Raw genomic sequence first — 57671 nt, 5'->3', positions numbered from 1 at the left:
AACTTTACCAACTTCTAAAAAATAATTATACCATGGAAGAGTTAAGTGAATTACTTACTACGCTAGAGAAAGCAGGAGTTTTACTTGTGCAAGATTTAGTGGATGACATTAATACAGATTCCTGTGCTTGTACAAAAGAGACAAACGGGGTCTCTTCTCTGATTCTTATGCTGGTTCAAGAATGTAATCTGAGATGTTCTTATTGTTATGGTGTTAATGGAGAATACAATGACCGTGGCAGGATGGACATGGATACAGCTACCCAAGCTATAGATTTTTTATTTAATCAAGCTTTGGAGGAAGAACTAAGCATTTGTTTTTTCGGTGGAGAGCCATTACTTAATTATAAACTCATTCAGGATATCATTCCTTATGTCCAAAGCAAAGAAAAACTAACAGGGAAAAGAGTAAGGTATAGTATGACCACCAATGGAACCTTGCTTACCAAAGACGTTGTTGACTATTTAATGGAGCATCAGGTAGCAATACAAGTGAGTCTGGATGGAGATCAGAAAACTCATGATTTTAACCGCTATTTTCAGAATAAAGAAGGCAGCTATGATCTTATTCTTAATAGGACTGAGAAATTAAGAAAGAATGGAATGATCTCAGCGAGAGCTACTGTCTCACCGGTTCAACTGGATATTACCTATACATTAAAACATTTAAATGAAATTGGATTCCGAAATGTTGCTATGTATCCTGCAGTTCAGATGCTTGATGTTAAGGATTATGAGGATTACTCACTTGAATTCACCAAACTGGTAAATTATTTTGAGACTTTAATACATAGTAAGGAGTATAAGAAGGCTCGGGAAATCTCAAATATATATAAATATCTAAGAAGGGTTCATTCATCTTCCAAACGGCATTATTATTGTGGGGCTGCTTCCCATATGCTAGCTGTTGATGTTCATGGAGATTTGTATCCATGTCAAAGATTTGTTAGTGAAAAAAATTATTCTCTAGGAAATGTGAATGAAGGAGTTTCCCGCCTTAGGGAGAAGGAAATATTAAATGAATTTAGTCTAGAAGAAAGAACAAAGTGTAGGGAATGTTGGGCAATTAACCTATGTGGTGGAGATTGCCCACATGAAAATTTAAAGAACACTGGAGCTATAGAAGATCCGCTAGAAATTTCCTGTGAGTTTACTAGAAGTGCAATAAATGATTGCATCAGATTATACTTGAGGTTGGACGAGGAGGATAAAGATAAATTGTTTAATAACAAGATGATAAAGGAGGAAGAAATGATTGTCAGTTGAAGTGGAAGCATTGAGTAAAAAATACGGCAGTAATCAAGTCATTAATCAGTTAAGTTTTCAAATTAATAAGGGGATTTTTGGTTTGCTTGGTGATAATGGTGCTGGTAAAACTACCTTAATGAAAATTCTAGCAACACTGCTAGGGTTTAACGAGGGCGATGTAAGTATGTTTGGATATTCGCTAAGAAAAGAGCCTGATGCAATTCGTGCCATGTTAGGATATCTTCCACAAAGTTTTGACTTTTTCCCTGATGCAACAATCATTGAATCCATGAATTATTTTGCTGCTTTAAAGGGGTTAATAGGTCAACGAAGAATACAGGAAGAAATTTCACAAAGACTAATTGAAGTGGGTCTTGAAGAACATGCTCATAAAAAAATCAAGCAACTTTCAGGCGGTATGAAACAACGATTTGGTATCGCTCAAGCTATGTTAAACCTTCCCCAGTTGTTAATTATTGATGAACCTACGGTGGGGCTTGATCCAAAGGAGCGAATTGCTTTTAGAAACTTGCTTCACAGTTTTTCGGAAGATCGCATTGTATTGTTATCTACGCATATTGTACCGGATATCTCAAGCACCTGTGACAATGTACTTATTTTAAAGAAAGGAAGCTGTCTTTATAATGGGAGTGTTGATGAGGCTATCCATAAAGTGGAAGGGAAAATATGGTTAGTTGAAGTGGATAAAAGGCAGTTGCAACAATTAAGTAATGAAAGCCGTATCATATCTGTTGTTAGGAAAAGGGGGTTAATGCAAGTTCGTTTGCTAGATAATAGTCCTCCAGAAAAATATGGGGAATATACACTAGAGACTCCAAACCTGGAAGATGCTTATCTGTATATATCCGATAATGAGAGGGGGCCTTAATAGAGTGAGGGAGGTGAAAGTTTTAGTTCGATTTGAAATACTGTTGTTAAAGAAAAATTTATTATATAACATTTTGGTTTTCCTGATCACTTTTTTGATACCTATGTTTCTGTATTTATCTACCGGTACAAAGGATAAAGAAATGTGGGTATTCTTGTTGCACGGACAATTATTTTTCTGTATTTTAGCAATGCCAATTCTATATTCTTTTCTTTATGACGATGATAAGCAAGCGATGATCTATTCAACCATTATTCCTAAATTGCATTCAAACTACCTATATCTTGTATGTAAAGTTTGTGTTTTGTGGGGGATTATCTTTCTGTCACAATCCAGTTGCTTAATCCTTATTCTCGGAGGTCATGTGTTATTTTATGGAGTCAACTTTTTTGATTTAATACTTCCGTTAATTTACACCTCGTTTACGACAATTGGTATATCCGTTCAAATTGCTGCTCTTTTGAGCTTATTATTAAAAAAACAAGTATACGTAAATATATTTAATATTATTTTTCTTGTTATAGGGATGTCAGTGAATTCTCCGGCCTTTTCGATATGGTTTAACCCGGATTGGATTACCAGTCATTTTTTTGACTCGTCTTTTTTTGTAGGAAGAACTTTTATATTGTGTATTGCATTAATTCTAATGTATTTTAGCAATCGTCTGTGGAAAGCAAGGGGGAGATTATGAACTTAAATCTAATACGATTTTGGTTGCTTCTTTTCTTTGGCAAGGCCAATACAGGAATATACCTGTTTTCTTTAATGGTAATAGTATATTTTAATTTTCAAATGAATGAAGATTTAATTTTGAAAATTAGCCTGGATTTATTATTTATTGCTTTGTTTGCACTGCAAGCGGCTAATTTAAGCAAAAGATATCAAGCAGAGCAATTTGTATTTTTGTCAATTATCTCTACCAATCGTAAAATTTTTAATCAAGGAATTGTAGCAGTAATCATAACTTCACCTGTGATAATAATAATATGGGTCACATTACGTATCTGGTTTGGGGATGTTCCAGACTTTAATATTGGGCTTATTGCCCTTTTTTCCGGCCTTTTTGCTGTTGTATCAGGTCTTTTGGTAGGAGAAGTAATCCGCAAGCATGGTTTAGGAATACTGGTTCTGATTACTTTATATTTAACAATTGGATTAATTCCATGGACGCTACACGAAAAATTCAGATATGTATCTCCAGTGCTTAATATTTACAATCCCTACCTAATAAACTTTAGAAATATTATATCGATTTTTGCTGCGGTTCTATTGTTTTATGGAATGGCAACTATATTTTCGTATCGTCGAGGAGGTGGGAAGAAAAGTCTGATTACGTGGTTAACCGTTGGAATTGCGTTGTGTCTATTTAGTGGCATACGTATCTATGAATATACGCATGATAAGCGGCTCGAAAGTAATGAATTTAATATTATAAAAATTGGAACAACACAGGTCCATTACAAAGGAATGAGTAGGGATAGGGCTGAGAAGTTCGGTGTTGTTATAGATTATTTATACAATTTAGCTGATGGGCTTCATATAGCTCCAAAGCGCTACTCTTTAGAAATTACTCAACGTTATGCTGTATCCTCTATTGAACCAAAAGTCATGATGAAGAATCGTGACCAATTGATCATTAACATATATTCTAACAAACTGCTAGATTTTAATTATGGATTTGACTGGGTAAGCAAATGGATAGATTACATATTAACTAATGATACGGATACTTCAAAGGATAATATTAATCTCTTGAAACATCAAATGATCAAAAAAACACTTGAAGAAAACCCAATGAATATCTATACGGAAAGTCGTCGTCAAAAACTTACCATTAACGATTGATTTAGTGCGAAATAATGGGAGAAGGTTAAGCTTTGGAGGGTAATATGGATGGGATCAATATCAAAACTATATTTGCATCATTTCGGTACTGGCCGGAACTTGGGAAATTATTATGGAGGGCAAAAAGAAGTTATTTTTCATTAATTATTTTTTGTTATATAATCAAAGGTTTCTTACCAATAATAAATCTTTTTTCCATTCAATTTTTAGTGATGAAAATCGAAGAGCGATCATTCAACGTGATGATATACCCAATTCTGCCTTTAATTTTTGTTCTGATTTGTAGTCTCTTTGTTACGTCTATTCTTGAACACTTTGAAAAGTTATATCAGCTATTATTAATAAACCACTTGCAAGTTTCAATAGTAACAAAAACCTCTGATTTTATGCTTCGTGATTATGAAGATCCTGAAATTCATAATCAACTAAGAAGAGTTATGCAAGATTCGATAGACCGGCCCATCCAAGTATATAAGGTATTAATTAATCTTATAAGCTCAATTATTACTTTGATTTCTAGTATTGTTATTATACTGAATTTCAAGTGGTGGTTAGTGATTATTCTTCTTGTGTCACCTTTATTTTCATTCTATTCGTTATTGAAGTTCGCACAAATTCAATATATTTCAAAAAGAAAAAGATCTCCATTGCAAAGGAAAGCAAGTTATATTAATTTTTTGTTAACGAATGATAAGGCATTCAAAGAAATTAAACTATATCACTTAAATGACTATTTAAGTATTAGGTACAAAGATATTTTTAATAGATTTTATAAGGAGGATAAAGACCTATCAAAAAGACGAACAGTTTTATATCTATTCTTTCAAATAATTAGTACTCTTTTTATCTCGATAGTTCTTTATATTATTGTATATGTGTCATTTCAAGAGAGTCTACTCTTAGGTAGTATATATGGTTTGGTACAAGCAGTATTGCTTACAAACCAGAATATTAATGCTATCTCTCAAGGATTAATTTCCTTGTGCGAGAATAATTTATACTTGGATGAATTATTCTCATTTCTAAATAAAAGTAAAAAAAGTTATGAAAATATACTGTTAAAGCAGAGTTTCGTTAAAATGGATAAAATAGAAAGCATAGAGTTTATAAATGTCTCCTTTATTTATCCTGGTCAAACAGTTTACGCGCTAAAAGACCTCAATTTCAAAATACAAACAAATGACTCTGTTGCATTTGTTGGAAGAAACGGATCGGGGAAATCAACGATAATTAAATTAATGACAGGCTTATATGATGATTTTACAGGTGAAATATTAATTAATTCAATATCAATACATAATTATAGTAAAGATACATTATACAAAAAAATTGGTGTTATATTTCAAGATTTTATCCAATTTGATTTTACTGTTAGAGAAAATATTGGGTTTGGTGACCTCGAAAAGATGGATAATACCTCTAAAATATGGAATTCGGCCCAACTTACTGGTGCAGATGAACTAATTAAAAGTTTCCCCAATCAAATAGATCAACAGCTAGGTAGAAATTTTGAAGGTGGGGTTCAAATTTCTGGTGGGCAATGGCAAAAAATAGCCATATCAAGAGCTTTCTTTAAAGATGCTGATCTATATATTATGGATGAACCAAGCTCTTTTCTTGATCCGGAATCGGAAAAACAAGTATTTCTGCAATTCCAAAATTATATAGAAGGGAAGATAGGTGTATACATATCGCATAGGTATACATCTGTCTTATATGCTAATAGGATTATTGTGTTAAATGAAGGTCAGGTAGTAGAATGCGGAACACACCAACAATTAATTGTTAAACGAGGGATTTATTATAAACTATTTTCTGATGAAGCAGAAGCCTTTCAAAGAGAGCGAGCAATTCAGGGGGAAATACTCACGTGAATTTCACTAAAAAGGAGCCATCCCAGCAACTATTTCATGGCTGTTGGGATGGCTCCTTTTGCATCACAGGTTGACAAAACCTATTCTCCACACTCTTACTACCCCTTCACCGCACCCGCAGTGAGTCCGCTAACAATGTACTTTTGGCAGAAGATATACAGGATTAGCACGGGAAGGGAAGTTAACACCAGGTCTGCGAAGATCAGATTCCAGTCCCGGCTGTACTTGCCGTAGAAATTGTACACTGAGAGCGGCATCGTCCAGTCCGAGCTGTCCGTCAGGAAATAGAGCGGAATGGTAATGTCGTTCCAGACGGACATGAACACCATAATCGCTACGGTGGCGTTCACTGGGACGATCAGCGGGGTAACGATCTTGAAGAACACATCGAATGTATTCGCCCCCTCCAGAAAAGCTACCTCATCCAGCGCCTTCGGAATAGACCGGATGAATCCGCTGTACAGAAACACGCTGAACGCCGTATTCAGCGAGGCGTAGATCAGGATGACGCTGGTGATGCTGCCGTAGAAGCCCATCCACTGCACGACACGGATCGTGGTGATCGTGGACATCGGCGCGATCAAGCCCATGAAGAAGAACATGTACAGGAAATTCGACCACTTGGTCTCCCGGCGCACCAGAATGAAGGAGGCCGCTGACGAGGTGAAGATATTCAGAATAGAGGAGACGCCGGTAATCAGCATCCCGTTCAGGAACGCGCGTCCCAGTCCCCCTTCACGGAAGACCGTTGTATAGTTGGAGAAGTTCCACTTCTCCGGGAGCCGCAGGGAGAACTTCAGCACCTCGGCGCTGGTCATGAAGCTTCCGAACAGCATAATCAGCAGCGGCAGGATAATCAGCAGGGAGGCCAGGATCAGCAGCCCTTCGACTACATAGTTGCGCCAGGCCATTTTACGTGAAAAGCTCATTATTCCGATACCTCCTTACGCCGCATGAAGATCAGCAGGGGAATGGCAATGATTGTTACGGCAGCGAACAGCAGGGTGTTGACGGCTGTGCCCAGCCCCCAGCTTCCCTCTCCGAACGAGCGCAGGATGATCGTACCTACCACCTGGGAGGCGTTGCCGGGTCCCCCGCCGGTGAGGACGAATACCTCGGAGAACACCTTGAGGCCGCCGATCAGGGTGAGCATCAGATTGATGTTGATCGCAGGGAGCAGCAGCGGAATCGTGATGCTGCGGAAGCTGCGCCAGGAACCGGCACCGTCAATGGTGGCGGCTTCATAATATTCTTTGGAGATCGACTGGAGTCCGGCCAGGTAGATCGCCATTTGGAAGCCGGTATGCTGCCAGATGGACACAAAGGCTACGGTCCAGATGACAATCGCCGGATTGGTCAGCCAGGCCTGGCTCAGCGAAGGCAGGCCCACAGCTTCGAAGATGCGGTTAATCGTTCCGTCGGAGCGCAGCATGGGCGTGAACACAATGCTAATAACCAAAACGCTTAGGATCGACGGAGAATAAAAAATAGCCCGCAGCAGATTTTTGGATTTTAGCTTCATGTTCAAGCCGACCGCAAGCGCGATGCCGAGCAGATTTTTGCCGAGCACGGTAACGATGGCGAAGATCGCTGTATTTTTCATAGCAAGTAGTAGTGTTCTATCTGTGAAAATCCGTTCAAAATTGTCCCAGCCGATGAACTTGACTGCTTCCCGGTCCAGCCGCCAGTCGGTGAAGGAATAGAAGAGTCCGGTTAGCGCAGGCAGCACGAAAAACACAGAATAGATCAACAGCGCAGGCCAGATCAGGTAATACGAGTATAGTCTCTTGGATACTTTCATCTCTTCACACTCCTCTATAGCCAGGAACAGAATAAAGCCCCGGACGGACTTTATTCTGCCTGTTGTAATGGTTATCCGCTCTAATTAAAAGCCCTCTACGCCTTTGTCCTTCATTAGCTGGCTGAATTTCTCATCCCAGGCCTTGAGTACGCCCGCAGCGTCCAGACCGCCGGCGAACTCATCCTGAAGCAGACGGTACAGCTCGCTGCGGTCCACGATCATGTAGGCATCGGTGGTCAGCGTAGTCTTTTTAGGCGTGATATATTGATCGACAATCTCTTGCTTGTAGTCCGGGAGCTTCGGTGTCGTCACATCGCTGAAGTTGGATACGGAGCCTTGGCTGTCGACCATTTTCTGGGCAACCTCTTTGCTGGCGAGGAACTCAAGGAATTTCTTCGCTTCTTCCATATGCTTGGCTTTCTTAGGGATGAACAGCTGGCCGCCCAGCGGGCTTGCGCCCAGATTTGCATCCTCAGAGGAAGGGATGGCGAACAGGCCCAGATGCACATTCGGATCTTTCTCCGCCACGTTCACAATCAGCCAGTCGCCCATGAACATCATCGCGGTTTCCTTGTTCAGGAATTTGCCCACCGCCATATCGTAGCTGTCGCTGAGAATATCGGTGTTGGTATAGCCTTTCTTGTAGACCTCATACTGCTGGTCCAGGAAGGTGGCGAACTCGGGAACATCGGACCACTTTTTGCGGCCGGCATTAATGTCCTCGAACAGGGAAGGCTCGTTTTTGGAAGCCCAATCGGCAAAAGCAGCTGCAGGCCAGATATTCGCCGCCCAGTTATCCTTGAACGGCATGAAGACCGGCGTGATGCCACTGGCCTTGATTTTCTCGCAGACAGCCAGGAATTCCTCATAATTCTTCGGTATGGCAAGACCCAGGTCTGCGAATATATCCTTGTTATAGACGACTCCCTGCATCCCTGTATCCTGGCTGTAATGGAAGCTGTAGACATGATCGTAAGCCGAGAGCACATCCTTATTCAGCAGCCGGCTCACCCAAGGCTCGTTATCCAGAATCTCGAAATTGCGCTCCAGGTTAAGGTCTGTTGTCGCACTCGCTAGATTGTATTGAATCAGGTCAGGCACCTCGTCAACGGCCAGCTTGGTCTGAAGTACGGTGGCGGTCTGCTCTGCCGGAAGAAGCTGCAGATTCACTTTGATATTGGTTTTCTGTTCGAACTCATCCAGCACATCCTGGGCGACGAACGCCGAATCCTGCGAGCTTTTGGAGATGGCCAGCTCGATGGTTACCTTTTTGCCGCTGCTGCTGCCACTGCCGCTGTTTCCGTTTCCGCCGCTGTTGGTAGCCGCAGCATTGCCGGAGCCTGAATTGTCAGACCCGCATGCCGCCAGCGATAAGGTCATTACACCGGCCAGTACGCCTGTTGCAATTTTTTTCAGTTTGCTATTCATGTGATCGCCCCCGTAGTGAATTTTCTGTGAACTGAATCCGTTTACATTGCCCATTATAGAATGAGTACCGCGCAAGGTACATGTGTGTACTTGACACTTTCTGTGTAATATTCTGAACTCGTAGGGGTGCTTGTCGATTTGCCGGTTTGGTTGTAAAGTAGAGCATCATAAGGTTCAAGGAGGGCTCGGGTTTGGCGACTATTGTTCAGAAATTGCGCGGAGGCAGGGTTCAGGCCAGTCTGCAAACGAAGTTCTTCTTCACCTTCATGGTGCTCCTGCTGATTGTGCTGGGCTGCTTTCTGGTCTATGTGAATTATATGGTGATCCAGCCGCTCAAGGACAAGACAGAGAACGAAATGAAGCTGGCGGCTGTCCAGGTCAGCGATCAGCTGAACCTCTATATCAATAACCAGAACCAGCTCTCCCAGCGGATTCTGTCGAACAAAGAGGTGTTCACGCTGCTGTCCGCAGGTGATTACTCACAGCTTACCCTTGAAGGGCTGACCCGAAGCCGCAGGCTTAAAGACATCATGTTCCAGGCACTGGGGCCGAGTCTGAACATTGAGGATATGATGATCTATGATCTGACAGGGGAGCGGGTGGCCTCTTATATCGGATACGCTGATAGCCCGGCTTCGCTCAGGCCGTTCCTGGAAGAGAGCAGCGAGCTGCCGACCTGGAATGCAAGCGGTTACGCGCTGTACCGGCAGGGGGCGGATGCCATCTCTTTTGTGCGGGCGATCAGGAACCAGAATGGTCAGGTATTCGGCTATCTGGCGGTGCAGCTCGACCAGCGGTACTTGAACAGATCTGCTGCGGGACTGGCGGGCGGCAAGGTCTATATTATGGATCAGGACCAGCGGCTGGTCGCAAGCTTCCCGGCACTACGGGAAGGGGAGAAGGCCCCAGAATTCGCAGCGTCTCCCTCTGAATCTGCAGCAGCTAACGGAATCTATCTGAGCAGCGGCCAGAACTATGTGGCTTACCACCGCTCTGCCGAGACGGGCTGGACCACCTATGTGGTGAATCCGAGGAATGTGGTGCTGGGCCCGGTCAATTCGGTGAAATACATCTCTATTCTGCTGATTACCGCGCTGATTCTATTCTCGTTCATCTTCATCTACTTCTCAACCCGGAACCTGCTGCTTCCGATCCGCAAGCTGCGCAGCCAGATTCTGCGGATGAACTACAGCAACCTGAATATGAAGGCGGGCCCGCGTACACACAACAATGAGCTGATTCAACTGAATAGCGCTTTTCAGGAGCTGCTGGAACGGTTACAGGAATCTATCGAACGGGAAAAGCTTGCGCTGCACGAAGAAGTGAAGTCGCGGAATTCCGCCCTGCAGGCCCAGATCGCGCCCCATTTTATCCACAATGTCCTGTATCTGATCAGTATTGCCGCCCAGGAAGGGAAGAATAGCGTGGTGACCGAAATGTGCAAGCATCTCTCGGACAGCCTGCGTTATATTGTGTCCTCCCCTTATCAGCATGTGGCGTTGACGGAGGAGCTGAAGCATACCCGGCATTATTTGTCCCTGATTCAGCATAATTTCGAGGACGATCTGGAGTGGGAGATTGACGGGGACGGGGGGCTTGAGCAGATTGAGCTGCCCCGGCTGGTGATCCAGCCGTTCGTGGAGAATTGTATTGAACATGCATTTAAAAATACGGACCCTCCTTGGAGGATTGAGGTGCGGGTGAAGGTATATAACGGCCTGTGGGCCATCGAAATCCGGGATAACGGAGAAGGCTTCGCGCCGGGCAGGATCAGGGACATTCTGGATAACATTGAGAGCTCCGATTCCGGGGTTAACGAGCTTAGGCATGATACCTCAGGGATTGGCAATATGGGGATTGTGAATACGGTGAACCGGCTGAAGCTGATGTACAGGAACCGGCTGTTCTTCAACATCTACAACCACTTAGGCGGGGAAAAGGGTGCTACGGTCCAGATTATCGCATCTATGAGTAAAGACTTCTACTAGAACCGGGGAGGGACCGCTATGTATACCGCTATCATTGCCGAGGACAGCAAGCCGATTCTGCGGAATATCGAGGCTCTTATGCAGTCCATGGAGCTGCCTGTCCGCATCGCCGCCACCGCACCGAACGGACTGGATGCATTGGAATACATCAAGGCTAACCCAGTGGACATTCTGCTGACCGATATCCGTATGCCTAAGCTGGACGGGCTTGCGCTGATCGCGGAGTGCAGGCTGGTGAATCCGGCGCTCAAGGCGGTGCTGATCAGCGGGTACAGCGATTTCGAGTATACGCGCAAGGCGCTGAATCTGCAGGTGTTCGATTATCTGCTGAAGCCCGTGGAGCGGCAGCAGCTTGCTGAAGTGATGCAGCGGCTGGTAGCCCATCTGCAGGAGCAGGAGGGCAGCAGAACAGGATTGCCGGAGGGATTGCCCTCACCTGGGCAGCAGCGGCCGAAGAGCAGCGAGGAGTTGTTCCGGCAGCTGGAGCAATATTTGCAGGAGCAGCTCTACGCTCCGCTCTCTATTACGGAAGTCGCGCTTAAGTTCCACGTAAGCCCTTCCTATGTCAGCCGGATCTTCAAGCGGTACTCACACCAGACCTTCGTGCATTACAGCATGCGGCTGAAGATAGCCGAAGCCTGCCGGCTGATTACGCTGAGGCCGGAGCTGAAGGTGAAGGAGCTATCTGAGCTGCTATCCTTCGGCGACCAGCACTATTTCTCCAAGGTGTTCAAGGATTATACGGGCGTAAGTCCTACGGAGTATAGGGGAGGGGAACGGTAGCGCTGCGGATAGGCGTTGCCGTTTTTATTTGCCGTATTTTCCCGGAGGAATGCCCGTGATGTTCTTGAAGGTGCGGATGAAGTTGGCATAATCATTGAAGCCGGACAGGTAGCAGGTATCAGACACGGAGTTGCCGGCGGACAGGAGCTGCTTGGATAACGCGATCTTTTTGAGCAGGACATAACGGTAGATGGTGCCTCCGGTCTGCTGCTTGAACAGATGGCTGAGATAATATTTATCCAGATTCAGCTCCCCGGCGATGTGCGCCAGCGACAGATTCAGGTGCAGGTGGTTGTCGATATAGCTCATAGCAGATTGAATATGGGAGGAGATAATGCTGGGCACTGCGGAACGGGTGCGGCTGTACAGCTCGTTGATCAGCACCAGAATCTGAATGAGATACGTCAGGGCCAGCACCTCGCTGCCGTACTGCTTGCGCTCCAGGGCTGTGATCAGCTGAGAGGAGAGGGCGGTATACTCCGAGAGCAGCGGCTCCTCCATCCGGGCCAGGTTATTCTCCCCGGGCTGGCGGTTCTGGAAGCAGGCCAGCAGATTCGTGGTCGCCGTACAGAACGGGTAGACCAGCGGTGCTTTGAAATGAATGGTCAGCCGCTCATAAGGCTCGGGGGAGCGGTTGATGATTTTATGAATCTCATGATTGTTGAATAACAGGACGTCGCCGCGCTCCAGCGGATAGCTGTACTGGTCCACGAAGCCGTTCACGCTGCCGCCCAGGAACAGGAAGATTTCATAGTGGTCATGGATATGGAAATCCCTCGTCGGAGAGATCGGAGAATTGCCGATACCGGCCAGAATATCTCCGTCGAACGTTTCATAATACCGGGCATGCTTCATCGTCACAGCCCCTTTCATGTTGATCACAACATATGCAATAAATCATCATTATTCGCAAAGACATTGCAATAATACCACAATACACTAGAGAAGAAGAATACCTGAGAGGGTGGAATGATGGATGAGTGGGATAGAACAGCGTAAATACTGGCTGGATACAATGCTGCGGATTGGAACGCCGGTCCTGGAGGCGCTCGCTGCACGGAAACTGAAAGAGCGGTTACCTGCGGAGTTTCATAGCGGGCGCAGCCAGTTTGCGCATCTGGAAGCTTTTGCGAGGCTGGCCTGCGGGATGGCTCCCTGGCTGGAGCTTGAGGGATTAGATGGTGAAGAAGAGCGCTTAAGAGCCCGTTATGCAGGGCTGCTGCTGGAAGCGATTGATGCGGCGGTCGATCCGCAGTCGCCTGACTATATGGAATTCAAGACCGAAGGCCAGCCGCTGGTCGATGCGGCATTTCTGGCCCATGCGCTGGTGCGTGCACCGAGAGCGGTTACAGCCCGGCTGGACGCACGGGTCACAGGCAATCTAATTGCAGCGCTCAAGCAGACGCGGCGGACTGCTCCGAGCGGCAGCAACTGGCTGCTGTTCAGTGCGATGGTGGAAGCAGCCTTATATCTGCTGGGCGACCCGGATTATGACCGGATGCGGGTGGGTTATGCGGTCCACATGTTCATGGACTGGTACAAGGGTGACGGAGTCTACGGGGACGGGAAGGATTTTCACTGGGATTATTACAACAGCTTTGTCATTCAGCCGATGCTGGTGGATGTTGTTACCCTTTTCGAACAGGAGAATGAGGAGTATGCCCGGCTTAGACCCTTGGTCCTGCAGCGGGCGCAGAGATATGCATCCGTGCTGGAGCGCAGCATCGCCCCGGACGGGACGTATCCGTTCCTCGGGCGTTCGATTGTCTACCGGTTCGGGGCGTTTCAGCTGCTGTCGCAGGCGGCGCTCCAGCATTTCCTGGAAGACTCGCTGCCTCCGGCCCAGGTGCGCTGCGCATTAACCGCTGTCATTAGCCGTATTATGCAATACCCAGGCACGCTGGATGAGAACGGCTGGCTGCAGCCGGGGATCTACGGCTATCAGCCGGAGCTGGCCGAGAGCTACATTAATACGGGCAGTCTGTATCTGTGCGCCGCTGTTTTTCTGCCGCTGGGCCTGCCTCCTGCTGACCCCTTCTGGTCGGGCGAGGACATGAAATGGACGGCAAGGAGAATCGCAGACGGCGAGAACGTGATGCGGGACCATGCTTTGGAATAAGGGATAGAGACAGACTGAACCAGAGAGGAAGCTCAGGCATGAACATACAGGAACTTAAGGCAATCGTAGAGAACATGAAGCCGGCAGATCTCAGCTTATATTATCCGCAAGGGGATTCGGCTGCTTTTTGGAGTGAGTCGGCATCTTCTGAAGTCTTGCAGGCCAGTATCAGTGAGATTCGTGCAGAGGCACAGCGGCTGGAAGGGCAGCCTATACAGCTGCTGACGTATCGTTTGTTTACCCTTTTCCGGCAGACGGGGTCGAGACTAGAGTATGAGCGGCCTTATTTTGAACGGAGAAGAAGGCTGAATACGTATGTATTCCTTAGTCTGCTGGAGCCGGAGAACGCCGCAGCTCTGGAGCAGCTTACAGATATTCTATGGGCGATCTGCGATGAGTACACGTGGTGTGTTCCCGCTCATCTTCCTGAGAAGCATGATGCTGCTGAGATCAACCGGCATATCGATCTGTTCTCCTCCGAGACAGGCTTTACCTTAAGCGAATGTCTGCTGCTGCTCGGGGAGCGTCTCCCGCTGCTGCTCCGCTCCCGGATACGCAGTGAGGTGGAGCGCAGAATCTTCCAGCCGTTCCTTGCGCATGGCCCTTATTTCTGGGAGACCTCGACTCACAATTGGGCAGCGGTCTGTGCGGGTTCTGTGGGTGCGGCTGCACTGCTCCTTGTGAAGGACAAGGACATGCTGGCGGAGATTCTCCTTAAGACAGAGAGAAGCATGAATTATTATCTGCAGGGCTTCGGGGCAGACGGGGCCTGCCAGGAGGGGCTGGGCTACTGGAATTACGGGTTCGGCTATTTCACTTATTACAGCGATCTGCTCCGTGCAAGAAGCGGAGGCAGGCTGGACTGGTTCAAGCAGGAGAAGGTGGCACAGATCGCCCGCTTCCAGCAGCAATGCTTCATTGACGGCAGCTATGTCGCCAATTTCTCTGATTCCGTCCCCCGCGTACGGGTGCATATGGGACTCTCCCATTATCTGGCGGACGTCTATCCGGATGTCCTGCGCCCGCCGTCTGCGCTGCGCGCCCCGTTCACGGAAGATCACTGCAGCCGCTTCGCACCGGCGCTGCGCAATCTGATCTGGACAAGAGCCGGGCAGGAGAAGGAGTCCTGGGAGGCAGGCAACAGCTATCTGCCCGATGCTGCTTGGCTCATCTCCCGGCATATCTCTGCTGCGGGCGCCTTCGGCTTCGCGGCCAAGGGTGGCTACAACGACGAGCCTCATAACCATAATGATCTGGGCCAATTCATTCTGAGCGGCCGGGGGGAGATCTTCGCGGCCGATCTGGGCAGCGGAGAGTATACGGCGGACTATTTCGGTGCCGGCCGTTACGGTTATGACTGCAACGGATCGCAGGGCCATAGCGTGCCGATTATTGACGGCCAGTTCCAGGGAGCCGGACGGGAGTTCCAGGCTACGGTGCTGCATGCATCGGCAGCATCGGCGAAGGATGAGCTGACGCTGGAGCTGGCCCGGGCGTACCCGGTAGCCGGACTGCAATCCCTGGTCCGTTCGCTGGTCTGGCATAAGGAAGAGCTGCCCCGTCTGGAGCTGACAGACACCTATCAGTATGATGGGACCCCGGCAAGCTGGACGGAACGGTTCATAACGTGGTGCAGACCGGAGCTGTCGGGTTCAGGGCGAGTATTGCTCCTAGGGACTGAAGGACGCGGTGTCCAGGTAACCTACGATCCGCAGATCGTCCGGCCGGAGATTACTGCACATGTGTATCAGGACCATTATGGCCAGGATACGGTGTGGCATAGTCTGGACTTCCAGGTTCTCCAGCCCGGGGCAGAGGGCGTATTGGTGTTTACTTTTGAGTTTATGTAAGACGCACGGCACGGGTACTACATTCACATAAAGGCGGGATTCAAATGAACAGAACTATAGATCAGACATGGGTAGATGAGGCTTGGAGTAAGGCGCTGGAGAAAACTAGAACGAACAGCATCAGCATCGGGGCTGAGTTCCCGCATGCCAGTCAAGGCGGTAAGTATGTACTGGAAGTGCCGAGCTGGTGGACTGCCGGCTTCTGGCCGGGAATGCTCTGGCAGCTCTATGCCGGGAGCGGTGACGAGAGCCTGAAGGCAGTTGCCGAACGCTGCGAGGAGCGGCTGGATGAGGTGCTGGACGGCTATGTGAAGCTGGACCATGACCTTGGCTTCATGTGGCTGCTGACCAGTGTTGCCAACTACAAGCTGACGGGCAGAGAAGAATCCCGCGTCCGCGGGCTGAAGGCCGCCAACTATCTGGCCGCCCGTTTCAACCTGAAGGGCCGCTATATCCGGGCCTGGAATCCCTGGAGAGAAGGCGAGGACAACAGTGGGGTCGCCATTATCGACTGCAGCATGAACACGAGCCTGCTGTTCTGGGCCTCCGAAGTCACCGGAGACCCGCGTTACCGGCATATTGCGGAGGCACATATGGATACGGTGCTGGAGCATTTTATCCGTCCGGACGGCTCCGTCTATCATATTGTCAACTTCAACCCGGAGACGGGCGAAGTGGCAGAGAAGCTGGGCGGACAGGGCTATGCGCCGGAATCGGCCTGGTCGCGCGGCGCGGCTTGGGCACTATACGGGCTGGCGCTGGCCTATCATCATACCGGCAAGCTGAGCTACCTGCATGCGTCCAAGCAGGTTGCACATTTCTTCCTGACCCGTCTGCCTGAGGATCAGGTGCCGCAGTGGGATTTCCGCGCTCCCGGCGATGTTGGGGAGATCCGCGATACTTCTGCCGGTTCCTGCGCGGCAAGCGGTCTACTGCTGCTGGCTGGGCTGGTGGAAGAATCAGAGGCTCATATCTACCGGAATGGGGCGCTTAGAATCACGGAATCTCTCTACCGCAATTACGGAACTTGGGATAATCCCGGCGAACAGGGGCTGCTGCTTCACGGCACCAGCAACTATCCTGAGGACCGGAATATCGATGTGCCGCTGATCTACGGGGATTTCTTCTATGTCGAGGCACTGGCCCGGATCAAGGGAGCAGGCCCGTTCTATTGGGAGTAGGAGGAGTATGACAATGACGAACAAGAAGAAGACTCCGGTAATTGGAAATCCAGGAACAGGCGGCCTGGCGACGGCCAATCTGGCAATTCAGAGCAATCCGCTGAAGTCTCGCGGCGATCTGCTCGCTGCCCTTGACCAACTGACAGAGCCGCTTCAGCAGCTCTATAGCAGAGGCGGCGCCAGACTTGAGATCGGAATTACGGGAGCGAGCTATCCGGCAGCCACCGCCGGAATGGAGGGCTTCTCCCGGGTGCTCTGGGGAATGATTCCGCTGCTCGCCGGAGGCGGGGGAAGTAGGCTATGGGCCACTGTGCTGGACGGCATCCGGCACGGCACTGATCCGGCCCATGAGGAATATTGGGGCGATGTAATAGACTATGACCAGCGTCTGGTCGAGATGGCCGCCTTCGGCTTCGCGCTGGCGGCTGTGCCGGAGCAGATCTGGTCCCCGCTTGCTCCGCAGGAGCAGGAGCATCTATACAACTGGCTGAACCAGATCAATTCCCATCCCTGCTACGACTGCAACTGGCTGTTCTTCAATGTGTTAGTGAATGTCGGCTTCCGTACGGTAGGACGGCCTTATGATGCGGTGCAGCTGGAGAGAAATCTGACGCGGATGGATGCGTTCTATCTGGGGGAAGGCTGGTACAGCGACGGCGTTAACGGACACTGTGATTATTACGGGCCCTTCGCCATCCATTACTATTCGCTGCTGTATGCGAAGCTGATGGAACGGGAAGACCCGGAGCGTTCCCGTCTGTTCAAAGAACGCGCCCGGCTGTTCGCCGCCGAATTCATCGGCTGGTTCGCCCCGGACGGCTCAGTGCTTCCTTACGGGCGCAGTTTAGCCTACCGGTTCGCCCAGTCTGCATTCTGGAGCGCCCTGGCATATGCAGAGGTGGAGGGCTTCCCTGCCGGTGTGGTCAAAGGCATCATCCTGCGCAACCTGCGCTGGTGGTTCCGCCAGCCGATCTTCGATGCTGCGGGCGTGCTGACAATCGGATACACGTATCCGAATCTGGTCATGGCGGAGAATTATAATGCTCCAGGCTCACCCTATTGGGCGCTGAAGACCTTCCTGCCGCTTGCCCTCGGCGCGGAGCATCCGTTCTGGAGCGAACCGGAGCTGCAGCTGCCGGGGCTTCCGGCGGTGAGTGTACAGCATCCGCCGCATCTTGTTCTAGTCCGCGAGCCGGCTTCCGGTCATGTGGCCGCCTTCAATAGCGGACATCTATCTACCAATGAGCATACGCATACCTCAGCCAAATACGAGAAATTCGTCTATTCCACGGGCTTCGGGTTCAGCGTTCCCCGCTCAGAATGGGGATTGTCACAGGGAGCCTATGATTCTATGCTTGCACTAAGCGAAAGAGAAGATAACCTCTACCGGGTACGGCGCCGGAATCTGGAATCGGAGATTACGGACAACGTCCTGCGGTCGGTCTGGAAGCCTTGGGCGGACGTTGAGGTGCGCACCTGGGTAATTGCGGGTCTGCCCTGGCATATTCGCATTCACCGGCTGGAGACAGGGCGCGCGCTGGATGCTGCCGAGGGCGGGTTCGCGCTGGGACAGGAAGAGGAGCCTGCCCAGCAGCTCAGCGGCATCGGCACAGCGGCAGCTACCGCATGGGGCACAAGCGGCATCAAGGGGCTGACGGGTTACTCCAAGGCCGAGTTGATCAGGCCCAACGGGAATACGAACCTGCTTCGTCCCCGTACGGTACTGCCAACCTTAACAGCCACTATAGAACCTGGGGTTCATTGGCTGGCCTCCGCCGTGTACGGCGATCCTTCGGCAGATTCTCCAGCGGATGAGATCCGCACTCCCGGTCCGATTCTGGACCAATCGCCTGAAGACCTGCTGAGGGTTAAGTTCAGCGGGGAGCGCATTTCAATTACCACTACTGGCGGGTCAGAGATTATAATTCCGTTACAATAAGAACATTAGCTGCATCTTCAATAGGACGTCGGCTTTGGATTTAATATAGTGGAAATAGCAAGTGGTTTCGTCTCTGAACCCATTCATTAGTCTAATCAAGCTCTATGTATAAGTGCCATCTGTACAACTAAATCGTCTGATGTATAGCCGAATAACCGTTTAGGTGTATTTCGTACAATTAAACTGCCCCAATAATCGGGTTTTCACATATTGGGGCAGTTTTAGCTGTACAGAATACAACTAGAAGAGTAATTCCGTCCTTTTCACTGTTTTTAAATGTACAGAATACAACTATCACCGAATATTCGCTTCGAACGCCCCTATTTACCCGAACCTCCCCAACACCCCCAAGCTCCCCTATCTCTTTCATCCACCTGAACGTCCCAAGCCGCCCAACCTCCCCAAGCCGCCCAACCCCGCCTCCTTTACAAATTACAAACTCTTGCTAGTTAGACCATGGAGTCTGTAACCGCTCTCCCGATATAATGTGATAAGTATGCGAAGACGAAAGAAGCGGAGGATATGAGAGCATGACATCGAACGAGGAATTTATCATTGCCGCCCCGGAAGGGGCGGTTCAGCTATATCTGGACCCGAAGGGGACTGACTATAAGGGGCTGCGCCGGGTGGCGGAGTCTTTGTGCGCGGATATCAGACTGGTTAGCGGGATAGCACCTGCAATACTCACCCAAGCAGAGCAGCTCACGGGCACTGTTATTATCGCCGGGCCGGTCGGCGGGAATGGGCTGATCGGCAGGCTGATTGCAGAGCGCCGTCTCGATGTCGCTGCTATTGAAGGCAAGCGGGAATGTTACCGGCTGCAAATCATAGAGCAGCCTCTGCCGGGAGTCGAGCGGGCGCTGGTCGTTGCGGGTAGCGATAAACGCGGGACGATTTACGGTATGTACGCTATTTCTGAGCTGATCGGAGTGAGTCCGTGGGTGTATTTTGCCGATGTGGTTCCGCAGCAGGTGGAGCGTCTGGCCCTTCCCGCAAGCAGGCTGAACAGCAGCTCGAGAGAGCCGTCTGTGAAATACCGGGGAATCTTTTTGAATGATGACTGGCCTTCGCTCGGCTCCTGGGTAACCCATGCCTTCGGCGATTTCAATGAGCACTTCTATGACAAGGTGTTCGAGCTGATTCTGAGGCTGAAGGGGAATTTCATGTGGCCGGCGATGTGGAGCGCGGAATTCAGCCTGAACGGGGCAAGCAGCCCTATTGCGAACGCGGTGCATGCGGATGAATACGGCATTGTGATGGGGACCTCGCATCATGAGCCGCTGTTCCGGGCCGGCAGTGAATGGCAGAAGGTCTATGCGCAATACGGGACAAGTAACCTGTGGGATTTCCGCCGGAATTCCCGGGCGATTACCGCGTTCTGGGAGGATGGGCTCAAGCGCAATGGGGCGTATGAGAGTCTGGTGACGCTCGGCATGCGGGGCGAGAGCGACTCGGCGCTGGAAGGAACGGACCAGGAGAACATTGAGCTGCTGAAGCAGATTATCCTGACCCAGAAGGCGCTGCTGAAGCAGTATAACCTGGAGCATCTGCCGCAGGTTCTGGCTGTCTACAAGGAGGTTGAGACCTACTGGTACGGTACATCCGAAGCGGAGGGGCTTAAGGACTGGGACGTTCTGCAGGATGTGATCATTCTGCTGTCGGACGACAACTTCGGCAATTTGCGCAAAATCCCGGAAAAGCATGAGCAAAAGCGCTCTCCCGGCTGGGGGATCTACTACCATTTCGATTATCACGGCGGTCCCCACTCCTATGAATGGGTGAATACCACTCCGCTGGAGAAGGTGTGGGAGCAGATGACGATGGCGTTCGATTACGGCATCCGTGAGCTCTGGGTGGTGAATGTAGGTGATCTGAAGCCTATGGAACTGCCGGTCTCTTATTTCCTGGACCTGGCTTATGATTACGAGGCTTGGGGAACAGATGCGGTTAACCGGACGGCGGAGTATACGGAGCACTGGACCCGGCAGCAGTTCGGGGCCGGAGCCCAGCCGGAGACGGTTGCCGGAATCGCCCAAGTGCTGGCGGATTACACCCGGATGAACGGGCGCCGCAAGCCGGAGATTATCAGGCCGGACACCTTCAGCCTGCTGCATCATCAGGAGGCGCAGAGAATGCTTGCAGAGGCGCTCCGTCTGGAGCGGGCAGCGGCAGCGTATGAGCTGGAGCTGCCTGAAGCGCTCAGGGATGCATATTACCAGCTGGTGTATTATCCGGCAGCCGCTTCTGCCAATGTGAACGCCATGCAGATCTATGCCGGACTGAGCAGGCTGCATGCAAGGCGCGGGAGTGTATTTGCGAACAGCTATGCCGTTCTTGCAGAGGAGGCCATTCAGCGCGACAAGCAGCTGGAGCAGCGCTATAACACAGGAATTTCGAATGGCAAATGGCAGGGCATGATGAGCTCTCCGCATGTCGGCTATGTCCGCTGGGACGCGGAAGGGTGGAGCTATCCCGAGGTCAGTAGGATCATTCCCGGCCCGAAGGCCGCAATGATTGTAGGGGTGGAGGGAGTAGAGCAGGGGTACACCGCAGGGACCGCTGCGCTCCCGCCGTTCACCAATCTGCTGCAAGAGCGATATCTGATTTCCGTCAGCACGGGCGGAGCAGGGTTCCAGTATCAGGCGGTGAGAAGCGCAGACTGGATCAGGCTGGAGCAGGAGCAGGGCTGGGTAGACAGCGGGGCGGAGATTGGCGTATCTGTAGATTGGACGAAGGTAACGGGAGCGGCAACAGGCGAGATTATCCTGACAGGTGCCGAAGTAAGCGTAACGGTTACTGTTGCTGTGGACTGGACAGATCTTGCCGGGTTCCTGCCGATGACTTTCATTGAGGCTCATGGAGTGGTGTCTATGGAAGCGGAGCATGCCATCAGCCGCGTATCCCGCAGCGGGGTGGAATGGAAGATTATCGAGAACTACGGACGGACACTGTCAGCTGTCAAAATGTTCCCCGCCGGCGTCTCCTTCGGCCAGCCGGAGAAGGCCCCGTACCTGGAGTACCGGCTGTTCATCCGGCACGAGGGTGAATACCTGCTTAGCGTCTATCTTGCGCCGACGAATCATTTGTCGCCGGTCAGCGGTCTGAAGTATGCTGCCGGGTTCGACGGGGAAGTGCCGGTCACCGCCGATGCGCTGCCGCCGGATTACGAAGGCGGCAATCACAGCAACGGGCCATGGTGCCGCGCAGTAATGGACAATGCCCATGTCTCCGTGACCCGTCACCCTCTGACTCCGGGGCAGCATACCTTGCGCTTTTACGGCCTGGATGCCGGGCTAGTCCTGCAGAAGCTGGTGCTGTCCCGCGGGCCGCTGCCGGCATCCTATCTGGGGCCTCAGGAGAGCTTCCTGACCCCTCACTCCGTATTGCTGCGGAACTGATTGGGCGTGAGACCTTTATACTTTTTGAACACCTGATAGAAATATTTCGTATCATTATACCCGGACTGCAGAGCGATATCCTCGATCCGCATTCCGGGATCTTTGAATAGCTGGCAGGCATGCTCGATGCGGACCTTGTGCAGATAATCGATGAAGCTGATCTTAAGCTGCTGCTTGAACAGCAGGCTTAAATATCCGGGCGTAATATAGATCTCTCTGGCGACGATCTCGCGGTTGATATCCTTCATGAAGTGCTCGCCGATATAGTTTTTGGCCGCTTCTAGCAGCTTGTTGCTGTTCTTCTTGGACGTCAGATGCTCACTGACCCGCTGTGCCGTCTCCAGCAGTGACTGGAACAGGTTATCCAGACTGGAGCGGGACAGGACATGGATCAGCTCGGTCAGATTCTGCCCAAAGACTTTATTTACATTGACATTGTTCTCAATACATAATTTATACAGGGCGAAGAACAAGGCGAAGCTCGATTTGATCACCTGGTCCCTGGATACCGTCTCGGGCTGCAGGGCTACATTGAACAGTGTGAGCTTATCGGCAATGTCGCCGGGAGAACCGCCGCGTACCGCCTTCAGCACCTCCTGCTCCTCATGCAGAGGATAGGAGGATTGAGAGGACTCGGCATCGAATTCCCCGCTGTACTCCACGATTTTAGCAATGCCGGTGTAGTTGGTTGTATTCAAAGCCTGGCAGGCCTCCACGAAGGAGTGGCGCAGATGCTCAATATTCTTGTCAATACTTCCGATCCCGGCGGATACAGTGAACTTCAAGAAGCTGGCGATATTCTCCTGAATAATCCGGATATAACCGCTTAATTCCTCCTGATCCGGCAGCTCATCCGTATTCAGAATCAGCACAATATCGTCCTGATGCTCGAAGGCAACACATAGCACAGCCTCTGGCAGCGACTCCTCGCAAATATTCTTCAGCCCGTACTTCAGCAGTTCCGTATCCTCATGCATATACTTCTCATGCAGCAGCTGGAAATTGTCGATCCGCAGCAGAATGATGCCGTACAGCAGATAAGGGAAAACCAGCTGGTTCATCTTCAGATTAGCCAGCAGCCGGGAATACGAGGGACTCTCGGTGAGAATGAGCTGGCTTAACGTCTTCTCCTTCAGCAGGGGCAGACTCTCCCGGAAGCCTTGCCGCAGATGCTCAAGCGTACTAATCTCCAGCTTCTCCGATTGAATCTGCTCCGTGATGGCCAGCACAGTGCTCAGAATCTCCTGCCGGCGGCTCGGCTTCAGCAGATAGTTGCTGACCCCGGATCGTATGGCTTGCTGGGCATAGGCGAAATCATCGTATCCGCTCATGATGACTGATTTGACGCTGGGGTATTTCTCGGAGACAACCTTAATTAACTCCAGTCCGTCCATTTGCGGCATCCGGATATCCGTTAGCATGATATCGACCGCATAGGTATCCAGAAGTTCAAGGGCCTCCAGGCCGTCTCTGGCTTCGCCTACAATATGGATGCCGTGCGACTGCCAGTCAATCAGGGTCGTTATGCCTACCCGCGCCCGCTCCTCATCATCCACAATAATCATATTATACAAGGGACCATCCCCTCCGATCTGTATTCGTATTGTTTATCCGCCTGGCTGTGTCTATTCTTGCATGTCATTTACGATCACCGGTACTACGATCTCCACGCGCGTGCCCTCTCCGGGAACACTGGTATAGTTCAAGGCATAGTCACCTTTATAAAAATGCTTCAGCCGTGCCTGTACATTCTGCACCGCATAGCCGCCGACATCCCGGGCAGTGTACACATCTGTCTCGTCAGGCATGGCAAGAATCTTCAGCAGTGTCTCGCTGCTCATCCCGCCCCCGTTATCCTCAATCACGAACCTCAGCTGGTCTCCGGTACGCTGTCCGCTGATGCTTACCCGTCCGCCGCCGCGCTTGCGTTCAATGCCATGGATCAGCGCGTTCTCAATGAACGGCTGCAGGCTGAGCTTCAGAATGACATAGGAGTACAGCTCCTCAGGTATGTCGATCACATACTCGAGCGATTCCTGGAACCGCATCTTCTGGAGCGTCAGATACAGCTCAATCAGCTCTTTTTCCTTGGCTACACTGGTGAAGCTCTTGCCCTGGTTAAGACTTAACCGGAACAGCCGGGAGAGGTTGATGACCATCTCGCTGATCTTATCCTGTCCTGCCGCCTCCGCTTCCCAGAAGATCGTGTCGAGCATGTTGTAGAGAAAATGGGGGTTAATCTGGGATTGCAGCGCCTTCAGCTCCGCTTCCTGCTCCTTCAGCTTCAGCAGATAGGCATCGTCTACAAGCGTCTTGATGTTGCTGACCATATTATTGTAGCCCCGGCTCAATTGGCCGATCTCATCCCAATATTTGATGTCCACCTTCTCCTCGAACTGTCCGTTCTGGAAGCGCCGCATGGACAACAGCAGCGTCTTGATCGGCGCTGTCAGGAAGGAGGAGAAGAACATGAGCAGAGGAATACTAAGCACCAGGCTGGCTAATACCATCACGAGCACTGCCGATTTGATGGAATTCAGCTCCCCAGTCAGCGAAGAGAGCGGAACACTGTACAGGGTGATCCAGCCATCCTGGTTGATGTTGTAATTGAGCAGCGTATCCTTGCCCTCCAGGCTGACGATGGTGTTGCCGGAGCGAATGCCGGCCTTGGCTTGCTTCATTACGAACTGTGCGGCTTCTGGGCTATAAGTCTCTTTGCCTGCCGACAGAAGCTGTGTACCTTGTTCGCTCAGAATGAGGATGCCGTGATCCTTGTCATACAGATTCGTCAGATAGGTTCTGCGGATCGTCTCCAGATTAATGCCGACGAATACGAAGCCGATCCGGTTCCCGTTCACAATATCGCGGATAATCCGGGTCATGCCAAGCTTGTCATTGCGGTTGCTCTGAATGAATACATTGTTCTCTTCCGTCAGCGGGAACCAGTAGGAGGCACCGTTTAAGGCAACGGTCTGTTTATAAGTATCATTTGAGGTAATTTTGCTCAAACTATACGCACCGCTGCTGTCATCGGTGGCAACCTGAAACAGCGGCTCGGACAAGCTGCCGTACAGAGCCAGATAGTCGAAGCTTCCGGTCACCAGCATCTGGTTCATGATCGACGCAGTGGGTCCGTTATAGAGCTGGTTCTCGATCTTCGCCGAATCCGGGGTATTGCTCCTCAGGGTATCCTGAACGACTGGAGCGAGGCTGAATACCGTGACCCAGTCGGCTAAGGTCTTTTGCATACGGGCGAGATTACTGTCAATCTGCTTGAGCACACTCTGGTTGGAGTTGCTCACCTTATTGATGATCTGCTGCTTGGAGATGTTATAGGAATATGCGCCCAGCGTGCAGGCCACCCCGGTAATCAGCAGGAAGATCAGTATGGTTATCTTGTATCGCAGGTTCATATTCAAGTAGTAGCGCAGCACAGGATCACTAACCTTTTTGTTTTTTATCTTATGCGCAATGCCGAATATACACAAGGGAGCTGACATTCGAAGTCGACAATTTTCAACATTACTCTCTTTTTCTCTACTGACCCTGGCTCTGGTACTCTGGTACGATGTGTTCAGAAACAAAGAAAGCAACCCACGATCTATAACAAATAGGGGGAATTGACATGGTTATGAATTCAAAATCCACACGTAATATACTGCTGGTTACGGCCCTTGCAGCAGTCTCGGTGCTTAGCGCATGCGGAGGCGGTAATGACAAGAACAATAATGCAGGCAGCAGCACGAACGGCGGTACAGCCGGCTCTGCGGACAAGGAAGTGACGCTGCGTCTGTTCTCGAACCTTCCCGACCGTAAATCCGGCCAGGGGCTGGCAGAGCAAATGGTAATCGATAACTATATCAAAGCGAATCCCAATGTCAAGATCGATATCGAAACCCTCGCCGAGGAGCCGTTCAAAAACAAGCTGAAGGCGTACATGGCTTCCAACGAATCGCTGGACGTCACGATGGTTCACGGCGGAGCAGAGCTGAATACGCTGGTACAAGCCGGCTATGTGAAAGAGCTGAACCCTGCGGAATACGAAGGAGACACTTACAAATTCCTGCCGGGCGTGTACAAATCCTTCACCTTTAATGACAAGCTCTATGGCTTGCCCCGCAACAGTGACTATGAGGTGATCTATTATAACAAAAAGCTGTTCGATGACAATGGCATCAAGATTCCTACCACCTACGCCGAATTGCTGGAAGCGGGCAAGCAGTTCCGTGCCAAAGGCATTGAGCCGATGTCGATGAACGGTAAGGACCTGTGGAGCTTCGCGGCCTTCTTCCAGGATCTTGTCGTACGCCTCACCGGCGATCAGAACCTGATGCTGGATGCGGTAGCGAAGAAGAAGAATTTCACCGGCGATGAGAACTTCCTGGCTGCGGCCAAGCTGCTGGCAGAAGCCAGAGACACCAAGCTGTTCCAGGAATCGTTCATGACAGCGGACTACGGCGCTTCCCAGAACCTGTTCACGCAAGGCCGTGCAGCCATGTGGTATATGGGCTCCTGGGAAGCGGGTATGGCTACCAATGACAAGCTGCCGGAAGACTTCCGCAACAATGTGAATGTACTGAAATTCCCGGTTGTTGATGGCGGTAAAGGCAAGAACACCGACCTTCTGGCCTGGAACGGCGGCGGATACTCGCTGGTCAGCAGCTCCAAGCATCCTGAAGAAGCCAAGAAGTTCTTCGACTATATGATGTCCGCCGATCAATGGGCCAAGATTGTATGGGATACCGGAGCGGCTGTACCGGCACAGAAATATGAGCTTAGCGGCAAAGAGAGCGAACTGCAGAAGCAACTGACTGAGGTTCTGACAGGGGCTACCAGCACAGCAGGTTCTATCGCCCTTGACTCCGGTACACCTAAGTTCAAGGATGATGCACAGAATGCCTTCGGCAAGTTCTTCGCCGGCGGATCAACACCTGAGCAGCTGCTGGCCGATCTTCAAAAGGCTGCGGAAACTCAATAACAGATCACCACTATAGAGAGTGAAAGGAGACGGGGCGGGAAGCATTCTTGCCCCTCTCTAATCTTAAGGATGGAGTTGGAGTTCCATGCAAAAAGTATTTAACAACAAAATGGCAATCTTTCTGTTCGTCTTTCCGGGGATTCTCCTGTTCTCCCTGACCTTTCTCGTGCCGATTGTACTCAGCGCGTATTACTCTTTCAGAGACACCCTGTCTCCGGGAACGCCCTCGGCATTCATCGGATTCGCCAACTATACGGAGCTGTTGTTCCACGATTCACGGTTCTGGCTGGCACTTAGAAATGCCGTACTGCTCGGTTTGGGCTTTATCCTGATCCAACATCCGATTGCTATCTTTTTTGCCATTATGCTGGACCGCCTGGGCGGTAAGGCAGAGAAGTGGTTTAGAACGATTTTCTTCATCCCATGTGTCATTTCTGTAGTCGTTATTTCAAAAATGTGGCTGTCCCTGCTGGACCCTACCTTCGGCGCCTTCAACAAAATGCTTGATTCCCTGGGGCTTGGAATGCTAAAGCATGCCTGGCTGGGGGATAGCAGCACCGCGCTGATCTCCATGCTGTTCATCCTGATCTGGGCCGGCTTCGGCTGGGGATTGCTGTTCTATTATGCAGGACTCAAAGGCATTCCCGATGATTTGTATGAAGCCGCTTCACTGGACGGAGCCTCCGGCTTCCGATTGCACTGGCGGATTACAGTTCCGCTGCTGTCACCGGTTATTACGGTGCAGATTACTTTGGCTATGATTACCGCCTTGAAACAGATGGAAACCGTGTTCCTGACCACTAACGGCGGTCCCGGCGATTCCACCCAATTCCTGGCCGTGTATCTCTATAACAAGGCGTTCTCGGCCAGCCAATATGGTTATGCCAACGCCATCTCGATTCTGTTCATCATTGTCTGCCTGCTTGCCACCTATCTCAGCAACAAACTGACCCGCAGTGATGCGACGGAATTCTAAGGAGGAATCACCATGACAAAAAGCACAAAAACCATACTATGGGTGTTCTTCCTGATCGTCGCCCTGGTCCAGCTGTTCCCGCTCATCTGGCTGATTGATTTCTCATTCTTAAGCAGCAATGAGTTCTACTCCTCCAGCGTCCTGAAATGGCCAAGTGACCCGCAGTGGCAGAATTATATCAATGCCTGGGTGGACGGTAAATTCCTGCGCTACTTCATTAACAGTGCCTTCGTTACCTCAGTAACCATTCTGTTAACGGTGATTCTGTCCCTTACGCTGGGCTATGCCTTTACCCGTATGCAGTGGAAGCTGCGCCCCATCTTCTTCACCATTATCCTGCTGGGGATTATGATTCCGATTCATGCGACTCTTCTGCCTAACTTTGCCATCTTCAAGGCGCTGGGCTTAACGAATTCCTATCTAGGGCTTATTCTGCCATATACCGCAGTGTCTGTACCGCTGGGAACCTTCATCCTGACCGGCTTCATGCGGAGTATTCCGAAGGCGATGGAGGAGTCCGCAGTAGTAGACGGCGCGAATATTTACCGGATTGTCTTCCAGATCATTGCACCGCTTACTGCGCCTGCACTGGTTACGGTCATCGTTACAACATTCCTGAACTGCTGGAATGAATTCATTATGGCATCGACCTTCCTCAGTAAAGATGCGCTGAAGACGCTGCCCTTCTCGGTCATGAACTTCGCCGGCCAGTATTCCTCAGACTACGGCTCACAATTTGCGGTCATGGTGCTGACATCGATCCCGGCCATTGTCATCTACGCTATTTTCAACGAACAGATCACCAAGGGCGTGACAGCGGGTGCGGTAAAAGGCTAAACTCAAATTATCAAAACTTTCAGGAGGATTATAATGGATCACTTGTTATACGGCGTTGCTTATTATGATGAATACATGCCTTATGACCGTCTTACGCAGGACATCCAAATGATGAAGGATGCGGGCATTAATACCGTCCGGATTGCGGAATCCACCTGGAGCACGCATGAGCCGCAGAACGGGGTATTCGACTTCTCTTCTGTACAGAGAGTGCTGGATGCGATGCATGAGGCCGGAATTCATGTCATTGTGGGAACACCTACGTATGCGGTACCGGCCTGGATGGTCAAGGAGCACCCGGAGGTGCTGGCCGTGACTGTGAAAGGGGAAGGGAAATATGGCGCCAGACAGATTATGGATATCACTAGTCCGGCGTATCTGTTCTACTCGGAGCGGATCATCCGCAAGCTGATGGCTGTGGTACATAAGCATCCGGCAGTCATCGGCTACCAGATCGATAATGAGACTAAGCATTATGAGACAGCCGGACCGAACGTCCAGCTAAGATTCGTCAAATACATGAGGGAGACCTACGGAACGCTCGAAGCCATCAACCACCAGTTCGGTCTGGATTACTGGAGTAACCGGATCGACAGCTGGGAGGACTTCCCGTCCGTGGTGGGGACGATCAACGGCAGCCTGGGGGCTGAATTCGCCCGGTTCCAGCGGGGGCTGGTGAATGAGTTCCTGGCGTGGCAGGTCGGAATTGTGAATGAGTATAAGCAGCCGGGACAGTTCACCACCCATAATTTCGATTTCGAGTGGCGGGGCTATTCGTTCGGCGTTCAGCCTTCGGTGGATCATTTTGCGGCGTCGCAGCCTTTTGACATTGCCGGTACAGATATTTATCACCCGTCCCAGGATCAGCTTACAGGTGCAGAGATTGCCTTCGGGGGAGATATGACCCGCTCGCTGAAGCAGGATAACTACTTCGTGCTGGAGACCCAGGCGCAAGCATTCCCCGAATGGACGCCATATCCCGGCCAGCTGCGGCAGCTGGCGTTCAGTCATCTGGGCTCAGGCGCTTCGATGGTCGCTTACTGGCATTGGCATTCGATTCATAATTCCTTCGAGACCTATTGGAAGGGCTTGCTCAGCCATGATTTCCTGCCGAATCCGGTATATAAGGAAGCCCAGACTATCGGCGCGGACTTCAAGCGGCTAAGCGATCAGCTTATTGGACTGAAGAAGACCAGCAAGGTAGCCGTTATGGTTAGCAATGAAGCGCTGTCGGCGATCGAATGGTTCAAGCTTCCCGGCGGATTGATCTATAACGATGTAGTCCGCTGGATGTACGACGAACTCTATAAGATGAACATTGCTTGCGATTTCATCCAGCCGGGAAGCCCCCGTCTGAAGGAGTATGAGCTGGTTGTAGTGCCGGCCCTGTATGCCGCCTCGGACGAAGCGCTCCAGCAGTTGAATGACTACGTCCGCAGCGGCGGCCATGTGGTCTATTCCTTCAAGAGCGGGTTCACCGATGAGCAGGTGAAGGTTCGTCATACGGCACAACCTGGGGTCATTCATGAGGCCTGCGGGATTGCTTACAGTCATTTTGCCACGCCGAATGCGGTTACGGGACTTACCGGCAAGCTGTTCCCTGAGGGAGCCGAAGCAGGCGTTCACACTGTCCACACCTGGATGGAGATGATTGTTCCCGGTTCAGCGGAGGTGCTGGCCAGCTACGATCATCCCCAGTGGGGCGAATATGCTGCCGTCACCCGTAATACCTGCGGCGAAGGAACAGCCACCTACATCGGTTGTATGACCGGACCTGACGCACTTGCGGAAATCCTGCGCGATACGCTCCAGGTGGCCGGGTTATGGGGAGCGGACCAGCAGCTGTCGTTCCCGCTCATCGTGAAGTCCGGTATGAACCGGCAGGGCCATACCATCCGTTACTACTATAATTACTCAGCCCAGCCGGTCAGCTTCAAATATTCGTATGAAGCCGGCCAGGAGCTATTGTCCGGCAATGCGGTAGAGCAGGATCAGGAACTGACGCTTGATGCTTGGGGCGTTATGATTATTAAATAGACTGGGAACTTTTGCTATACAATAGCTCCACCATGCCGCCGTCATCCCTTCAGAGCCGATGACGGCGGATATCCCTTCAGGCTCTTGAACACATTGCTGAAATACGCCACATCGTGATACCCGCAATGCTCAGCCACCTCCGATACATTGAAGCCCCCCGCAGACAGAATCATTTCGGCGTTGTTCACCCGGATCTTGTTCAGGAACTCCTTGCAGGTGTACCCCGTATTCTGCTTGAATAGCTTGCCGAGATAGACCGGACTCAGTCCGATGCCTTCCGCCAGATCCCTGATCGTAACCTCCTCCGAATAGTGATCCATGATATAGGCCATTACCTTATGGATTCGCGGATCAAGCAGCGGGGCCTCCTGATGATAGGCAATGTTAAGCAGACGATAGATAATCAGCTGAAAAATCGCCCGGGCCTTCATCCGGAAGAGCGGCTGGGAGCCCATCCAGATATGCGAGAACTCCCTGATATCCTCCAGGATTTCTTTGGTCATCCAGCCCCTGGTTACGGCCGCAAACGGCAGATGTACCGGATTGTCCGCTCCTTCCCAAAAGAAGTTGAAAGCATAGGAATGGATAGGTGCCTCTGCGAACGTATGGGCTTCCCGGATACTGCCGGAAGGGACGTAGAGAATATCACCGGCTTCCACCGGGAACTGCTCCCCGTTAATGGAATAGACCGCTTTGCCTTCCACAATGAACGTCAGATCATGGAAATCGATAGGGCTGCTGACAATCTCCCACTCTGCAAAAGACCTGCGGTCCACGAACAGCACGATGTTCGGTACAAGCGGTTCGTATGTATGAATGTCCATACCGGACCTTCCTCCTCACTGCTGTAACGCTGATGCACACCACATTATTTTACCACCGGGCTTATGCTCTGCACACCTGTCATATCATAGTACCTTGAGAATCATTCAGGGAAATGGAATTGTTCCGTCCGTATTTTCCTGCTATACTTTTGACAAGTTAGTTTGATAGGGGGTTACACGGATGGCTACGAATTGCTCATTAACTAGGCAGTCCTCATGCAGAGCCTGATCCGGGGCGATACTTTGCGTGGGGTGCGGCAGGACAATCTTGATCGCCCAAACAGATATTATCGTTTCTAATCGCAGGCTCTGCACCTTATTGCTGTAATCAATCATAATAAGGGGCTGAAGAGCTGTGAAACCAACATTTATTAGAAACCATCAATATAATTATATTAAGAAACAAGCAGATTTTGTGCTGAAAACACTTCGTTCGGTAGCGGACCGCCGTGTCCTGGAGACTGTAAGATACAGCGCCGAGCTCAACGTGACGGGGGCCTTTGCTTCACTGACCGAGGGTCAGGAGCAGATGCTGCGGGCAATCTCCACCTTCGAGAAGGCCGAGGACTTCCAGCAGTATACCAGCGGGCTGGAGCCTTATCTGGAGCCGTTTCCGCCGATTACGCTGAAGCAGATTCAGAAGCTGTTTCCCAAGAATAAAAAGATGAAGCTGCCTGACCTGCAGTCATTTGATTTCCGCTATGTCACGTATCTGGCCTGGATGGACATCGCAGCGAACAAGCTGTTCATCGTCTATCCGCATGAAGGGCAGTTCATTGGTGTGGAAGGCCGGATGCTGCCGTTGCACAAGAAGGGCTACTGCCTGTTCTGCAACCGGCAGCAGGAGCTAGCCTTTCTGAACGTCAAGACCAAGCCGGAGCTTGCGGCGGCAGATAATCTTGCTTCCGTGGGCCAGTACGTATGTATGGATAGTCAGGGCTGCAATCAGAGCATTACGGATATAGGTGCGCTGGAGCGGTTCATCCTCTCGGTGCGCAAATAGCAGAATAAATAGTTAGTTTAACAAAAGCAGAGCAGCGGTTCCCGGTTGGGGACCGCTGCTCTGTTTGTTGTATATTGTAGAGAATCTATCTGCTAGGTTGCGTCATCCTCGTCAAATCTGCCAGCTCCTCCAAAAGCTGCTCCTCCAGGCGGATGATCTCACACATATTCCTGTGAAGCTTCACCCGCGCGGCGGGCTTGTTACCCGAGCACATCCCCTTAATCATGAACTGATTCACCAGATCCCACTTCTCGCCTGCCTTACGGTAGCCTTCAGCTGCCCGGGAGAGAGCAGGCGCCGGACCTTCGCGCTCAAGCAGCTGCAGGAACTGGCTGAACCGGATTCGGCTGATCGGCAGGGCGTTGGCATAGATTTTGAAGGCCGAACTGGCTGCAGCAGTGTTATCAGGCTGTATCCCGGTCTCCAGATAGGCCTGGGCATACGCCCTGAGCTGGACACCCACCTGATCTGGACGAATCTGAGGGGCTGGGCTGGCAAGCACCTCTTGAAGGATCGTCTGCCAATCTGAGCAGGAGCGGGAGGTTTCGCACCGCCCGAATAAAGCATAGAAATGACAGGCTCCTTCAAGGATGCTGAAATCCACTACCTCAAGTTCCCTTCCATAGTAAGCATCGGTCAGATAGATCAGGTTCTTCTCCCGGTCCAGACCTACGGCAAGACAAGCATGGCTCGTATGCAGACTGCGGTAGGCTACACACCAGGGACAGTCATAGGAATCGAAGCCGACCAGCACCGGCATGCCTGAGGACAGCTGATTCTCCAGTAAGTCAAGCATGTAGCTTCGATCCATCGCCGGTTCAGTCCGTTCGATATAACTGAAGGTAAGGCCATGGTACGCAGACAGGTAGCTGGTATTGATCCGGGGCAGACGTATCCGCTCAATCAGCGGCTGGTCCGGGGCTTGCGGCTCATCCAGGGACATCTGCCAGGCATCGCCGTACATGCCTTTGCTGTCCAGGCCCTGCCACTGCGCTACAGACTGGATGCAGTCATCAATACAGCTGCGCAGCTTAGGGTATGGGGTACTCTTAACAGGAGCAATGTTCAACACTGCTCATCATCTCCTTCGCCGAGCAGAAGTGGCTGTGCAGCCGGTCGCGATAAGAAGCGGGAGTCATGCCGCTGAATTCGCGGAAGAGCCGGTAGAAATATTTCATGTCGTAAATGCCTACCTCAAGGGCCACGGACTGCACGCCAAGCTTCGTGAACAGGAGCAGGATGCAGCTGTATTTCATCCGGATTTCCTGGTAGATCTGGATGTAAGATCTGCCGGTCTTATTCTTGAGCAGACGCTGGAACTGGCGGGAGCTCATCGCAAGCTGGCGGCTCATTTCATTCAGCGTGATCCGCTCACTATAGTTACTGATCATATATAGGAGGACATCATGCAGCGGGTCATACTGAAGGACCGGGCGTTCTTCGAAGGGAAGGTCTGCTGCGGTCATAATCAGCTTCGCCAGCTCCAGCAGCGGCGGGTATAGCCGCTGCTCATCTATGAGCAGGCCAGAGTTCAGCATCCCGTGCAGCCGCCCGAGCAGGAAGAGGATTTCCTTGTTCTTCTCCATGTATCCGAACCAATGCTGAACCTCCAGAAGCTTCAGCAGCGGCAAGAGGACCTCTTCGGACAAGGTCCCGGGCAGCTCTCTAAGCACCTTGTCAAGTCCGGGCCTGAGCATACAATTCAGGATCAGCAGCGGCTCGGTACCGCTCAGATCCTGCGGATGAAAGACATGGGACACCCCCGGCGGAATCACCAGCACATCCCCCTGCGTCACCTGCATTTTATCCTCACCAGCCAGATGAATGCCTGTCCCTTGAACCACGTAGGCCAGCTCTACGAAGTCGTGCTGATGACGTACGGAAGTGACCGTTTTTTGAGTCAGGAGCATTTGAACGGGTGAACAGGAGTCGAATACATAATCCCCCCTGAATACCGGAAAAGCTTCCATAAACAAACCTCCGTTTCCTGTTTCCTTATGTTGGCAACTGGAATCCATCCTAGTATATCTCAATATTTTGGCGTATTCAACCATATATTAACAACTTAAAATTTGGTATATTCATGCTATTCATTCCAATTATGCAACCTGAAAGGGGTAGACACATGCAGCATAAAGTCATTGAGATTATCGCCGAAATCAAGGAGGAACCAGGCCTGCTTCAGACGCTCAGCGGAGCTTCTGACCTGACCCTGGACGCCGCACTTGACTCCCTGCAGATCATTAATTTTATTCTGAGAGTCGAGGATGAATTCAATATAGAGGTAGATTTCGACACCTTTGATCTGGAGCACCTGAAATCAGTGGACCGGTTCTCCGCTTATGTCGCCGGGCTTGCCGTACAATGAGGAATGCTGTGCACTGCGGCAGCCTGGAGTCGGAGCGGTACTGGCGGGAGGAGGATCTGGCCTCCTTGCCGGCCATTCCCGATGCGAAGGCGCTGGCTATCGTGCAGGCGATGGATGAAATGCTGTTTGTCTTTTGCGGGAGCGGCGATGTTCTCTTAACCCGCCAGGGGATGAACCGGGCACAATATGACTATCTGCAATCGCTCGGTTATGCATTCAGCACCAATATGGATACGCTCAGTCTGGAGGCAAAGGAATCTGTTCCCGCACAGGCGGCGCTGAATGTATTTGAACTGCTGGGCCGGATGGACGCCGGGCAGGAACCGGACCGCTTAATACCGGAAGGAGCGCTGCTGGAGCCCTTCGCCGTGCTTCCCGGGACACAGGAGGCGGTTAGCCGGTACAAGCTTTTGCCTACGTTGCCTAATGAAGATATTGTACGGGCAGTGAATACCAAGAGCTATTCAACGGCGATGCGGGACCGGCTGGGGCTGCCGAATATTGCGTTAGTGGTCAACAGTATGGAGGAGCTGCTGCAATCGGGACAAGCGCTGCTGGAGAAGGGAGCTTTTCTGATCAAGGACGAGTATGGGGTATCCGGTAAAGGGAATCAGCTGGTGGATTCAGAGCGTATGCTGCGCCGGATGGCCGGGCATCTGGAGTCGAGCCGCAATCAGGGGAAAAGAATCCGGTTTGTCCTTGAGCCTCTGCTGGACCGGGAGACAGACTTCTCCTGCCAGTTTCAGATTGAACCGGAAGGCCGGATCAACCTGTTGTCTGTTCAGCAGCTGGTGAACCAGGGCTTCGCTTTTGGAGAATCTCACTCCCCGCAGCCGTCTCTGCTGGACAAGCTGGACAAGGAAGGCTACTGGGAGACCATGCGCAGCATAGGACGGGAGCTGTACTCTGACGGATATTACGGTGAGGTGTGTGTCGATTCGATGCTGCTGCGTGACGGAAGTCTGGCACCTCTGGTAGAGATCAATGCCCGCAAGTCGATGAGTCTGATTAAGCATTATGTGGACCGCCGGTTCAAGCAGGAGGGTATGCACACCTGCCTGATACAGGTGCCGCTGGCAGCTATGGGCAAGGTTCATTATGAGGAGCTGCTGGAGAGGATGGAGGCAACCGGGATTTTATTCTCGCTGGAGACGGGGGAAGGTGTGATGCCCTTGACCTCTAGCGCGCTCCAGCCGCTGGACCCCGCCCGTACTGCCGGTTCCGTGAAGGGCAAGCTGTATGCGGCCCTGACTTACCGGAGTGAAGACAGCAAGCACATGCTTATCCGTACGCTGGACGAGTCTCTCGTGCGCACGGGCTATACTATCCTGCGATAAAGAAAGGAACCCTCCAATGAATAACACCGTGACGATTCTATGCTCAGGCTTTGGCCTGGGCTTCTATGTCCCTGGTCTGCTGCTGGAACGCAAGTTAACCGCGCTGGGCCTTCAGGCGGAGATTGAGGTGTTCGAGACCTTAATGCCTGAGCACAAAAAAGAACAGACAGACAACAGCCGCAGGGCATACCAGCATAGCTTCGCCGTTGCCCTGACTTCACAAAAAATACCGTCCGATATCAGAAGCAGCCTTGATCCCGCAGCCGTTGAGCATTTGCTGCAGCAATGGAAGCAGGAGGAACGGCAGCACTTCATCGTCTTGTCCGGGCACTGGGTGCATGTCATGGACCAGTACCGTGAGCTGGCGGGGGTAAGCGTGTATGCTGACCTGCTGTATATTGACGCTGACCTGTCGCCATCGTGGAAGAATCTGCGCAAGCTGAATCCGGCTTACGCGGAAGGCTACCGTGAAGTAAGTCTGTATGATCCCGGGAAGCAGGAGATTCTGTTCAGCATCGATGCCGGATCTGGGGAAGCACTGCCTGCTGCGGCGAGAAACGGGCGGCTGGTCGTTCATGGGGGCGGCTGGGGGATCGGAACCTTCCGCGAGAAATTTGACGCGCTGGAGTCGGCGGGGTTCGAGCTGGATATTGCCGCTTACAGCACTCAGGAGATCGGCGGGCCTGTCCGCGGCAGACGTTATTATATGAATGATCCGCAGTGGAGGACCTGGACGAAGGACGGCAGCGGGCAGTATACCTTCCCGCCATTTGCAGAGGTAACCGGTAACCGGACGGAGCGTTTCCCGCCCTGCAAGAGCTACGGGGAGGGGATGTACGGAGTCATCCGGCAGGCGTCCGCTGTCATCAGCAAGCCGGGCGGCGGCGCTTTGATTGATTCCCTGGCTTCGGGTACACCGCTTGTGCTGCTCGACCCCTTCGGCCCGCATGAGAAGATCAACAGTAATCTGTGGGTCGGGCTTGGTTACGGCATCACTTACGGGGAGTGGGCCGCGTCAGGATATGATGATGATAAACTGCGCAAGCTGGCGAATAATCTCAGAGCCGCTAGAGCTCAATACCCGGACTATGCGGCAAGCTATGCCGGACAATTATCCACAGCAGGAGGGAGAAGCTAATGCAACCTACCAGTAGAGTGAGCCTGGACGCTAAGTCCTTCGAGGCTTTGAAGCGTACGATTCGAAATGTCGTGGTACCGCATAGAGAGCGCAAGCTTGATCCGGGATTCCGGACCGTAATGCCGGAGATTATGTCCCTCAAGCTGACCAACCGCTGTAATCTGCGGTGCAAGCATTGCTATCAATGGAATGAAGATGGCTACCATCATGATATGGATACCGCCGAGCAGAATCTGGATATGGATCTGGGAATGATCCAGAGGCTGCTGGAGGAGACGGACGAAGCGCAGTCCCGCCTGTATTTATGGGGAGGGGAGCCGCTGTTTCACCGGCAGGCCAAGGAGATTCTGGAGCTGCTGAAGGAGCATCCCCGGGACACGACCATCTGCACCAATGCCTATATGATCCCGAAGTTTGAAGAGGAGCTGTGCGCGATCTCCGACAACCTGGAGCTGCTGATTCCAATCGAGGGCTTCCAGGAGGAGCATGATTTCCTGCGCGGCAAAGGGTCCTTTCAGAAGGTGGTCCAATGTGTCGAACGGCTGCTGGAGCTGCGCGAGCAGGGCCGCTTCCGGGGCCGGATCTCTGTGCACAATGTCATTAATGATAATATGATCGGCCGATTGTATGAGCTGGTGGAGTTTTTTGAGCGCAAGGGTGTAGATCTGGTTCTGCTCTGCTTCCCCTGGTATATCTCGGAAGACACCAGTCTTGCGATGGACCGCTTCTACGATGAACACTTCCAGTGGCTGGCCGAGCTTCCGCCGGATCACCGGAGCAGCTGGCATGCGTTCAAATACCATATTAAGCCGGAGAATATCACCAGATTGACCGAAGACCTGAAGCGGATCAACAGCAACACTTGGCGCAATACCCGAATCCGCTATCAGCCGGGGCTGGACTTTGATGAGATTGAGGATTTCGTGGCCGGGAAGCCGATGCTGTCCCGCAGTACCTCCAAATGTCTGGCGCTCAGCACCCGGGTGGATATTGCCCCGAACGGGATGGTGAGTGCGTGTAAATTTTTTGGCGAGCTGGCCATTGGCAATGTGGAAGAGCAGACGCTGACAGACATATGGAATTCTGCGCGTTACGACCGGCTGCGGCGGATTCTGGATGAAGGCTTATCCCCCGCCTGTTCCAAATGTAATGTGCTGTACTTGAACACCTATGCTGCGCTGGCTCAGGTATGAGCAGTATGGTAGAGCAGGTAACCTATAAGCTAGGCATTCTGGGCGCCTCGAATATTGCGGTTCCAGCAATGCTGGAACCGGCACGGATAGTGGACAAGGTGAAGATTACGGCGATTGCCAACCGTACCTTGGCGAAAGCAGAGGCCATGGCCGAGGCGTACCAGATTCCCTATGTGGCTGGTAGTCTGGAGGAGCTGCTGGAGCTTGATGGGCTGGATGGAGTGTATATTGCGCTCAGCAATGAGTTACATGCGCAGTGGGCGATCCGGGCCTTGAATGCGGGCAAACATGTCTTGGTGGAAAAGCCGATCTGTCTCCATCCTGAAGAAGCGGAGCAGTTAAGGCTGGCGAAGAACAACCCTGCTGCTCCGAAGCTCGCCGAGGGGATGATGATTGCCTGTCACCCATGGCAGCAGACGCTGAAGGGCATCGTCGATTCGGGCGAGTTCGGCGCGCTGCGCAGGATCAGCACCCGGATCTCCATTCCTGCCAAGAACGGGCATGCCGGGAATTACCGGAGTGTCAAGGGGAAGGGCGGAGGTGTTTTTGCCGATCTGGGCTGCTATTGGCTGCAGTTCGTGCAGACCCTTGCCGGTCTTCAGCCGGAGGAGATCCTGGCGCAGTCGGCCTTTGACGGGCCGGATGGTTGCGACTGGACCTTTCAGGCAGCGCTGCAATACAAGAACGGGCTGAGGGCCGAGTGCCTCACTTCCTTCGAGCTGCCATACCGGGCCTCGCACACCCTGTATTTCGACCAAACGGTGCTGACGGTTCCGGATTTCTTCCGGCCGATCAAAGGGTTCTACAAGCTCAAAATCCGGCATGATCTGCCGGACAACCGCACCACCCTATGTGAATTCGAACCGCTGAACTATTATGTGGGCCAGCTGGAGGCTTTTGCGGCGATCATGAGCGGGCAACAAGCCGAGGGTCTGGGCGCTACCTGGGAACGGGTGCAGCTGCAAGCCCGGATCATGGCCGGGGCTCAGCGGTGCCGGGTTTAGCTGTGAAGCAGACCGACGATGACCGAAACAAACGCCACAGCAGCGCCCCCCTGACCAAAGAGTCGCTGCTAGTGGCATGATTACCTGATAGGACAGGAGCCATCCAGACATCCGGGGCTGGTGGCGGATTCGGTATTATCATCGGATACAGTCTCCACCTTGGACCATGCCTGATCCAGCACCTCTTTGAATACTGATTGATCCCGGGCACCCGATATGGAATATGTTTCATTAAACAGAAAATACGGCATTCCCCGTACGGAGGCAAGGCGGCTATCTTTTTCATCCTTATGCACTTCTGTTGTGTATTGGTTACACTCCAGGACCGCCAGTGATTTCGTCCCATCCAGACCCGCTTCTGCTGCCAGTAAGGCAAGGGTACTAGGGTCGTTTATGTTGAGTCCTTCTGTAAAATAGGCTCTGAAGATACGTTCCGAGAGTGCATAAGCTTTCCCATGGGCGGCCGCATAATGCGTTAGGCGGTGTGCGTTAAAGGTGTTTGCCGGGATGGTCTGATCAAATCGATAATTGAGGCCTGTCATTCTTGCCATATCAGTAACCTGCATATAGGCATGCTTTGCCTGGGAGACACTCATCCCTGCATGTTTGGAAGCCGTTTCGTAAATCGATTCTCCTGCTTGCGGATAATAACCAGGCACCATTTCAAAGCTGTGGAGCACGATTTCTACCTCATTTTTATAATCAAACTGTTCCAAGGCGGCTTCAAACTTTTTTTTCCCAATATAGCAAAACGGACAAGTATAATCGAACCATATTTCTACTCTCATCTTCATCTCACCCTCATTTCTTAATCACGATTTTCCCGCGTTTAGGCTGCATCTCACTTTTACGGTATGCCTGGTATAGGCCTTGGGCGGTAAATGGGTATATTTCATCTACATGAATGCGCAATTTCTCATCCTGTATATTACGGATTATAGTCTCCAGATCGGCACGGTTAGGTCTTGTTTGAAAAAAAACCGAGTCTATGTCCCGGACCTTTGGAGTTTGTCCAATCCCAAAGGCAACGATTGAAATATATTTTCCTCCATTCTTCAGAACAGCATAGCTTTCATTTCCAGTATCTCCTGGCAATCCTGTTTCAAATGTGGATGGGTCCGCGATGGTATCCAAAACGATATCTACAGGCTCGGAAATTTTGTTTACGAATTCATCTGTTGTATAATCAATTACTTCATCCGCACCTAATTCCATGACGAATGGACGATTGGAATCCCTCGCCGTCGTAATTACATACGCTCCGTGTTGCTTCGCTAATTGAATTGCGGCATGCCCTACGCCCCCTGCGCCTCCATGAATAAGAATACGCTGACCCTGCTGAAGTCTGCCATGCTCAACCAGGGCTTGCCAGGCCGTCAATGTAACCGTAGGTATGGCTCCAGCCTCTTCGAAGGAAAGACTCTCCGGGATAACAGCAAGATGATCCTCTTCTACAGCTACATAATCCGTGTAAGAACCAGTGGGGACCATCCCCATCACACGGTCACCTGGTTTGAGATGCTGCACCAATGTGCCAACTTCCTTTACAATACCCGCCACATCGAAACCAAGAATATACGGAAACTGGACTTGAAACATTGCCCCCATCGGACCCTGCTCAATTGCACCTGAGCGTAAATGAGCATCTCCAGGATTTATGGATGAGGCGTGCATCTCCACGAGTACCTGGGTGTCTTTAATTACAGGAACAGACACTTCCTGCTCCTCCAACGATTCAGGAATTCCGAAGCCGGTTAAAGCTATTGCTTTCATTGTTATATCTATTCCTTCCTTTTTAAATAAGTAGTCACAAGTTGTTTAGGCAACACTTGTTTGATATGATATTAGTACGATATTCCCATGAATACAACCAGCAGATATTCACGAAACGTATGTTAAGCAACAGATTATGAAATTTGATGCTTTAAAATAAATTTGCTTTGCTGGAAGAAATTACAGCTCTGGCCTTTGACAACATGATCCCTGAACAAATGGTTGCCGCACAAGTTGATAGTACAATGAAGCGGACTTTACATCGGAGCATTGAATCTCTTTTGAGAAGAAGCGGGGATTCGGTCCATGCAGCTATCAACGCGGCCATGATAAGTGCGGCCATTTACAATGCTGCTTACTACTGGTATGAGACAAACGAGGATGATAATATTGAGCAGCTCACTATTGCGGTTATCCATTTCATTAATCACGGCTTACAAATGAAGAGCTCCTGAATCTGGGCCGAGGCGCAGCAGCGCCGGGTCTATCTGTGAAGCAAACCCGCCAATAGTCTAAACACACAAGCAGCGACTTCCGGTACCGGAGAGCCGCTGCTTGTGTGTTATCGGTTCTGCAACGAAGGCGGCTGCTCTGTCCAGGAGCGTTCGTTGTTCAGCACATATATTCCCAGCGCCTGCTCGAAGGAAAGGCCGTGATTATAGAATGTCAGCATCTTCGCGGCGAAGCGTACACTCTTATCTGCGCTGGGCGACTGCAGCAGCTCTGTTGCCAGCGTACGGAAATTCTTCGGCTGGGCTTCCGCAGCACCGACGGCATCCAGCAGCCCCTTGTGGCTTGGAAAAAGCATGCGGTTATAAGCCAGGATCATTCTTCCGCTGAAGAAGACCAGATTGCTGGCAGTATGGGCGAGCAGGTAGGCGTCGTCCTTCCGGGTTGCCTCTTTGGCGAAATACAGCCCGAATAGATAGATCTGGGCGCAAAAGTCCTGCAAATTGCGCTCGCGGTTCTCCTCAGGATAGACGGGAATCCGGGCCACCAGCTCATCCAGCTCCGGGATTCTGGAGAAGAGCACCTCTGCACCAGTAAAAGCATACCTTGTCGGCTCATTGGCCTGCCGGGCTGCAAGCTCCAGAAACCGCCGGTTAATTACCTTGATATCGGCGTATCCGCCTTCATAGGTGCTGACTTCGCGGTCCACATAGGAGAGCCTGTCGTTCCGCTCATATTCCGCATAGGCTTCATCGGTGAAGACCAGATGGACATCCACATCCGAGGTCTCGCTGGCGGTTCCCTTGGCTACTGATCCACTGGTGATTGCCGCCAGACAAGAAGGGTCTTGCTCCAGCTTCTCCGCCAGCTTCTCCAGTGTCTGTCTGTGGTGCGCGTACATATTGCGTTCAGCCTCCTTGAATGAATTCTGCTGTGTTAAGCGTATCAATAGGAAAGCTTGCCAGCTATGGTCAATTCAGACATTCAGGCTCCCGCCTGCTCTGTCTTCCCCTGAGTCGCCTGCTGCTCTGCGGCACCGCTGCGGATGAGGCTTCTCCGTCCGGCGAGGGTGACCGCCAGAATAGCTGCACCGGAGACGAGCAGAATGAGTGAGCCGGGAAGCCGGTCGAGGAGGACTCCATAGAGCAGCATTCCGAGCGGAGCGATGGAACCGGCGGTGCCCTCTACCAGACCGAATACGCGTCCACGGTACTTTTCCTCGGTAGTCTGCTGCAGATAGACCTGAACCGGAATGTTAATGACCATAATCATGACGCCGATAAGGATCAGCAGCGGCAGGAAGAGAAGGAAGGTGGCATTCGGGGTGAAATCAAGCAGCAGCGGCACTGCCAGCGCGAGGAATAACACTCCCAGTGCGCTTAAGCCTCCGAGGATCGGCTTCACTGGACTCTTGCTCTGGGGAAGTACAGCAAGCAGCAGCGACATCAGAAGTACGCCTGCCGCCAGCATCGCTTCGAGAACTCCATATTGCTTCGAGGAGAGTCCGAGTGTCTGTACTGCAACGTAGGGCAGCACAACATTCAGGGCGACGACGAAGAAATTAATCCAGAACACAATCCCCATCAGGGAGCGGAGGACCGGACGGCGGATCACATAAGCGAAGCCTTCCTTCAGATTCGTGCGGACCCCGTTAACAGCAGTGCCCAGACGTTCGCGGAGCGGCTGGGGGCCTGCGGCTTCGGCAGGTTCACCGGCAGCTTGAAGCCGTGGAGTCGGCTTGTATCTCAGCATGCAGCCCATCACGGTCGAAACGGTGAAGCCTGCTGCGTTCAGCAGCATGAAATCCTGAAGGGGAAGGAAGGCATACAGAAGACCGGCGAGAATTGGAGCCAGCAGGTGGCCAGCCGATCCGGCAATCTGATTCAGTGATCCGGCCCGCTGGACGGAGCCGCTGTCTACAAGCATCATCATCGAGGAAGAGACTGAAATACTATAGAAGGTAGAGCAGATAGATAATAGAATGAGCGACAGATAGATAGTCCATAGGAACAATCCCTCCAGCGAGACGAACAGAAAGGCTAGGGACATAATTAGGGCACTGGCCAGGTCCGAGCCGATCAGCAGTCTGCGGCGGTTAACTTTGTCGGCGAGCACACCGGCGAAGGGGGACAGCAGGATTCCGGGCAGCAGCCCGCAGAGCAGTGTAACGGCGAAGCTGCTCCCTGAGCCAGTCTCGTTCAGAATGTACAGACCGGCTACGAAGGTATACATACTGGAGCCGAGAACAGAGATCAGCTTGCTGCCGAAGAAGAGGAATATGTTACGGTTAGTCGCTGCCTTATCATGGGTTGCGGATGTTATTTGAGACATAATAGCACTCCCCTAGTCAAAAGTTAAATTTAATTAAACTTATTGTATGAGTAAAAGTTCAGGAATGCAATAAAAAGTTTAATTCAATTTAACTTTACCGTATTTCCAGCTTTCTCTTAGGGTATAGGTAAGCTATACTGAAAAGAAAAGCATCCTGGAAAGTTGGCAAGCAGATGACCACCAAACAAACTATCGGAGAGAAAGTCAAGCAATTGCGCAAGTCTAAGGGACTTACGCAGACGGACCTTGCCGGAGACCATATGACCAAGAGCATGCTGAGCCAAATCGAGAATGGACGCGCCTTGCCCTCGATGAACAGCCTGCAAGTTCTGGCCGGCCGGCTGGGAGTTGACCCGGGCTACTTCCTCGAAGGCGAGGAGGAGGCTGAGCTGGCTCCGCTTGTCCGGGAGATGGAGGCCAAGTTCAAGGCGAAGAATTACAGGGAGGTCATCCAGCGGCTCCAGCCGCTCACGGAGCGTATGCTTCCGATGACGATTGACGCTGCGCGTCTGCTGGAGTTCTATGTAAGCTCCCTTTTCTATACAGGAGACGGAGGCGGAGAAGCGGAGCTGGAGCGGGCAGCGCTAATCTATGAACGCTTCGGCTTATTCGTGGAGCGGGCGAAGGTGCAGTATATTTCCTATGCCCTAAATTTCGCACAGAGCAGGTACGCTGAAGGGCTGGAGCTGATCCGCCGGGTCCGCAAGGAGTACGAGGCTAACAAGGTGGGGAATGATTTTATCTTTGAAATCGATCTTCATTATGCCGAGAGCGTTAGCTTGTCTGCCCTGGGGAATTATGCGGGAAGCCGTGAAGTTACATTGGCGGCGCTTCAGGTGTCGCGGGAAGAGGGGATCTACTATATGACGGATCATCTCTACCGGGTGCTCGGGATTCTGGCGCTGACCGAAGGAGAGACCTTGGCGGCAGAGGAGGCCTTGAAGAAGGCCAGAGCATTCGCAGAATTCACCGAATCTCAGGATTCACTGAAGCTGGTGTTGATCGGAGAGATCAGACTCGCGGTAGCTAAGGGAGAGTACAGTAAGGTTCTTGCGCTGGCAGAGCAGTATCCGCAGGAGGATGAACAGTACGCGCCAAGCGTTCAGCTCATGTCCGGCATCGCCTGGTATCATCTTGGGCAGGACGATGAAGCGCTGATCTGCCTGTCCAAGGCCGAGCCGGGTGATCAGGTCTACCACCCGCTTGACCGCGGCAACCTGTTGACAGCTTTTGCTTACCGGGCACAGATCTGTATGCGCCGGGGTATGAAGGAGGAAGCACTGCGGCTGTCCCAGTTCGCCTATGATCAGGTGAAGGAATACCCGCCTTCCATATACACCGAAATGATCAACAAAACTTACCGCGAGCTGCATAACAAACTATCCTTATAGCGCAGCAAAAAACACCCGTGCGATTTTCCCGCACGGGTGTCCTTCTGCAATGAAATATAGGTGGAACTATAAATCCTCAGATAAAGGAGGGAGCGACGGAGGAGATTTTGAAACTGTAGGAGCGCTAGCGCCCGCCTTTGTTTCCGGATTTCTACCGCTTAGAGCGGCATAAATCAAGAAATTTGGAAACAACAGCGGCCGGAAGTCCAAAATCTCCGCAGTGGCGACTGCTCCTTTATCTGTGCATTTAAGCTCAAGCTATCTGAATAGCTTATTTGCTGCTCCACAGCTCCACACGGTCCTGCACATACTTCGTATAGCCAGCTTCCATTTTCTTAACGCCGGCTTTTTCCAGATCGGCCATGTAATCATCCCAGATTTTATCGAATTCAGCCGGTTTGGCCAGAATCGCCTGCGGGATGCGCTTCCACGTAATATCCTTCATTTTATTGCCCAAGATGGAGACTTCATCCTCGCCAGGGATAGCAATGTTCCAGGCAGCGCCGTATGCTTTTTCCTTGAATTCTTCCTCTTTCGGGAACAGATCCTTCCAAGTCGTAGCTTTGTAGGCTGCCAGCGTCTCTTTCTCAACATCGCTATAGCCCAGCACCAGCTGCTCAGGGAAGTTCTTAGTGTAGTAGTTGCCCGTGGAATCCTTGGCACCGTCACCATAGTGAACCATCATGTTCCAGTAGAAGCCAATGCCTGTTTCCTTCGTGAAGGCGGTATTATCGTTGTTGATGCGGTCCTGGACTTCCTGCGGAACTACGCGTTTGCCGTTCTCCACTTTATAGTGCTTGCCTTCAATTCCCCAGTTGTTCAGGATCTGACCTTCATCGGAGGCCAGGAAATCCAGGAACTTGATCGTCCGGACCGGATCGGGGTTGGTTGTGGAGATGGAGATACCGTAGCCGCCCATGAAGCCGGTAGGCCAGAAGCTGGTTTCCTTGAATTCATCCGTCAGTGTGACCGGATAGTGTCCGTAAGTCTGATCGAATTTGCCGGCCGTTTTGAGGGCTTGCTGCGCGTCATTGTAGTCCCAGTCCTGGTCAATCAGGCCGAGCACGCGTCCAGTGGCTACTTTGGCTTTATACTGGTCGTATTTCTGCACGAAGCTTTCTTTGTCAAGCAGGCCGATATCATTCATGTGGTTCAGCCAGCGGAAATATTCCTTTTCTTCCGGACGGCGGAAGTGGTAGATCGCTTCGTGAGTCTCCTGATCGACGTAATATTCACCATCATCGGAGCCGCCGGTAGTGGCTACCGCAGGGTTAGTAACGGAAATGTACATATGCCAGTCGTCTGCGTTCAGGGAGACACCGATGTTCTTGTTGCCGTTCTCATCGGTAGGGTGCTTATCCAGATACGCCTTAATGACATTTTCATAATCCTTGACCGTCTTAATCTCAGGGTATCCGGCTTCCTTCAGTACGCGGTGCTGCAGCTCGAAGCCGCCGCCCGCTACGAATTTCTTCTCATCCACCGCTGCCCAGGTCGGGATTGCGTAGATCGATTGGTCTTCGTTCGTATACTTGGCCCGGGCGAGATTATCACCGAGCACGCGCTTGATGTTAGGGGCATGCTTATCGATCAGATCGGTCAGATCCAGGACCGCGCCGGCATCCACCAGCTTGCCGATATCACCTTTAGCCGAGATAATGTCGGGATATTCACCGCCTGCTGCAATCAGGGCAATCTTCTGCTGCGGATCACCGACAGCGAATTCGGCATCGAGGGTGACGCCGGTTTTTTGCGTAATGACAGTGCTGACCTCATCCTTCATATTGTTCCAGTTCGGATTGGGGTCTTCCGCGAAGAAGGATAGTGTCAGGGGACTTAAGTCCTCAGCCGCAGCCGTAGCCTCAGCCGTTGCCGTGGCATTGCCGCTGTTCGTCGCCTTGGCCCCGGTATTCTCAGCCGTATTCTTGTTGCCGTTATTATTGCCACCGCCGCAGCCTGCCAGCACACTGAGCAGCAAGGTCAGCACCATCAGCGCCACATACGGTTTCGCCGTCTTTCTTGTCATGAATAGATACCCTCCCTTTGTCTGGTGAAAATCATATTGTATTCACAGGCGTCAGCCTGAAGATACCGCTTTAGCAGATTAGCTTTTAACCGAACCCAGCGTCATGCCTTTGACGAAATAGCGCTGCAGGAACGGATAGACAATCAGAATGGGAACGGTAACGACAATAGTGATCGCCATTTTGACTGATTCCGGGGAGATCTGGGCCATGACCTCAGTCATATTGCGCCCGCGGAAATTATCCGCATTGGTCGTGGTGCTCTGAATGACCTTCATCAGCTCGAATTGCAGCGTGGTCAGCGAGTCCTTCGAGCCGTTATACAGATAGGTGTCAATCCACGCATTCCACTGGCCGACGGCCAGGAACAGGGCGATGGTTGCCAAGGCTGGCTTGGTCAGCGGCAGAATAACACGCCAGTAGATGGTGAAGTCATTGGCTCCGTCCAGCTTGGCGGATTCCTGCAGGGCGTACGGCAGACCGTCGATGAAGGAGCGGATCACGAACACATTGAAGGCGCTCACCAGACCGGGCAGGACATACACGCCGAAGGTGCCCATCATATGCAGATCCTTGATCAGAATGTAAAAGGGAATCAGACCTCCCGATACATACATCGTCAGTGCCAGGAAGGTGGAGACGAACTTACGGGCCTGGAAGTCTACCCGGCTTAAGGTGAAGGCCAGCATGGACGCACTGACCAGTCCGAGCAGAGTCCCGATAATCGTCCGCAGCACCGAAATTTTGAACCCGGTAATCAGGCCGGAGAAGGCGAAGATCGTCTCATAATTCTTGAAGGTGAACACCCGGGGGTAGATCGTAATCCCGCCCTTGATGCTGTCCGTCGAGTCATTGAAGGAGATCGCCAGCACGTTCAGAAAAGGGTACAGCGTAGCAACAGTTACTACCGTAATCGCCAGATAGACAACCAAATCGAAGATGCGGTCCGACCAGGAGGCCGCAGCCAGTTTTTTAATCATGAGCAGGGCCTCCTATATGATGCTTTCCTTGGTTATTTTTTTGAAGATGCCGTTGGCAGTAAAGAGCAGAATCACACTCACCACGGAGTTGAAAATATTAATTGCCGTCCCGAAGGAGAATCGTCCCATCCCCAGCCCGTAATTCAGGGCATACAGGTCGAGGGTCTGCGAGTAGTCACGCACCAGATTGTTGCCGAGCAGGAACTGCTTCTCGAACCCGATGCTGGTGAGATGGCCAATCGAGATAATGAGCAGGATCACGATGGTGGTCCGGATGCCCGGAAAAGTGATATGACGCACCTGCTGGAGCCGGCTGGCCCCGTCCACCCTGGCTGCCTCGTACAGCTCCGGCCCGATGCCCGAGATGGCGGCGAGATAGATAATGGTATTCCAGCCCGTCTCCTTCCACACATCCGATGCGGTGACAATGCCCCAGAACAGATTGCCTTTGGCCATGAACTGAATCGGTTCACTGATGATATGAAGGCCCATTAGCAGGTCATTGACTGCGCCGTTGTCTGTGGAGAGCATCTTGGTAATGATCCCGGCAGCAACCACCCAGGACACAAAGTGCGGCAGATACGACACCGTCTGAACGAAGCGCTTCAGCACCTGCAGCCGTACCTCATTCAGCAGAATAGCGAAGATAATCGGAATGATAAAGCCTGCCAGCAGTCCCATGATACTCATGGCCAGCGTATTGCGCAGGGCGTTGAAGAATTGCTCATCCTGGAACAGCTCCCGGAAGTACTGGAGGCCGACCCATTTTTGCTCGAAAAAGGATTTGCCCGGCTTATACTTCTGGAAGGCCATCATCCACCCCCATAACGGAAGATAGCTGAAGACAAAGGCCCAGAGGACAAAAGGAACAGCCATCATATAGAGGTATTTCTGCTGCCGGAATTTCCCCCAGAAGCTGGAGGAGGATTTCTTCGGCTCCGGCTTCATCGCGGTGGTAATCGCTTTCATTTATGTCCCTCCTTCGATATAGCTTTATCATAATCTGCCGCCTGGCCGGGAAACACCCGAAGATTTAAGTGTAAAAACAGGGGGAAATCAGTCCTTTTCGTAAGCGCTTTCTGAAAAAGCGTTCTCAGGCTCCTTTCTCCGGTAAGCGGAGGGGGAAATGCCTGTGATTTTTTTGAACTTCTCGCGGAAATAATCGACATCGCTGAAGCCGACACTGCTGGCTGCCTGATGGATTTTGCAGCCCTGGTCCAGCAGCTCCTTGGCCTTCTCAATGCGGATCGTATCCAGATAAGTATTGAAGGAGCAGCCCATGGTGTTCTTGAACAGCTTCCCAAGATACGCACTGCTATAGGTGAACACATCGGCCAGCGTCTCCAGCTTCAGATTCTCGTCATAGTGCCGGTGGATCAGATCGACCATCCGCTTCATCAGGACATCTATATCATCGCGGATAATCCCGGCAGCATATTCCTCCAGCAGACCTGAGATATAGCGCTGGAGCTGGGGGAGGGAGGTATGCCTGTAGATCTGCTGAATCTGCTCCTCCATCCGGCTCTGTGCAGCGCTAAGCTCCTTATAATGAACGGACAGCTTGCCTGACATGGAGGTGACGGCCCGGACATAGTAGGATTTCACCGCCATCTCGGATGAGCCGGCAGCAGCCATGAGGTCCCCTGCTTCCTGGATCAGGGCAGTGATTACACGGAGATTGCCGGTATCCAGGGCAAAATACAGTCGGTCCATTACGGGAGTGAGCCTGCTCTCCGTATCCTGGGGATTCGCAGGCATCCCCTGCTTTAGCTTGAGGGAATCCGGGCCGATCATCCCCGGCTCATCGTAGAAAAAGTGATCCTTCATCCGCGCCAGCGCGGACTGATGAGAGACCTGCAGCTCAGTCAGACTGTCCACCATATCCCCGGCGGTGATGATGCATTCCAGTCCCTCAGCGGCAGCGGCTTCGCGGATCTGCCCGGCCATCCGTTTGCTTACCAGCTCCTTCTGGTACGAGGGCTGCAGCAGCACCCCGAGATAAGAATCGAGCGCGAAAACGATGCCAGAGCGGTTGTCCTCGAAGCTTGAGGTCAGCCGGGACTTGACGCTGCTGGAAGGCCCGTTGTCCGCAGAATCCTGCAGCAGCAGCCGGATCAGCACGATCTGGTAGGAATCCCAGAGCAGCCCCGCTTCCAGCGCCGACTCCATCAGCGCGGGGGCGGGATGCAGACTGCTCTCCATCAGCAGGGATTGCACCAGCATCTCCCGGCTCCAGACCTTAACAGCCTCATGATTCTTGCGGTGCGCCTGCCGCGCATTCAGTACGGTGGACAGGCCGGTAAGATACAGCTGCAATTCCTCCTCATCAACCGGCTTAAGCAGATAGTTATCGATATTGTAAGACAACGCCCGCTTGGCATAACTGAAGTCGGCATAGCCGCTCAATATGAGAATATGCAGCTCCTCATGATCCTCCCGCAGCTCGCCGATCAGCTCCAGCCCATCCTTCCCGGGCATACGGATATCCACAATCATCAGATCCGGGGAATACAGCTTAGCCTTATGCCTGGCTTCAACCGCATTGGCTGCTGTATCTACCACCCGGTAGCCGAGGCTCTCCCAATCCAGCAGAGTGACTAGTCCTTCGCGGATCGACAATTCATCATCAACAATTAACACACTATACATAGGAATCACTCCTTAAAGGGATGGCGAAGCTGATCTGTGTGCCGTATCCGCTCTGGCTGGCCAGAACCAGGCCGCATTCCGGGCCATAGGTCAGCTTCAGCCGCAGATGGATGTTACGCATTCCGATACTGTGGGTCTCATAGTCATCGTTGTTGTCCAGCATCTGCCGCAGCTCTGCGAGCCGGTCAGGTGAGATTCCGGTACCGTTATCGGAGACCTGCACCTTAAGAAGGCCATCCTCCACCCGGATATCTACCCGGACCATTCCGCCGTCGATCCGGTCCTCCAGGCCGTGAATGACACAATTCTCCACCAGCGGCTGAATAATAAGCGGCGGAATCCTTAGGGTATTCGCTGCCGGATCTACGTATAGCTCGTAGGCCAGCCGGTCATTGTAGCGGAATTTCTGGATAACCAGGTAACAGTTCACGGTCTCCAGCTCACTTTGCAGGGTGATTCTGCCTCCGCCGACCTCTAAGTTTTTGCGCATCATCTTGCCCAGCAGCCGGACAACCTGCGCAATATCGGTCTGGCCGCGGGTGTGGGCCTTCATCCGGATAGACTCCAGGGCATTGAACAGGAAATGGGGATTGATCTGGCTGGCCATCATTTTGAATTTGATTTCATTCTGCTTCAGCAGGATGGCATTCTTCTGCTGGTTGGATTCCTGCACCTCGCTCATCAGGTCATTGACATTGCGGACCATGTGGTTGAACTGCCGGGCCAGCTGGCCGATCTCATCTTTGCCGTCGATCACGAGCCGGGCTTCCAGATTGCCGGAGGCAACCTTGGAGATATGCTTGCTGAGATGCAGCATGCGTCCGGTGAGCAGGCGGGAGAAGTAGTAGATTAGGATGATTGCAAGAAATAGGGAGGAGATAATGACGGAAGAAGCCAGGGAAATAATCCGGTTGGGCTCACTCACAATACTCTCTACCGAGAAAATAGAGATAATCCGCAGGCTGTTCAAGCTGCCCTCGGGCTGCCAGTCGTCGATCAGCATTTTGAAGGACTGCCCGTCAATCGTGATATCCGCAGGCCCGTGCCCCGCAAGGGTGGACAGCGGCTTAAGGTTGATTTCGCGCAGCGACTTGCCGAGAGTGCCCGCCCGGTTGGAGGCGACAACGTTGTCATTCTCATCAACGATAAAGGTCTCGAAGCTCTCCTGCTTCAGAATACTGCTGAGCTGATCCGAATTAACATTCACGACCAGTACACCGGTTGTGCGCTGCTTGAGGAAGTCGACCTTGCGGATCAGGCTGAGATAGTACTGGCCGTTCCGGCTGTCAGGAATATAACTCCAGAACGCCAGCCCCTTCTGGGCGAGGGCGAGCTGGTACCACGGCTCCCGGGTAACCGCTTCGTCAGCCTGGAGGAATTCCCAGTTGTTAAGCACCGTCGGGTTGTCGATATACAGCCGGATGCTGGAGACCTCTTTGTACAGGCGGACGAAATCCCGGAAGTCGGGATAATCCCAGTAGGCCTGCACCACATCATAGACCGATTCGTACCGGTGATTCGCGGCCTCCTCCAGCCGGCTGTCATTGGACAGGCGGTAGACGATATCCACCGGAACGTTCAGCATCTCGCTGGTCCGCTTTTTCACACGGTCGACATTCGCCGTAATCTGCTTCAGCGCATTATTCATCGCCATATTCCGCAATTCACTGGTCAGGAACACCCCCACAATAAGCACCGGAATCAGGACAACACTGCCGAAGGAGAGGAAGAGCTTGGTCCTGAGCTTCAGGTTGTTCATGAAGGTGATGATACGGGTATACACGAATGAAATCCCCTCCGTTAGCACATTTGTAATAACGCTTACAATAGAGTATAGCGCGAAACTGTGAGCCAATATATGTCATGAAAATATTTTTTTGATAAACATTATGGAAAGTCCCATCCCCTCCCAATACGCAATATACCTAAAATCCTGCAACCCTGGCTGAACTTTGAAGCCTTATGATGAGGTAACTAATGAAATATAATAATGATATTAGAACAGTTGGAGGAAAAGAGGGCAGGAGATGGCCAGCATCAGGAGCTCGGCAGGGAAGTGGAAAAGGTGGTTTGCTGATTTATCCATTCATATGAAGTTGATCGGGGCGTATATCGTCATTATTCTGGTCCCGGTCATTGTGATCTCCAACTATTTGTTTGCTGGTTTCTATCAGGATACCGTCAATGACATTATTAAGGAGAACCGCTATCAGCTCAAGAACGAGAGACAAGAGATCATGAGCAAGATTGAAGTAATGGAAAAGTCATTCTTTATGCTCATTTCAGACAGGAGTCTGGGGGAGTATGTGACCGCTGAAGAGGAGCCCGGAGTCAAAGAGCTCAAACAATTTCAGGACTACTCGCTGAATTACTTACAGAGCGTGTTGTTTAATAATCCCAATATTGCGAGTGTCCGTTTCTTCGTCAACAATCCGCGGGTCAGTGAGCTATGGCCGATTATTTATCAGGAAGAACGGATTAAGGACAGCCCCATGTACACGAAATTGATGAATCAGAAGGATAATGCCTTATGGGAGATCCAGCCAGAGGATTCTATATTCGAGAATAGCAGTACAATGGTGGACGAACGGTCAAGCTCCATGGTCGCCTTGGCGGTCAGACTTAACCTGCCCAACAAGCAGCACATTGGCATTGTCAAAGTTGAAATGCGGATTGAGGATCTTTTTGACAAGGCGTATAACAACAGCGGGGAACGCGATTCAAGGTTCTTCATTATAGATCAGCAAAGCAAATTGTACACCAACAGTATGGAGCCGCTCCCAGGTTTGAATCAAGCTCAAATCTTGAAGGCTGCCGTTAAGGTTAAGCAGGAAGGCCGGTCATCCTTGCAATTTTCAGCGGGGGGTGAAGATTTCCTGTATCTCCTTGAGCCCATCGACCGCTTACATGTGGATCTGGTTAACGTTATCTCTCTGCAGAGCACCTACTCCAAAATTGACAGCACCAGAAACAGGGTTATTCTGATCATCAGTCTTCTGCTGGTTCTGCTTGCGGTCATTACTTACTGGATTCAATCTATTGTTCTAAAAAAGCTGCATGTACTGAGGGAGTCGATGCAGAAGGTAGGCAAAGGTGACTTTCATGTGGAGATCGATGTGCAGGGCGGTGATGAGATCGGTGAGCTGGCGCGCCACTTCAGGGAGATGCTGGGCACCATCAATGGCTTGATTGCGGAAGCTGTACAGCGCAGCGCTGCCACTAAAGAAGCGGAGCTTCAAGCCTTACGCAATCAGATCGATGCCCATTTCCTGTACAACACCCTGGAGAATTTGAAAATGCTCGCTGAGGTTGAGGGCCAATACACCGTATCGGATGCACTTACTTCACTCGGCAGCATTATGCGTTACAATCTTAGATGGACTGGCGATACCGTGCAGCTGGCAGACGAGTTGAAGCATATTCAGCATTACATCTCGATTATGAACATCCGTTACGATGAGAAGCTTAAGGTTGAGATTCAAGCAGAAGACAGATTCCATGCTCATGAATTATTAAAAATGTCGCTGCAGCCCATCGTTGAGAATGCGTTGAAGCACGGGATGTATTCCGCTCTGATGAGGGGGGACGGGCTGATAATCAATGTGCAAGCGTATGCGGATGATCAATTCTTTTACATAGAGGTAACTGACAACGGGATCGGAATTCCAGCGGATGGGCTACAGCAGTTGAATCACAAGTTGATCATGAGTGACGAAGAATTCAATCAATTAACGCAGGAGACTGCCGGGTATAGCACAGGACATAACGGAATCGGCTTGCGTAATGTGAATCAGCGCATCCGGCTGCATTATGGAGAGGATTATGGAATTTGCATAGAGAGCAGACAGAGAAGTTATACCACAGTGAGGGTGAAGCTACCTTTGTTGACATCAGTTAGAGGAGGAATGCAGAGCCTATGAGACAGCTGCTGATTGTAGATGATGAGAAGAATATCCGGTGCGGGCTACGGGCCATGATTGAGCGGGAGGTTGCAGGGCGCTATGATATCCACTTGGCTTGTGATGCCTTTGAGGCCCTGGACATGATCGCATCAATGAAAATAGAAATTCTGATTACGGACATTCGTATGCCCGAGTTGGATGGAATTGGCTTGATTAAGAAGCTTCAGGAGTTCAGGCCCAGGCCCGCCATTGTAATTGTGAGCGGGTATGATGATTTCTCGTATGCCAGAGCCGCTATCCGCTATGAAGTGAATGAGTACCTGCTTAAGCCGGTCATTCGTGAGGAATTAGCTGAAGTGCTGGAGCGGATTGAAGAGGAGCTTAACGTTTCGGCAAGCAATCTTCACCTGGGCATGGAGCAGTTTCATACGGCCTGTGAGCAAGCGGAAGTTACAGTGGAAGATTCATTTCTGCAGCCTACTCCCGATACCATACCCATACAGAAGGAGAATAAGGGAATAGAGCATGCCCTGCAATACATCCACGACAATTATTCGCATAACATCAACATGATGATGGTTTCAAGCAAAGTGTCTTTTAACTACTCCTACTTCAGCCAGGCTTTCCGGGACTACACCGGAGAGAATTTTGTAAGCTATCTGAAGCGGCTGCGGATCAATAAGGCGAAGGAGCTGCTGCGGGATACGGAGGATAGAATCTATGAAATAGCCGGTAGGTCAGGCTTCGGGAACACCAAGAATTTTAACAGAGTATTCAGAGAAAGCGAAGGCGTAAGCCCGCTGGAGTACCGCAATCAGCAAAAGCTGTTAACCACACTGATGGAGCAATGATCCCATACAACCCCTAATCCGTTGGTCACTTGCACAATGCATTTCGTCCGTTCATCAATATTCTTTTCCTCCCCCGAGACCTTATAATGAGAGCGTGTTCAACAAGTTCTTAGGGGGATATTTGAAATGGAAGGATTAATCATTGGTTGGTATGGAGCGCTTGCAGGACTGGCAATTGCCATTATTCTGATCCTAAAGAAATTAAATCCGGTCTACGCTCTGTTCCTGGGTGCCATTGTAGGGGCGCTGATCGGCGGAGCCAATCTCGAACAGACCGTGAGCGTTCTTGTAAGCGGTACACAAAGTGTAATGGGCACGGTGCTGCGGGTGCTGGCCGCCGGTGTGCTGGCTGGTGTGATGATGGAGTCGGGTGCGGCTGAAGCCATAGCCCAGGCTATTGTCCGAAAGTTCGGCGGAAGTAAGGCCATTCTGGCCCTCGCGCTGGCCACGATGGTCATTACGGCAATGGGCGTATTCATCCCGGTAGCGGTGCTGATTGTGGCTCCGATCGCTTTATCCGTAGGTAACAAAATGGAGATCTCGAAGCTGGCGCTGCTGCTGGCCTTGTCGGGCGGGGGGAAGGCAGGTAATATTATCTCACCGAATCCGAATACGATTGCTGCTGCGCGCGGCTTTGATCTTGATCTGAGCCATGTCATGCTGGCAGGTGTAATCCCGGCAATCTGCGGATTAATTGTAACCGTTATCTTAGCAACCCTGCTGAAGAAAAAAGGTGTCATGGTTACCCCGGGCGAAGCTGCGAACGGGACAGATAACGCGAATACGGCCGCTTACCCGCCGCTCAGCAGAGCTATTGTGGCTCCGCTTGTGGCCATCGTCCTGCTCATGATTAACCCGATCGGCTCCATCTCCGGGATCGAAGCGTTGACCAAGCTTAAGGTGGATGCGCTCTATATTCTGCCGCTGGCGGGGATCATCGGGATGCTGGCGATGGGGCAAGGCAACAAGGTGCTGCAGTATACATCCTCCGGCCTTAGCAAAATGACCGCAACTGTACTGATCCTAATTGGGGCAGGCGGCATCGCCGGTCTGATCTCCGCTTCCGATCTGTCCGCCCAGGTCGTGCATCTGATTGAGCTGTCCGGGATTTCCGGGACGTTCCTGGCACCGATCTCCGGGATACTAATGGCTGCGGCTACCGCCTCAACATCCACGGGTGTTATTGTCGCCACCGGCTCCTTCGGGCAGGCCATCCTGAATATGGGCACCGCTCCGCTGGCTGCCGCTGTGATGGTTCATACCGGAGCTACGGTCATCGACTC

Annotated in this window: 45 protein-coding genes (2 of these 45 only partly in view); 26 read left to right on the top strand and 19 right to left on the bottom strand. The window is 51.5% G+C overall.

The genetic code is table 11. The features are described 5' to 3' along the window. The 4 genes from papB to C162_RS24550 all read left to right on the top strand — a co-directional run. Positions 1-1265, top strand: partial view of a PapB family radical SAM/SPASM ranthipeptide maturase gene (papB, locus tag C162_RS24570; protein WP_036698710.1) — the 3' portion only. Its footprint begins 148 nt before the window's first position; the window shows 1265 of its 1413 coding nt (coding positions 149-1413); its start codon lies beyond the left edge, outside the window; its stop codon occupies positions 1263-1265. Beyond that, the gene (locus C162_RS24565; protein WP_036698708.1) at positions 1255-2136 is read left to right on the top strand and encodes an ATP-binding cassette domain-containing protein; all 882 of its coding nucleotides are present in this window, start codon (positions 1255-1257) and stop codon (positions 2134-2136) included. The genes papB and C162_RS24565 overlap by 11 nt, the downstream gene beginning before the upstream one ends. Positions 2137-2823: 687 nt before the next feature. Next, entirely contained in the window at positions 2824-3981 is a 1158-nt protein-coding gene (locus tag C162_RS24555; RefSeq protein WP_051493889.1) for a hypothetical protein, read from the top strand. Between the two features lie 44 nt (positions 3982-4025). Beyond that, entirely contained in the window at positions 4026-5855 is a 1830-nt protein-coding gene (locus tag C162_RS24550; protein WP_084649033.1) for an ABC transporter ATP-binding protein, read from the top strand. 98 nt (positions 5856-5953) lie between these two features. Here the strand turns inward: C162_RS24550 and C162_RS24545 are convergent, their stop codons facing one another. From C162_RS24545 to C162_RS24535, 3 genes are all read right to left on the bottom strand, one after another. Continuing rightward, positions 5954-6784, bottom strand: coding sequence for a carbohydrate ABC transporter permease (locus tag C162_RS24545; protein ID WP_036698703.1), 831 nt, complete (start codon positions 6782-6784; stop codon positions 5954-5956). Further along, positions 6784-7656 carry a carbohydrate ABC transporter permease gene (locus C162_RS24540; protein ID WP_036698702.1) on the bottom strand — a complete coding sequence of 291 codons (873 nt, stop codon included), beginning with the start codon at positions 7654-7656 and terminating at the stop codon, positions 6784-6786. Before C162_RS24540 ends, C162_RS24545 begins: the two co-directional genes overlap by 1 nt. A gap of 84 nt (positions 7657-7740) precedes the next feature. Then, positions 7741-9084: an ABC transporter substrate-binding protein gene (locus C162_RS24535; protein WP_036698699.1), complete on the bottom strand. Its 1344-nt coding sequence runs from the start codon at positions 9082-9084 to the stop codon at positions 7741-7743. A gap of 191 nt (positions 9085-9275) precedes the next feature. Between C162_RS24535 and C162_RS24530 the strand changes: the two genes are divergently transcribed. Both C162_RS24530 and C162_RS24525 read left to right on the top strand, forming a co-directional pair. Continuing rightward, positions 9276-11072, top strand: coding sequence for a sensor histidine kinase (locus C162_RS24530; protein WP_235218512.1), 1797 nt, complete (start codon positions 9276-9278; stop codon positions 11070-11072). 18 nt (positions 11073-11090) lie between these two features. Continuing rightward, on the top strand, positions 11091-11855 hold the full coding sequence (locus C162_RS24525; RefSeq protein ID WP_036698695.1) for a response regulator transcription factor: 765 nt from the start codon (positions 11091-11093) through the stop codon (positions 11853-11855). Between the two features lie 24 nt (positions 11856-11879). Here the strand turns inward: C162_RS24525 and C162_RS24520 are convergent, their stop codons facing one another. Beyond that, entirely contained in the window at positions 11880-12710 is an 831-nt protein-coding gene (locus tag C162_RS24520; RefSeq protein ID WP_051493888.1) for a helix-turn-helix domain-containing protein, read from the bottom strand. 121 nt (positions 12711-12831) lie between these two features. Between C162_RS24520 and C162_RS24515 the strand changes: the two genes are divergently transcribed. Genes C162_RS24515 through C162_RS24500 form a run of 4 tightly spaced genes read left to right on the top strand, consistent with a single transcriptional unit; the run spans position 12832 to position 18944 of the window. Beyond that, complete coding sequence (locus C162_RS24515; protein ID WP_036698693.1) at positions 12832-13974, top strand: DUF2264 domain-containing protein; 1143 nt, start codon at positions 12832-12834, stop codon at positions 13972-13974. A gap of 38 nt (positions 13975-14012) precedes the next feature. Beyond that, the gene (locus tag C162_RS24510; RefSeq protein ID WP_036698690.1) at positions 14013-15824 is read left to right on the top strand and encodes a heparinase II/III family protein; all 1812 of its coding nucleotides are present in this window, start codon (positions 14013-14015) and stop codon (positions 15822-15824) included. Between the two features lie 44 nt (positions 15825-15868). Next, entirely contained in the window at positions 15869-17005 is a 1137-nt protein-coding gene (locus C162_RS24505; protein ID WP_036698687.1) for a glycoside hydrolase family 88 protein, read from the top strand. 13 nt (positions 17006-17018) lie between these two features. Continuing rightward, positions 17019-18944, top strand: a complete 1926-nt coding sequence (locus C162_RS24500; RefSeq protein WP_084649032.1) for a DUF2264 domain-containing protein — start codon at positions 17019-17021, stop codon at positions 18942-18944. A gap of 178 nt (positions 18945-19122) precedes the next feature. Here C162_RS24500 and C162_RS24495 read toward each other — a convergent pair whose 3' ends face one another. Continuing rightward, positions 19123-19314 carry a hypothetical protein gene (locus C162_RS24495; protein WP_036698684.1) on the bottom strand — a complete coding sequence of 64 codons (192 nt, stop codon included), beginning with the start codon at positions 19312-19314 and terminating at the stop codon, positions 19123-19125. A gap of 160 nt (positions 19315-19474) precedes the next feature. Between C162_RS24495 and C162_RS24490 the strand changes: the two genes are divergently transcribed. Further along, on the top strand, positions 19475-22342 hold the full coding sequence (locus tag C162_RS24490; protein ID WP_036698683.1) for a glycosyl hydrolase 115 family protein: 2868 nt from the start codon (positions 19475-19477) through the stop codon (positions 22340-22342). On the opposite strand, the gene C162_RS24485 is transcribed toward C162_RS24490, so the two are convergent. Further along, positions 22318-23907: a response regulator gene (locus C162_RS24485; RefSeq protein ID WP_235218516.1), complete on the bottom strand. Its 1590-nt coding sequence runs from the start codon at positions 23905-23907 to the stop codon at positions 22318-22320. The genes C162_RS24490 and C162_RS24485 overlap by 25 nt on opposite strands. A 60-nt stretch (positions 23908-23967) precedes the next feature. Then, positions 23968-25776: a sensor histidine kinase gene (locus tag C162_RS24480; RefSeq protein ID WP_036698679.1), complete on the bottom strand. Its 1809-nt coding sequence runs from the start codon at positions 25774-25776 to the stop codon at positions 23968-23970. A 191-nt stretch (positions 25777-25967) separates the two neighbouring features. On the opposite strand from C162_RS24480, the gene C162_RS24475 reads away from it, so the two are divergent. From C162_RS24475 to C162_RS24460, 4 genes are all read left to right on the top strand, one after another. Further along, positions 25968-27320: an ABC transporter substrate-binding protein gene (locus tag C162_RS24475; RefSeq protein WP_051493887.1), complete on the top strand. Its 1353-nt coding sequence runs from the start codon at positions 25968-25970 to the stop codon at positions 27318-27320. Positions 27321-27405: 85 nt separating this feature from the next. Continuing rightward, the gene (locus C162_RS24470; RefSeq protein ID WP_036698677.1) at positions 27406-28296 is read left to right on the top strand and encodes a carbohydrate ABC transporter permease; all 891 of its coding nucleotides are present in this window, start codon (positions 27406-27408) and stop codon (positions 28294-28296) included. Between the two features lie 12 nt (positions 28297-28308). Next, complete coding sequence (locus C162_RS24465; protein WP_036698676.1) at positions 28309-29133, top strand: carbohydrate ABC transporter permease; 825 nt, start codon at positions 28309-28311, stop codon at positions 29131-29133. A gap of 33 nt (positions 29134-29166) precedes the next feature. After that, complete coding sequence (locus C162_RS24460; RefSeq protein WP_036698673.1) at positions 29167-31170, top strand: beta-galactosidase; 2004 nt, start codon at positions 29167-29169, stop codon at positions 31168-31170. 41 nt (positions 31171-31211) lie between these two features. On the opposite strand, the gene C162_RS24455 is transcribed toward C162_RS24460, so the two are convergent. Further along, positions 31212-31994 (bottom strand): helix-turn-helix transcriptional regulator, encoded by a 783-nt coding sequence (locus tag C162_RS24455; protein ID WP_084649030.1) that lies wholly within the window; start codon positions 31992-31994, stop codon positions 31212-31214. Positions 31995-32349: 355 nt separating this feature from the next. Here C162_RS24455 and C162_RS24450 point away from each other — a divergent pair, with 355 nt between their 5' ends. Beyond that, positions 32350-32997, top strand: a complete 648-nt coding sequence (locus C162_RS24450; RefSeq protein WP_036698669.1) for a FusB/FusC family EF-G-binding protein — start codon at positions 32350-32352, stop codon at positions 32995-32997. Positions 32998-33082: 85 nt separating this feature from the next. On the opposite strand, the gene C162_RS24445 is transcribed toward C162_RS24450, so the two are convergent. Together C162_RS24445 and C162_RS24440 are read right to left on the bottom strand one after the other, a co-directional pair. After that, the gene (locus tag C162_RS24445) at positions 33083-34069 is read right to left on the bottom strand and encodes a hypothetical protein (RefSeq protein WP_036698667.1); all 987 of its coding nucleotides are present in this window, start codon (positions 34067-34069) and stop codon (positions 33083-33085) included. Next, the gene (locus C162_RS24440) at positions 34047-34967 is read right to left on the bottom strand and encodes an AraC family transcriptional regulator (RefSeq protein ID WP_036698664.1); all 921 of its coding nucleotides are present in this window, start codon (positions 34965-34967) and stop codon (positions 34047-34049) included. The genes C162_RS24445 and C162_RS24440 overlap by 23 nt, the downstream gene beginning before the upstream one ends. Positions 34968-35122: 155 nt before the next feature. Between C162_RS24440 and C162_RS24435 the strand changes: the two genes are divergently transcribed. From C162_RS24435 to C162_RS24415, 5 genes are read left to right on the top strand one after another with little or no spacing between them, the layout of a single operon-like run. Beyond that, positions 35123-35365, top strand: coding sequence for an acyl carrier protein (locus C162_RS24435; RefSeq protein ID WP_036698660.1), 243 nt, complete (start codon positions 35123-35125; stop codon positions 35363-35365). Further along, complete coding sequence (locus tag C162_RS24430; protein WP_036698657.1) at positions 35362-36702, top strand: hypothetical protein; 1341 nt, start codon at positions 35362-35364, stop codon at positions 36700-36702. The genes C162_RS24435 and C162_RS24430 overlap by 4 nt, the downstream gene beginning before the upstream one ends. Before the next feature lie 16 nt (positions 36703-36718). After that, positions 36719-37840 carry a hypothetical protein gene (locus C162_RS24425; RefSeq protein WP_036698654.1) on the top strand — a complete coding sequence of 374 codons (1122 nt, stop codon included), beginning with the start codon at positions 36719-36721 and terminating at the stop codon, positions 37838-37840. Continuing rightward, entirely contained in the window at positions 37840-39033 is a 1194-nt protein-coding gene (locus C162_RS24420) for a radical SAM/SPASM domain-containing protein (protein ID WP_036698653.1), read from the top strand. Before C162_RS24425 ends, C162_RS24420 begins: the two co-directional genes overlap by 1 nt. Further along, positions 39030-40037 (top strand): Gfo/Idh/MocA family protein, encoded by a 1008-nt coding sequence (locus C162_RS24415; RefSeq protein WP_051493885.1) that lies wholly within the window; start codon positions 39030-39032, stop codon positions 40035-40037. The genes C162_RS24420 and C162_RS24415 overlap by 4 nt, the downstream gene beginning before the upstream one ends. A gap of 80 nt (positions 40038-40117) precedes the next feature. Here the strand turns inward: C162_RS24415 and C162_RS24410 are convergent, their stop codons facing one another. Together C162_RS24410 and C162_RS24405 are read right to left on the bottom strand one after the other, a co-directional pair. Continuing rightward, entirely contained in the window at positions 40118-40825 is a 708-nt protein-coding gene (locus tag C162_RS24410) for a DsbA family oxidoreductase (RefSeq protein WP_036698849.1), read from the bottom strand. A gap of 13 nt (positions 40826-40838) precedes the next feature. Beyond that, positions 40839-41810 (bottom strand): NADP-dependent oxidoreductase, encoded by a 972-nt coding sequence (locus C162_RS24405; RefSeq protein ID WP_036698650.1) that lies wholly within the window; start codon positions 41808-41810, stop codon positions 40839-40841. Positions 41811-41977: 167 nt separating this feature from the next. Here C162_RS24405 and C162_RS36135 point away from each other — a divergent pair, with 167 nt between their 5' ends. After that, positions 41978-42265 (top strand): hypothetical protein, encoded by a 288-nt coding sequence (locus C162_RS36135; protein ID WP_143804214.1) that lies wholly within the window; start codon positions 41978-41980, stop codon positions 42263-42265. A 107-nt stretch (positions 42266-42372) separates the two neighbouring features. Here C162_RS36135 and C162_RS24400 read toward each other — a convergent pair whose 3' ends face one another. Both C162_RS24400 and C162_RS24395 read right to left on the bottom strand, forming a co-directional pair. Further along, a complete protein-coding gene (locus tag C162_RS24400) occupies positions 42373-43161 on the bottom strand; it encodes a nucleotidyltransferase domain-containing protein (RefSeq protein WP_036698647.1) in 789 nt (262 codons plus the stop codon). Between the two features lie 83 nt (positions 43162-43244). After that, the gene (locus C162_RS24395) at positions 43245-44591 is read right to left on the bottom strand and encodes an MFS transporter (protein ID WP_051493883.1); all 1347 of its coding nucleotides are present in this window, start codon (positions 44589-44591) and stop codon (positions 43245-43247) included. 173 nt (positions 44592-44764) lie between these two features. Between C162_RS24395 and C162_RS24390 the strand changes: the two genes are divergently transcribed. Next, the gene (locus C162_RS24390; RefSeq protein WP_036698645.1) at positions 44765-45982 is read left to right on the top strand and encodes a helix-turn-helix domain-containing protein; all 1218 of its coding nucleotides are present in this window, start codon (positions 44765-44767) and stop codon (positions 45980-45982) included. A gap of 271 nt (positions 45983-46253) precedes the next feature. Here C162_RS24390 and C162_RS24385 read toward each other — a convergent pair whose 3' ends face one another. The 5 genes from C162_RS24385 to C162_RS24365 form a co-directional block, all read right to left on the bottom strand. Next, complete coding sequence (locus C162_RS24385; RefSeq protein WP_036698643.1) at positions 46254-48008, bottom strand: ABC transporter substrate-binding protein; 1755 nt, start codon at positions 48006-48008, stop codon at positions 46254-46256. Between the two features lie 78 nt (positions 48009-48086). Continuing rightward, positions 48087-48986 carry a carbohydrate ABC transporter permease gene (locus C162_RS24380; protein ID WP_051478569.1) on the bottom strand — a complete coding sequence of 300 codons (900 nt, stop codon included), beginning with the start codon at positions 48984-48986 and terminating at the stop codon, positions 48087-48089. A gap of 12 nt (positions 48987-48998) precedes the next feature. Then, positions 48999-49955, bottom strand: a complete 957-nt coding sequence (locus C162_RS24375; protein WP_036698640.1) for an ABC transporter permease — start codon at positions 49953-49955, stop codon at positions 48999-49001. An 87-nt stretch (positions 49956-50042) separates the two neighbouring features. After that, positions 50043-51635 carry a response regulator transcription factor gene (locus tag C162_RS24370; RefSeq protein ID WP_036698638.1) on the bottom strand — a complete coding sequence of 531 codons (1593 nt, stop codon included), beginning with the start codon at positions 51633-51635 and terminating at the stop codon, positions 50043-50045. Continuing rightward, positions 51628-53418, bottom strand: coding sequence for a sensor histidine kinase (locus C162_RS24365; RefSeq protein ID WP_084649029.1), 1791 nt, complete (start codon positions 53416-53418; stop codon positions 51628-51630). The genes C162_RS24370 and C162_RS24365 overlap by 8 nt, the downstream gene beginning before the upstream one ends. A gap of 244 nt (positions 53419-53662) precedes the next feature. Here C162_RS24365 and C162_RS24360 point away from each other — a divergent pair, with 244 nt between their 5' ends. The 3 genes from C162_RS24360 to C162_RS24350 all read left to right on the top strand — a co-directional run. Further along, on the top strand, positions 53663-55555 hold the full coding sequence (locus C162_RS24360) for a cache domain-containing sensor histidine kinase (RefSeq protein ID WP_036698636.1): 1893 nt from the start codon (positions 53663-53665) through the stop codon (positions 55553-55555). Then, entirely contained in the window at positions 55552-56388 is an 837-nt protein-coding gene (locus C162_RS24355) for a response regulator transcription factor (protein WP_036698635.1), read from the top strand. The genes C162_RS24360 and C162_RS24355 overlap by 4 nt, the downstream gene beginning before the upstream one ends. A gap of 126 nt (positions 56389-56514) precedes the next feature. Further along, a protein-coding gene (locus tag C162_RS24350; protein ID WP_036698633.1) for a GntP family permease crosses the window boundary here: on the top strand, positions 56515-57671 show its 5' portion. It continues 145 nt past the right edge of the window; only the first 1157 of its 1302 coding nucleotides appear in the window; it begins with the start codon at positions 56515-56517; the stop codon falls past the right edge of the window.

Source organism: Paenibacillus sp. FSL R7-269 (assembly GCF_000517865.1).
Taxonomy (GTDB): Bacteria; Bacillota; Bacilli; order Paenibacillales; family Paenibacillaceae; genus Paenibacillus_AQ.
Note: the sequence above shows the minus strand (reverse complement) of the source record. Positions and strands in the feature narration are given on the sequence as shown.

Excerpts from the sequence above, each read along its gene's own strand:
- C162_RS24555 (WP_051493889.1), top strand. The coding sequence starts at position 2,824 with ATGAACTTAAATCTAATACGATTTTGGTTGCTTCTTTTCTTTGGCAAG.
- C162_RS24550 (WP_084649033.1), top strand. The coding sequence starts at position 4,026 with ATGGATGGGATCAATATCAAAACTATATTTGCATCATTTCGGTACTGG.
- C162_RS24545 (WP_036698703.1), bottom strand. The coding sequence starts at position 6,784 with ATGAGCTTTTCACGTAAAATGGCCTGGCGCAACTATGTAGTCGAAGGG.
- C162_RS24540 (WP_036698702.1), bottom strand. The coding sequence starts at position 7,656 with ATGAAAGTATCCAAGAGACTATACTCGTATTACCTGATCTGGCCTGCG.
- C162_RS24535 (WP_036698699.1), bottom strand. The coding sequence starts at position 9,084 with ATGAATAGCAAACTGAAAAAAATTGCAACAGGCGTACTGGCCGGTGTA.
- C162_RS24525 (WP_036698695.1), top strand. The coding sequence starts at position 11,091 with ATGTATACCGCTATCATTGCCGAGGACAGCAAGCCGATTCTGCGGAAT.
- C162_RS24520 (WP_051493888.1), bottom strand. The coding sequence starts at position 12,710 with ATGAAGCATGCCCGGTATTATGAAACGTTCGACGGAGATATTCTGGCC.
- C162_RS24515 (WP_036698693.1), top strand. The coding sequence starts at position 12,832 with ATGAGTGGGATAGAACAGCGTAAATACTGGCTGGATACAATGCTGCGG.
- C162_RS24510 (WP_036698690.1), top strand. The coding sequence starts at position 14,013 with ATGAACATACAGGAACTTAAGGCAATCGTAGAGAACATGAAGCCGGCA.
- C162_RS24505 (WP_036698687.1), top strand. The coding sequence starts at position 15,869 with ATGAACAGAACTATAGATCAGACATGGGTAGATGAGGCTTGGAGTAAG.
- C162_RS24500 (WP_084649032.1), top strand. The coding sequence starts at position 17,019 with ATGACGAACAAGAAGAAGACTCCGGTAATTGGAAATCCAGGAACAGGC.
- C162_RS24495 (WP_036698684.1), bottom strand. The coding sequence starts at position 19,314 with ATGAAAGAGATAGGGGAGCTTGGGGGTGTTGGGGAGGTTCGGGTAAAT.
- C162_RS24490 (WP_036698683.1), top strand. The coding sequence starts at position 19,475 with ATGACATCGAACGAGGAATTTATCATTGCCGCCCCGGAAGGGGCGGTT.
- C162_RS24485 (WP_235218516.1), bottom strand. The coding sequence starts at position 23,907 with ATGATTATTGTGGATGATGAGGAGCGGGCGCGGGTAGGCATAACGACC.
- C162_RS24475 (WP_051493887.1), top strand. The coding sequence starts at position 25,968 with ATGGTTATGAATTCAAAATCCACACGTAATATACTGCTGGTTACGGCC.
- C162_RS24470 (WP_036698677.1), top strand. The coding sequence starts at position 27,406 with ATGCAAAAAGTATTTAACAACAAAATGGCAATCTTTCTGTTCGTCTTT.
- C162_RS24465 (WP_036698676.1), top strand. The coding sequence starts at position 28,309 with ATGACAAAAAGCACAAAAACCATACTATGGGTGTTCTTCCTGATCGTC.
- C162_RS24460 (WP_036698673.1), top strand. The coding sequence starts at position 29,167 with ATGGATCACTTGTTATACGGCGTTGCTTATTATGATGAATACATGCCT.
- C162_RS24455 (WP_084649030.1), bottom strand. The coding sequence starts at position 31,994 with ATGGACATTCATACATACGAACCGCTTGTACCGAACATCGTGCTGTTC.
- C162_RS24440 (WP_036698664.1), bottom strand. The coding sequence starts at position 34,967 with ATGGAAGCTTTTCCGGTATTCAGGGGGGATTATGTATTCGACTCCTGT.
- C162_RS24435 (WP_036698660.1), top strand. The coding sequence starts at position 35,123 with ATGCAGCATAAAGTCATTGAGATTATCGCCGAAATCAAGGAGGAACCA.
- C162_RS24430 (WP_036698657.1), top strand. The coding sequence starts at position 35,362 with ATGAGGAATGCTGTGCACTGCGGCAGCCTGGAGTCGGAGCGGTACTGG.
- C162_RS24425 (WP_036698654.1), top strand. The coding sequence starts at position 36,719 with ATGAATAACACCGTGACGATTCTATGCTCAGGCTTTGGCCTGGGCTTC.
- C162_RS24420 (WP_036698653.1), top strand. The coding sequence starts at position 37,840 with ATGCAACCTACCAGTAGAGTGAGCCTGGACGCTAAGTCCTTCGAGGCT.
- C162_RS24415 (WP_051493885.1), top strand. The coding sequence starts at position 39,030 with ATGAGCAGTATGGTAGAGCAGGTAACCTATAAGCTAGGCATTCTGGGC.
- C162_RS24410 (WP_036698849.1), bottom strand. The coding sequence starts at position 40,825 with ATGAGAGTAGAAATATGGTTCGATTATACTTGTCCGTTTTGCTATATT.
- C162_RS24405 (WP_036698650.1), bottom strand. The coding sequence starts at position 41,810 with ATGAAAGCAATAGCTTTAACCGGCTTCGGAATTCCTGAATCGTTGGAG.
- C162_RS24400 (WP_036698647.1), bottom strand. The coding sequence starts at position 43,161 with ATGTACGCGCACCACAGACAGACACTGGAGAAGCTGGCGGAGAAGCTG.
- C162_RS24395 (WP_051493883.1), bottom strand. The coding sequence starts at position 44,591 with ATGTCTCAAATAACATCCGCAACCCATGATAAGGCAGCGACTAACCGT.
- C162_RS24390 (WP_036698645.1), top strand. The coding sequence starts at position 44,765 with ATGACCACCAAACAAACTATCGGAGAGAAAGTCAAGCAATTGCGCAAG.
- C162_RS24385 (WP_036698643.1), bottom strand. The coding sequence starts at position 48,008 with ATGACAAGAAAGACGGCGAAACCGTATGTGGCGCTGATGGTGCTGACC.
- C162_RS24380 (WP_051478569.1), bottom strand. The coding sequence starts at position 48,986 with ATGATTAAAAAACTGGCTGCGGCCTCCTGGTCGGACCGCATCTTCGAT.
- C162_RS24375 (WP_036698640.1), bottom strand. The coding sequence starts at position 49,955 with ATGAAAGCGATTACCACCGCGATGAAGCCGGAGCCGAAGAAATCCTCC.
- C162_RS24370 (WP_036698638.1), bottom strand. The coding sequence starts at position 51,635 with ATGTATAGTGTGTTAATTGTTGATGATGAATTGTCGATCCGCGAAGGA.
- C162_RS24360 (WP_036698636.1), top strand. The coding sequence starts at position 53,663 with ATGGCCAGCATCAGGAGCTCGGCAGGGAAGTGGAAAAGGTGGTTTGCT.
- C162_RS24355 (WP_036698635.1), top strand. The coding sequence starts at position 55,552 with ATGAGACAGCTGCTGATTGTAGATGATGAGAAGAATATCCGGTGCGGG.